This is a genomic window from Streptomyces sp. NPDC043854, assembly GCF_056436005.1.
In genome coordinates this window covers 1-57,025 of sequence record NZ_JBWKDK010000038.1, presented here as the reverse complement: position 1 = coordinate 57,025, position 57,025 = coordinate 1, and the positions used below count along the sequence as shown (strand labels likewise).

The 57,025-nt window shown below is 74.2% G+C and carries 54 protein-coding genes (1 of these 54 cut by a window edge); 27 read left to right on the top strand and 27 right to left on the bottom strand.

What is annotated here, in order from left to right; genetic code table 11:
* Positions 1-572, bottom strand: partial view of an MFS transporter gene (locus tag AC068A_RS27985; protein WP_478589023.1) — the 5' portion only. Its footprint begins 655 nt before the window's first position; the window shows 572 of its 1,227 coding nt (coding positions 1-572); it begins with the start codon at positions 570-572; the stop codon falls past the left edge of the window.
* Between the two features lie 109 nt (positions 573-681).
* Between AC068A_RS27985 and AC068A_RS27980 the strand changes: the two genes are divergently transcribed.
* Positions 682-1,788, top strand: coding sequence for an ArsR/SmtB family transcription factor (locus AC068A_RS27980; RefSeq protein WP_478589022.1), 1,107 nt, complete (start codon positions 682-684; stop codon positions 1,786-1,788).
* A 62-nt stretch (positions 1,789-1,850) separates the two neighbouring features.
* Positions 1,851-2,225, top strand: coding sequence for an alpha/beta fold hydrolase (locus AC068A_RS27975; RefSeq protein WP_478589021.1), 375 nt, complete (start codon positions 1,851-1,853; stop codon positions 2,223-2,225).
* Positions 2,226-2,230: 5 nt separating this feature from the next.
* On the opposite strand, the gene AC068A_RS27970 is transcribed toward AC068A_RS27975, so the two are convergent.
* From AC068A_RS27970 to AC068A_RS27950, 5 genes are all read right to left on the bottom strand, one after another.
* Positions 2,231-5,455 carry an amidohydrolase family protein gene (locus tag AC068A_RS27970; RefSeq protein ID WP_478589020.1) on the bottom strand — a complete coding sequence of 1,075 codons (3,225 nt, stop codon included), beginning with the start codon at positions 5,453-5,455 and terminating at the stop codon, positions 2,231-2,233.
* Positions 5,456-5,739: 284 nt separating this feature from the next.
* A complete protein-coding gene (locus AC068A_RS27965; protein WP_478589019.1) occupies positions 5,740-6,963 on the bottom strand; it encodes a cytochrome P450 in 1,224 nt (407 codons plus the stop codon).
* 193 nt (positions 6,964-7,156) lie between these two features.
* Positions 7,157-8,386: a glycosyltransferase gene (locus AC068A_RS27960; RefSeq protein ID WP_478589018.1), complete on the bottom strand. Its 1,230-nt coding sequence runs from the start codon at positions 8,384-8,386 to the stop codon at positions 7,157-7,159.
* The gene (locus AC068A_RS27955; RefSeq protein ID WP_478589017.1) at positions 8,383-9,159 is read right to left on the bottom strand and encodes a MerR family transcriptional regulator; all 777 of its coding nucleotides are present in this window, start codon (positions 9,157-9,159) and stop codon (positions 8,383-8,385) included. Before AC068A_RS27955 ends, AC068A_RS27960 begins: the two co-directional genes overlap by 4 nt.
* 263 nt (positions 9,160-9,422) lie before the next feature.
* Positions 9,423-10,205, bottom strand: coding sequence for a hypothetical protein (locus AC068A_RS27950; RefSeq protein ID WP_478589016.1), 783 nt, complete (start codon positions 10,203-10,205; stop codon positions 9,423-9,425).
* Between the two features lie 190 nt (positions 10,206-10,395).
* On the opposite strand from AC068A_RS27950, the gene AC068A_RS27945 reads away from it, so the two are divergent.
* The 4 genes from AC068A_RS27945 (at position 10,396) to AC068A_RS27930 (ending at position 14,912) form a co-directional block, all read left to right on the top strand.
* The gene (locus tag AC068A_RS27945) at positions 10,396-11,703 is read left to right on the top strand and encodes a flavin-dependent oxidoreductase (RefSeq protein WP_478589015.1); all 1,308 of its coding nucleotides are present in this window, start codon (positions 10,396-10,398) and stop codon (positions 11,701-11,703) included.
* Positions 11,700-12,683 (top strand): hypothetical protein, encoded by a 984-nt coding sequence (locus AC068A_RS27940; protein ID WP_478589014.1) that lies wholly within the window; start codon positions 11,700-11,702, stop codon positions 12,681-12,683. The genes AC068A_RS27945 and AC068A_RS27940 overlap by 4 nt, the downstream gene beginning before the upstream one ends.
* A gap of 117 nt (positions 12,684-12,800) precedes the next feature.
* Entirely contained in the window at positions 12,801-13,817 is a 1,017-nt protein-coding gene (locus AC068A_RS27935) for a quinone oxidoreductase family protein (RefSeq protein WP_478589013.1), read from the top strand.
* Positions 13,818-14,213: 396 nt separating this feature from the next.
* Complete coding sequence (locus tag AC068A_RS27930) at positions 14,214-14,912, top strand: hypothetical protein (protein ID WP_478589012.1); 699 nt, start codon at positions 14,214-14,216, stop codon at positions 14,910-14,912.
* A gap of 300 nt (positions 14,913-15,212) precedes the next feature.
* Here the strand turns inward: AC068A_RS27930 and AC068A_RS27925 are convergent, their stop codons facing one another.
* Complete coding sequence (locus AC068A_RS27925; RefSeq protein WP_478589011.1) at positions 15,213-15,962, bottom strand: RDD family protein; 750 nt, start codon at positions 15,960-15,962, stop codon at positions 15,213-15,215.
* 283 nt (positions 15,963-16,245) lie between these two features.
* On the opposite strand from AC068A_RS27925, the gene AC068A_RS27920 reads away from it, so the two are divergent.
* Complete coding sequence (locus AC068A_RS27920; protein WP_478589010.1) at positions 16,246-17,667, top strand: chloride channel protein; 1,422 nt, start codon at positions 16,246-16,248, stop codon at positions 17,665-17,667.
* A 35-nt stretch (positions 17,668-17,702) separates the two neighbouring features.
* Here AC068A_RS27920 and AC068A_RS27915 read toward each other — a convergent pair whose 3' ends face one another.
* Positions 17,703-18,125, bottom strand: coding sequence for a secondary thiamine-phosphate synthase enzyme YjbQ (locus AC068A_RS27915; RefSeq protein WP_478589009.1), 423 nt, complete (start codon positions 18,123-18,125; stop codon positions 17,703-17,705).
* A gap of 110 nt (positions 18,126-18,235) precedes the next feature.
* On the bottom strand, positions 18,236-19,537 hold the full coding sequence (locus tag AC068A_RS27910) for a ricin-type beta-trefoil lectin domain protein (protein WP_478589008.1): 1,302 nt from the start codon (positions 19,535-19,537) through the stop codon (positions 18,236-18,238).
* Positions 19,538-19,953: 416 nt separating this feature from the next.
* Between AC068A_RS27910 and AC068A_RS27905 the strand changes: the two genes are divergently transcribed.
* From AC068A_RS27905 to AC068A_RS27890, 4 genes are all read left to right on the top strand, one after another.
* A complete protein-coding gene (locus tag AC068A_RS27905) occupies positions 19,954-20,961 on the top strand; it encodes a M4 family metallopeptidase (protein WP_478589032.1) in 1,008 nt (335 codons plus the stop codon).
* A gap of 57 nt (positions 20,962-21,018) precedes the next feature.
* Positions 21,019-21,288 (top strand): protealysin inhibitor emfourin, encoded by a 270-nt coding sequence (locus tag AC068A_RS27900; protein ID WP_478589007.1) that lies wholly within the window; start codon positions 21,019-21,021, stop codon positions 21,286-21,288.
* The gene (locus AC068A_RS27895) at positions 21,285-22,052 is read left to right on the top strand and encodes a hypothetical protein (RefSeq protein WP_478589006.1); all 768 of its coding nucleotides are present in this window, start codon (positions 21,285-21,287) and stop codon (positions 22,050-22,052) included. The genes AC068A_RS27900 and AC068A_RS27895 overlap by 4 nt, the downstream gene beginning before the upstream one ends.
* 120 nt (positions 22,053-22,172) lie before the next feature.
* A complete protein-coding gene (locus AC068A_RS27890; protein WP_478589005.1) occupies positions 22,173-23,117 on the top strand; it encodes a YhjD/YihY/BrkB family envelope integrity protein in 945 nt (314 codons plus the stop codon).
* 93 nt (positions 23,118-23,210) lie between these two features.
* Here AC068A_RS27890 and melC2 read toward each other — a convergent pair whose 3' ends face one another.
* From melC2 to AC068A_RS27870, 4 genes are all read right to left on the bottom strand, one after another.
* A complete protein-coding gene (gene melC2, locus AC068A_RS27885; protein WP_478589004.1) occupies positions 23,211-24,056 on the bottom strand; it encodes a tyrosinase MelC2 in 846 nt (281 codons plus the stop codon).
* Positions 24,053-24,487, bottom strand: coding sequence for an apotyrosinase chaperone MelC1 (melC1, locus tag AC068A_RS27880; RefSeq protein WP_478589003.1), 435 nt, complete (start codon positions 24,485-24,487; stop codon positions 24,053-24,055). Before melC1 ends, melC2 begins: the two co-directional genes overlap by 4 nt.
* Before the next feature lie 91 nt (positions 24,488-24,578).
* On the bottom strand, positions 24,579-25,520 hold the full coding sequence (locus tag AC068A_RS27875) for an AEC family transporter (RefSeq protein WP_478589002.1): 942 nt from the start codon (positions 25,518-25,520) through the stop codon (positions 24,579-24,581).
* Between the two features lie 224 nt (positions 25,521-25,744).
* Entirely contained in the window at positions 25,745-26,611 is an 867-nt protein-coding gene (locus AC068A_RS27870) for a hypothetical protein (protein WP_478589001.1), read from the bottom strand.
* Positions 26,612-26,774: 163 nt separating this feature from the next.
* On the opposite strand from AC068A_RS27870, the gene AC068A_RS27865 reads away from it, so the two are divergent.
* The 4 genes from AC068A_RS27865 (at position 26,775) to AC068A_RS27850 (ending at position 31,202) form a co-directional block, all read left to right on the top strand.
* A complete protein-coding gene (locus AC068A_RS27865; protein ID WP_478589000.1) occupies positions 26,775-27,542 on the top strand; it encodes a hypothetical protein in 768 nt (255 codons plus the stop codon).
* A gap of 24 nt (positions 27,543-27,566) precedes the next feature.
* The gene (locus AC068A_RS27860; protein ID WP_478588999.1) at positions 27,567-29,198 is read left to right on the top strand and encodes a LodA/GoxA family CTQ-dependent oxidase; all 1,632 of its coding nucleotides are present in this window, start codon (positions 27,567-27,569) and stop codon (positions 29,196-29,198) included.
* 41 nt (positions 29,199-29,239) lie between these two features.
* On the top strand, positions 29,240-30,418 hold the full coding sequence (locus AC068A_RS27855; protein WP_478588998.1) for an NAD(P)/FAD-dependent oxidoreductase: 1,179 nt from the start codon (positions 29,240-29,242) through the stop codon (positions 30,416-30,418).
* Positions 30,419-30,506: 88 nt separating this feature from the next.
* Positions 30,507-31,202 (top strand): hypothetical protein, encoded by a 696-nt coding sequence (locus AC068A_RS27850; protein WP_478588997.1) that lies wholly within the window; start codon positions 30,507-30,509, stop codon positions 31,200-31,202.
* 113 nt (positions 31,203-31,315) lie between these two features.
* Here AC068A_RS27850 and AC068A_RS27845 read toward each other — a convergent pair whose 3' ends face one another.
* From AC068A_RS27845 to AC068A_RS27830, 4 genes are all read right to left on the bottom strand, one after another.
* Complete coding sequence (locus AC068A_RS27845) at positions 31,316-33,856, bottom strand: discoidin domain-containing protein (protein ID WP_478588996.1); 2,541 nt, start codon at positions 33,854-33,856, stop codon at positions 31,316-31,318.
* 120 nt (positions 33,857-33,976) lie between these two features.
* Positions 33,977-34,963, bottom strand: a complete 987-nt coding sequence (locus tag AC068A_RS27840) for a hypothetical protein (RefSeq protein WP_478588995.1) — start codon at positions 34,961-34,963, stop codon at positions 33,977-33,979.
* Between the two features lie 144 nt (positions 34,964-35,107).
* On the bottom strand, positions 35,108-35,410 hold the full coding sequence (locus tag AC068A_RS27835; RefSeq protein WP_478588994.1) for an SHOCT domain-containing protein: 303 nt from the start codon (positions 35,408-35,410) through the stop codon (positions 35,108-35,110).
* Between the two features lie 110 nt (positions 35,411-35,520).
* On the bottom strand, positions 35,521-35,973 hold the full coding sequence (locus AC068A_RS27830; protein WP_478588993.1) for a DUF6325 family protein: 453 nt from the start codon (positions 35,971-35,973) through the stop codon (positions 35,521-35,523).
* A gap of 299 nt (positions 35,974-36,272) precedes the next feature.
* Between AC068A_RS27830 and AC068A_RS27825 the strand changes: the two genes are divergently transcribed.
* Together AC068A_RS27825 and AC068A_RS27820 are read left to right on the top strand one after the other, a co-directional pair.
* A complete protein-coding gene (locus tag AC068A_RS27825; protein ID WP_478588992.1) occupies positions 36,273-37,112 on the top strand; it encodes a class II glutamine amidotransferase in 840 nt (279 codons plus the stop codon).
* A gap of 202 nt (positions 37,113-37,314) precedes the next feature.
* Positions 37,315-38,253, top strand: coding sequence for a 5'-nucleotidase (locus AC068A_RS27820; RefSeq protein WP_478588991.1), 939 nt, complete (start codon positions 37,315-37,317; stop codon positions 38,251-38,253).
* A 51-nt stretch (positions 38,254-38,304) separates the two neighbouring features.
* On the opposite strand, the gene AC068A_RS27815 is transcribed toward AC068A_RS27820, so the two are convergent.
* Complete coding sequence (locus AC068A_RS27815; RefSeq protein WP_478588990.1) at positions 38,305-39,078, bottom strand: ATP-grasp domain-containing protein; 774 nt, start codon at positions 39,076-39,078, stop codon at positions 38,305-38,307.
* Here AC068A_RS27815 and AC068A_RS27810 point away from each other — a divergent pair.
* Entirely contained in the window at positions 39,077-39,289 is a 213-nt protein-coding gene (locus AC068A_RS27810) for a hypothetical protein (protein WP_478588989.1), read from the top strand. The genes AC068A_RS27815 and AC068A_RS27810 overlap by 2 nt on opposite strands.
* Here the strand turns inward: AC068A_RS27810 and AC068A_RS27805 are convergent.
* A complete protein-coding gene (locus AC068A_RS27805) occupies positions 39,283-39,801 on the bottom strand; it encodes a hypothetical protein (RefSeq protein WP_478588988.1) in 519 nt (172 codons plus the stop codon). The genes AC068A_RS27810 and AC068A_RS27805 overlap by 7 nt on opposite strands.
* Before the next feature lie 147 nt (positions 39,802-39,948).
* Here AC068A_RS27805 and AC068A_RS27800 point away from each other — a divergent pair, with 147 nt between their 5' ends.
* Genes AC068A_RS27800 through AC068A_RS27785 form a run of 4 tightly spaced genes read left to right on the top strand, consistent with a single transcriptional unit; the run spans position 39,949 to position 43,840 of the window.
* Positions 39,949-40,449 carry a hypothetical protein gene (locus tag AC068A_RS27800; RefSeq protein ID WP_478588987.1) on the top strand — a complete coding sequence of 167 codons (501 nt, stop codon included), beginning with the start codon at positions 39,949-39,951 and terminating at the stop codon, positions 40,447-40,449.
* Between the two features lie 36 nt (positions 40,450-40,485).
* A complete protein-coding gene (locus AC068A_RS27795; protein WP_478588986.1) occupies positions 40,486-41,040 on the top strand; it encodes a hypothetical protein in 555 nt (184 codons plus the stop codon).
* A gap of 14 nt (positions 41,041-41,054) precedes the next feature.
* A complete protein-coding gene (locus AC068A_RS27790; RefSeq protein WP_478588985.1) occupies positions 41,055-42,281 on the top strand; it encodes an MAB_1171c family putative transporter in 1,227 nt (408 codons plus the stop codon).
* Positions 42,278-43,840 carry an amidase gene (locus AC068A_RS27785; protein ID WP_478588984.1) on the top strand — a complete coding sequence of 521 codons (1,563 nt, stop codon included), beginning with the start codon at positions 42,278-42,280 and terminating at the stop codon, positions 43,838-43,840. The genes AC068A_RS27790 and AC068A_RS27785 overlap by 4 nt, the downstream gene beginning before the upstream one ends.
* A 195-nt stretch (positions 43,841-44,035) precedes the next feature.
* On the opposite strand, the gene AC068A_RS27780 is transcribed toward AC068A_RS27785, so the two are convergent.
* A complete protein-coding gene (locus AC068A_RS27780; RefSeq protein ID WP_478588983.1) occupies positions 44,036-44,200 on the bottom strand; it encodes a hypothetical protein in 165 nt (54 codons plus the stop codon).
* A 130-nt stretch (positions 44,201-44,330) separates the two neighbouring features.
* Between AC068A_RS27780 and AC068A_RS27775 the strand changes: the two genes are divergently transcribed.
* Positions 44,331-44,570: a hypothetical protein gene (locus AC068A_RS27775; protein WP_478588982.1), complete on the top strand. Its 240-nt coding sequence runs from the start codon at positions 44,331-44,333 to the stop codon at positions 44,568-44,570.
* Between the two features lie 15 nt (positions 44,571-44,585).
* On the opposite strand, the gene AC068A_RS27770 is transcribed toward AC068A_RS27775, so the two are convergent.
* The 3 genes from AC068A_RS27770 to AC068A_RS27760 form a co-directional block, all read right to left on the bottom strand.
* Entirely contained in the window at positions 44,586-45,875 is a 1,290-nt protein-coding gene (locus AC068A_RS27770) for an LCP family protein (protein ID WP_478588981.1), read from the bottom strand.
* Positions 45,876-45,973: 98 nt separating this feature from the next.
* On the bottom strand, positions 45,974-47,584 hold the full coding sequence (locus AC068A_RS27765; RefSeq protein WP_478588980.1) for a N,N-dimethylformamidase beta subunit family domain-containing protein: 1,611 nt from the start codon (positions 47,582-47,584) through the stop codon (positions 45,974-45,976).
* A 122-nt stretch (positions 47,585-47,706) separates the two neighbouring features.
* A complete protein-coding gene (locus AC068A_RS27760; RefSeq protein ID WP_478588979.1) occupies positions 47,707-48,351 on the bottom strand; it encodes a GNAT family N-acetyltransferase in 645 nt (214 codons plus the stop codon).
* A gap of 163 nt (positions 48,352-48,514) precedes the next feature.
* On the opposite strand from AC068A_RS27760, the gene AC068A_RS27755 reads away from it, so the two are divergent.
* Positions 48,515-49,255: a siderophore-interacting protein gene (locus tag AC068A_RS27755; RefSeq protein WP_478588978.1), complete on the top strand. Its 741-nt coding sequence runs from the start codon at positions 48,515-48,517 to the stop codon at positions 49,253-49,255.
* Positions 49,256-49,322: 67 nt separating this feature from the next.
* Here the strand turns inward: AC068A_RS27755 and AC068A_RS27750 are convergent, their stop codons facing one another.
* The 3 genes from AC068A_RS27750 to AC068A_RS27740 form a co-directional block, all read right to left on the bottom strand.
* Positions 49,323-49,808 carry a VOC family protein gene (locus AC068A_RS27750; RefSeq protein WP_478588977.1) on the bottom strand — a complete coding sequence of 162 codons (486 nt, stop codon included), beginning with the start codon at positions 49,806-49,808 and terminating at the stop codon, positions 49,323-49,325.
* A 381-nt stretch (positions 49,809-50,189) separates the two neighbouring features.
* Positions 50,190-51,020, bottom strand: a complete 831-nt coding sequence (locus tag AC068A_RS27745; RefSeq protein ID WP_478588976.1) for a class I SAM-dependent methyltransferase — start codon at positions 51,018-51,020, stop codon at positions 50,190-50,192.
* 152 nt (positions 51,021-51,172) lie between these two features.
* A complete protein-coding gene (locus tag AC068A_RS27740; RefSeq protein WP_478588975.1) occupies positions 51,173-51,874 on the bottom strand; it encodes a YoaK family protein in 702 nt (233 codons plus the stop codon).
* 201 nt (positions 51,875-52,075) lie between these two features.
* Between AC068A_RS27740 and AC068A_RS27735 the strand changes: the two genes are divergently transcribed.
* Positions 52,076-53,755, top strand: coding sequence for a CocE/NonD family hydrolase (locus AC068A_RS27735; RefSeq protein ID WP_478588974.1), 1,680 nt, complete (start codon positions 52,076-52,078; stop codon positions 53,753-53,755).
* Positions 53,756-53,957: 202 nt separating this feature from the next.
* Here AC068A_RS27735 and AC068A_RS27730 read toward each other — a convergent pair whose 3' ends face one another.
* A complete protein-coding gene (locus AC068A_RS27730; protein WP_478588973.1) occupies positions 53,958-54,602 on the bottom strand; it encodes a class I SAM-dependent methyltransferase in 645 nt (214 codons plus the stop codon).
* Positions 54,603-54,743: 141 nt separating this feature from the next.
* Between AC068A_RS27730 and AC068A_RS27725 the strand changes: the two genes are divergently transcribed.
* Positions 54,744-55,214, top strand: coding sequence for a hypothetical protein (locus AC068A_RS27725; protein ID WP_478588972.1), 471 nt, complete (start codon positions 54,744-54,746; stop codon positions 55,212-55,214).
* 201 nt (positions 55,215-55,415) lie between these two features.
* Positions 55,416-56,816 carry a serine hydrolase domain-containing protein gene (locus AC068A_RS27720; protein WP_478588971.1) on the top strand — a complete coding sequence of 467 codons (1,401 nt, stop codon included), beginning with the start codon at positions 55,416-55,418 and terminating at the stop codon, positions 56,814-56,816.
* Positions 56,817-57,025: the final 209 nt, after the last annotated feature.

Below are 57,025 nucleotides of genomic sequence, written 5' to 3'. Positions count from 1 at the left end.
GGGCGGCGGGCGGCGGAGGCGTCCGGGACCGTGTCCGGCACCGCGTACCGCATGACGGCCGCCAGTACCAGGGTGACGACCGCGGCCACCAGGTACGGGGCCCGCCAGCCCAGCCACTCGCCCAGCACCCCGCTGAACGTACGGGCCAGCAGCATGCCCCCGGTCGACCCGCTCAGCAGCGTGCCGAGCACCGCGCCCCGCCGGTCGGGCGCCACCAGTCCGGCCGCCAGCGGGCCGATGACCTGCGCGGCCACGGTCGTCAGCCCGACCAGTGCGCTGGCGGCGACCAGGGGCGGCAGGGCGGGGGCACAGCCCGCGCCCAGCAGGGCCAGACCGGTGAGGGAGAGCAGGACGACGAGCAGGGGGCGGTGCCGGATGCGGTCGCCGAGCGGCACCAGCAGGACCATCCCGGCGGTGTAGCCGATCTGGGTGGCGGTGACCACCAGCGTGGCCTCGTCGGCCGGGACGCCGAGCCCGGCGGCGATCAGTGGGCCGACGGCCTGCGGGAAGTACAGGTTGCCGACGGCCACGGCGCAGGTCACGGCCAGGATCAGCACCAGGCGGCGGCTCATCCGGCCGCCCCGGGGGACGCGCCCGGCACGGGGTTCGGGTTCGGGGTGGTCATGGAAGGAAGTCCACGGCACCGGACGCGCACTGCCAACTGATGTAGCGTACGGCTTAATGATCAGCTTCGAGCTCGGTGTCGAGGACCTCGCGGACACGCGGTTCGCCGTCTCGCCCCTGAGCGAGACCGTTCTGAGCCTGCGCATCCTGCGCGATCCCGGGGTGTCCGCGCTGCACCTGCCGTGGCGCAGGTCCGTCCTCGCCCGGCTCGGGGCCCTGGACACCGGCCTGCTGATGTCCCTGGTCGCCGGCCGCCTCACCCTTCCCGACTTCCTGACCCCTCGGCCCGAGGCCTTCGAGCCGGCCTTCGAGGAGGAGCTGGCCGTCGTCCGCCGGACCCCGCCGGAGCTGGTCCGCCGCGATCTGCTGGCCGCGCACGCACCGGATGCGCTCCCCGACGCGCTGCGGGCGGCCGTGGACGCACCGCCCGCCCGCGGGGACGCGCCCGTCGCCGAGCTCCGTGACCGCATCTGCGAACTCCTGCACCGGTACTGGGAGATCGCCGTCCAGCCGGTGTGGCCGCAGATCCGGCTGGTGGCCGAGGCCGACATGACCTACCGGGCGCGGCAGCTGGCCCGGGGCGGCGCCCGGCTGCTCTTCGCCGACATGCACCCCCAACTGCGCTGGGAGGACGGCGGATCGCGGGGCGTCCTGCGGGTCCACCGGACCATCGGCGGGTACGAGGCGCAGGCGTCCGGCCGGGGCCTGCTGCTGGCGCCCTGTGTGTTCGCGCACAAGCCGGCGCCGCCCGTCAGCCGGGACGAACCGCCCTGGCTGCTCTACCCGAGCCGCGGGGTGGCGACCCTCTGGGCGCCGGCACCCGGCCCCGCGCCCCTTCCCGCTCCCGCTCCCGGACCCGCTCCCGGACCCGGTCCCGGATCCGGGCCCGTCCCGGCCGCCGGTCCCGCCGGTCCCGCCGGGCCGGGGGTCGCGCCGGCCCTCGTACCGCTTCTCGGCGCGCCCAGGGCCCGGCTGCTCGGACTGCTCGCGGAGCCGCAGGCCACGGTCGAGCTGGCCCGCCGCCTGCGGGTCACGCCGAGCGCCGTCTCCCAGCACCTGCGCGTGCTGTACGCGGCCGGGCTGGTCACCCGGGCCCGCCACGGCCGGCAGGTACTGTACCGGCGCAGCGCACTCGGCGAGCAACTCGCCGCCGGACGCCCGTAGCAGCGGGCCCGCGGTGCCCAACGGCCGCTTGTATCGGGCCGGTTCCCGCAGACCTACGCGTCGTGCTCGTACTCCTTGAGCGTCATGGCGGTCGCGGTCTGACCGCCGCCTGCGGCCCCCTCGGCCCGATCGTCGCGCCGGACCTGCGCCCCCTGCCCGACGGCAGCGACTGGCGGCTGCCCTTCCACCCACAGGGCACCGTCGACTCCGAGAAGGCGGTGCACGGCGACCACTGGGAGCAGTGGCTGGCCGGCGAGTGCCCCGCACTGCTGGTCCACGGGCTGAGGAGCCAGGTGCTGCCTGCGGAGCGGGCCCTGGAGATGGCGGCCCGGCGTTCGCGGACCGCGTACCGGCCGCTGGAGACCGACCACTTCGTGCAGCTCGGCGACCCGGAGGGCTTCGCCCGTGCCGTCCGGGACTTCCTCGCGACCCTCTGAGTCCGTCACATGTGGCAGCAGCCGTCCCGCAGCATCTGCCGGGTCACCGCGAGCCAGTCCTCCGACTCCGACTCCGCCTCCGACTCCAGGTTCGTCGCCGCGCTCCCGGCATCGCGTGTCGCCGGGGCCGCGGCCCCCGCGAACGCGGCCTCCATGGCCCGGCGTTCGTACAGCACCCCGCCCCGCAGCGCCGCCCGGATCCGGATCAGCTCGGCGAAGTCGGCGAACGGGTCGCCGTCCACGAGGGTGAGGTCGGCCAGCCTGCCGGGCTCCACCGTGCCGAGGTGCTCCGCCACCCCGAACATGCGGGCCGGGGTGCGCGTCGCCGTCGTCAGCGCCTCGGCCGGGGTCAGCCCGTACCGGACCAGCGCCCGCAGCCCCAGGTGCAGGTGGAGGCCGACCGGGACGAGCGGGGCGTCCGTGCCGAGCGCCACCCGCCCGCCGTCCCGCAGGACCCGCCGGTAGGTGTCGACCTCCCGCTCCAGGACGGTGAGCTGCTCGGCGGTCGGCGGCTGCGCCGCGGCCGCCCGCACGACCTCGACGTCCCAGGGCGGCATCAGCGCCGTCACCCGCGGGTCCGTCGCCGTTGCCGGATCGGCGCCGAGCAGCGGAAGCGCGGTGAACGGGGTGGCGATCAGGTCGAAGCCGCCGCGCGCGTAGACCGCCACCGTGTCCTGGTGGGTGAGCCCTCCCGGGGTGGCGCCGTGCCCGTACTCGGCGCGCTCGGTGGCCACCAGATGCGTGGTCAGGTCCTGCCCGGACTGGATCCCCGCCGCGCACAGGTGCGATCCGGCCAGGACGCCCAGCCGCTCGTGGGCGAAGGCCGCCGCCTGCTCCATCTGCCCGTACGGGGCGCGCACGTACGTCTTGACGAGGTCCCAGTCCAGCTCCGCGGCACGCTCGAGGGTCCGGGCGAAGCCCTCGCGGGTGCGGTGGGCGCGGCCCATGCTGTAGGCCACGCGCGGCCCGTCGAGCAGCTCCCCGCCGGCCAGCAGACGCGGGGCCGTGAGCAGTCCGGCCCGGATGTCCTCGCGCAGCCTGGCCTGTTCGTGGGCGGAGCCGCCGAGCGAGACCGTGGTGGTGACGCCGTACGCGAGCTGGAGCAGGCCCTGGCGGGCCCCGTAGGTGTACGGGTACGAGTGCACGTGCGCGTCCCACAGGCCGGGCAGCACCGTCGCGGCGGACGCGTCGACGAACCGGCCGGCCCGGCGGGTGCGCGCCGGCCGGTGCGGTTCGACGGCGGTGATCCGCCCGCCGCTGACGAGCACGTCGGCGTCGGCGCGGGGCGCCGCCCCCGTGCCGTCCCACAGCAGTCCGGCGTGCACCACCGTGTTGACGGGGGCGGGCCGCCGGTACGACAGCACGACCGGCACGGTGCGCGGCGCACCGGCGGGCCGGCCGTCCGCGTCCAGGGCGAGCAGCCGCAGCCGGGCCCCCGACAGGTACAGCAGGGTGCGGGAATCCGCCGACCACGACGGATGGTCGGCGGGTTCGTCGGTCAGCCGGCGGGCCGGGCCGGAGGGGCTGCCGTCGGTGTGCACCGGCAGCAGCCACAGGGCCGATTCGCTGACGCAGGCCAGGTGGCGGCCGTCGGGCGACCAGACGGGCCCGCTGGCGTAGCGGTCGGAGAGCGAGGCGTGCGGGGCGAGGGCGTGCAGCCGGTCCCGTCCGGTGTGCGTGTCGACGATCCGGATGAGGTTGTACCCCTCGCGGAAGCGCCGGCTCAGCCGGTTGCGGTCGCACAGCGCGAGGTACCGGCCGTCGGGCGACCAGCTGGGCCGGCCGGGCAGGCCGCCCCCGCCGAGCGCCGCGACCAGCGGGGTGTCGGTGCCGGCGGCCAGGTCGCGGACGAGGAGCCGGCCGGCCAGGTCCAGTGCAGCGAGCCGTTTGCCGTCCGGGGAGGGGACCCCGTAGACGCGGCCGCCGGCGGCGAGCACCGTGTCCCGGCCGGTCGCCGGGTCCAGCCGGCGCACCGCGTTCAGGCCGGACCGGTCGTCGGTGTAGACGAGGGCCGTGCCGTCCGCGGTCCACACGGGGCTCTGCACGTAGGCGGTGGCGGGGGACCGGAGGATCCGGCGGGGGGTTCCGCCGCCGACGGGCACGGTCCACAGGGCGTTGAGGGCGGCGAAGGCCACGCTGCGGCCGTCGGGCGACAGGCAGGGCAGGTGGATCCCCCGGACCGGTCGCCTCCGTTCGGCCTCGAGGACGTACTCCTTGAGCCGGGGCCGGGGCCGGCGCACCTCCAGCACGGCGTCGAGGGGGATCTCGCGGCCGGTGTGGTCCCGGTGGGGGCAGATCACCCGGAACCGGCCGTCGAGCGTGACGAGCAGGTCGTCGTCGCCGATCCAGCGCGGGGGAGCGGGGGCGAGATCGCCTTCGAGGGGGACGAGCCGGCCGTCCACGAACAGCGTCATCGTCTCGGCCTTGCGCGGTCCTGGCAGCGCGCACAGCCATGCGGTCCGGCCGGCCGGGGACACCGACGGGGCGAGCAGCTTCCCCTCGGCGGCGGTGTGTTCGACGCGTACGGGGCCCTCGCCCCCGGCCGCGACGGAGGCGAGGGTCCGTGCGGTGAGGGTGTCCCCTTCCACGATGCCCCGCACGAAGAGCACCCGGGTACCGTCCGCCGACCAGGCGGGGTCGTAGTCCTCCCACTCCGCCGCCAGGGCGGGGCCGTTCTCGGCGGGGGCGTCCTGGCCGGGCAGTCCGGTCAGCCGGCGCAGCCGCCCGTCCCGGACGCCGACCGTCCAGATCCGGTACGGGCTGCCCGCCACCGGATCGCCGCCGCGCTCGGAGCAGAAGGCGAGGGTCTGCCCGTCGGGTGACCAGGCGGGAGCGCGGTGGTCGAACATGCCGTCGGTCAGCTGCCGCAGCCCCGAGCCGTCGGGCCGCATGACCCAGATGTGGAAGGCCCCGCCCCGGTAGGCGCTCATTGCGACGCTGCGGCCGTCGGGGGAGAACACCGGGCGGCACGGCTCCAGGTCCGGCGGCGTGAGGGGGGTCGCGGCGCCGCCGCCCGGGGGCACCGACCAGAGGACGTTCTGCACCTCGGCGATGACGCGGTCGCCCGAGGCGGTGGCGGTCGCCGCGCCGTTGGTAGCGGCCGTGAACCGGAGCCCGACCGCATCGCCGGCGGCGGCCCGGGCGCCCGAAGCCCCCGAGGTCCCGTCGGCCGCCGACGCGGCAGCGTCCGCAGCCCCTGCCGGGGTCGCGGCCGGCAGGACCGTCAGCACGCCACCGGAGACCGCCTTCAGAACCGCCCTGCGCCGCACCCGCACCACAACCCCTCGCCCCGCTCCGCCGACGACACCCGTCAGCCGCTGAACGATCAAGGGGCCAGGGAGGCAACGGCACGGGCCGCGGCCCGGGACCGCCGACTGCGCCGGGGCTGCGGGCACATGACCGTTTCTGCGGTCCGCCACTGCGGCCCGTACGCCTGGCAGCACTGGCGCTTCGAGGCCTGACCGGCCGCCCTGATCGCCGCCGCGGGCGTCCTCCGACCGGCGCCGCCCGGGACCTACCAGCTCACGTGCAGCACCTCCGGTGAGCGGTGGATCAGGGTCGGGCGCATGCGCGGCGGCGGACGGTCCCCGTCCAGCCGCAGATCCGGCAGCCTGCGGGACAACAGCTCCAGCGTCAGGCGCAGTTGCTCACGGGCCAGCCGGGATCCCGGGCAGCCGTGGGGGCCGTGCCCGAACGCGAGGTGGCTCCGGTCCGCGGGGCGCCGGATGTCGAACTCCCGGGGCCGCTCGTACCGTTGCTCGTCACGGTTGCCCGAGCCGTACGCCACGAGCACGGTGGCACCGGCGGGAAGCCCGGTCCCGGCGAGCGTCACCGGCCGGGTCGTGGTGCGCCGGAAGGCCTGGACGGCCGCGTCGAAACGGGCGCCCTCCTCCACCGCGGCCGGGATCAGACCCGGGTCGGCGCACAGCATCCGCCACTGTTCCCGGTCGGCCAGCAGGTGCAGCAGGGTGGTCGCGATGAGCGCGCTCGTCGTGAGGAAGCCGGCGATCAGCAGGTTCTGGAGGGCCGCCACCAGCTCGTGGCGCTGATCGACGGTCAGTTCCGCGTCCCCGGGGGCCAGAGCGGCCACCAGCTCCGAACACAGGTCGTCGCGGGGGCGGGCACGCCGGTCGCGGGCGAGGCGGTCCAGCAGGTGCTGGAGGGCGACCACGTCCTCGGCGGCGGCCGCCTGCGCGTGCGGCGACAGCGGGCGGAACGCCAACTCCTCGGCCCGGTATCCGCCGTGCACGGCCGCGGGAACGTCCGCCGGGTCCAGCCCGATCAGCCGTCCGATCACCTGCCCGGGCAGCCGCCGGGCGTACGCCTCCACCAGCTCCGCGGACCCGTCGGCGGCGAAGGCGTCCACCAGCCCGTCCGCGCAGGCGCGGGCGTACGGGACGACCGCCGCGACCCGGGCCGCGGACAGCCCCCGGCTCAACGGGGCCCGGAGCCGGCGGTGGGCGGCTCCGTCCGAGGAGACGACGGCGGGGCGCGGCTCGAAGCCGCCCGCGAGCACGCCGAGCGCCTCCTGCGAGGGCGGTACGTCCGGCAGCATGGTGTGCGCCGAGGAGAAGTCCTCCGTGCGGCGGAGCACCTCGCGGACGTCCCGGTCGCGTGCCACCAGCCAGGCGTCGGCCTCCGGCACGTACAGCAGACCCTCGGCCCGGCGGGCGCGGGTGTAGCGGGGATAGGGGTCGCGGTAGAAGGCGTCCCGCCTCGCCTGGTCCTGCCGTGCCACACGGGCCTCCGGATGCGCGGTCGGGTCCGGCCGCCGCATCCGGCGGTCCGGACGGGGTTCCGGTGCGTCGGCATCCTGCCCGACGCCGGCCCTGCCCGGAAGACCGCCTCGCCGCCCCACCGGGCCACCGCCCCACCGGCCCACCGCGTTCCGCACCGGCATCCGCGGGCGGTGCCGGCGGCCGGCGGGGGCGTCACCCCGACAGCAGGCGCTCCACCTCGCGGACGACCTGCCCCGCCCCGTCCTCGGCGGCCATGTGCCGGGCGACGGCTTCGGCGCGTGCGCGGTGCTCCGGTTCCCGCACGGCCGCGCGGAGCGCCCGTGCGAGGGTGGGCGCGGACAGTTCCCTGAACGGGATCGGTCCGGTGGCGGCGCCCAGCGCCGCGACCCGGCCGGCCCAGAACGGCTGGTCGGCCGTGACCGGGACGGGGACCGCCGGCACCCCCGCCCGCAGCGCGGCGGCCGTCGTACCGGCGCCCCCGTGGTGCACCACGGCCGCGGTATGCGGGAAGAGCAGCTCGTGCGGCACCTCGCCGACGGCCAGGACGTCGTCACCGGCGGCGCGCAGGCCCGCCGCCCCGGCCTGGAGGACGCCCCGGAGCCCTGCCTCCCGCAGGGCCCGTACCGCGATGTCGCCGAGCCGTTCGCCCTCACCGGCCGCCATGCTGCCGAAGCCGATGAACACCGGCGGCGGCCCGGCGTCCAGGAAGTCGGCCAGTTCCGGCAGCCGCCGGGTGTCCTCCGGGCAGTGCGGCCACCAGTTGCCGACGACCTCCAGGCCGGGCCGCCAGTCGTCGGGGCGGGGGAGGAGGGCGGAGCTGAAGCCGTGCAGGACGGTCCAGCCGGCCCCGCCCAGCCGCTTGCGCACCGCCCGCTGGGCGACCGGCGGCAGGCCCAGCGTGCTGCGCAGCTCCCGTGCGGCCTCGGCGTGCATCCGGTCGACCACGCGCAGCGCGAGACGGCCCGCGGCCCGGTTCCCCCACGGGCCGAAGGAGCGGCCGGCGGCAACCACCGGAGGGAAGCCGCCCGTGGGATCCACCGGCTGGAGGTACACCCCCAGGGCCGGTATCCCCAGGGCCTCGGCCACGTGCCAGCCCAGCGGCGCCGTCGTGGTCGACAGCAGCAGGACATCCGCCCCGCCGGCCCCGCCGGACGCTCCGGCGGATGCGGCGATCGCCGCCATGCCCTGCCCGAGCTCCCGGATGAAGACGGCGGCCCGGCGCATCGTCCCGCTGCCGGCAGGCCCCCCGCTCGGGTCGGCCGGGATCCCGCGGAACTCCAGCCCGGCCCTCTTCACCAGGTCCGCGAACTGCTCGGGCGCCGCCAGGGCGACATGGAATCCGGCATCCCTCAGCCGGCACCCCAGACCGGTGTACGGGGCGACATCGCCGTACGATCCCGCAGCCGTGATCAGCACCCTCATCGCGAGTGCACCCGCCCCGCGTTGGCGTGGACGGCGTCCCGCAGGTACCGGTCGAGCCCCGGTCGCTGCTCGGGGGCGGGCACGACGAGGGCGAAGGCACGCGCGTCCTCGACGTACTCGTCCGCGATCCGGCGGTGCATCTCCGGCGGGCACGGCGTGAACCAGCGGCTGATGTGCCCGCGGTGCTCCTCGGCGAGGTCCATGGTCCGGGGGCTGTCGGAGGCCGCCCCCTCGTCGAAGGCCGCGACGAGCGACCGCCGCCAGACCGCGGCCTCGGCCATGATGGCGCGCCAGTCCTCCTTGGTGTGGGCGGCCGCCCGGGCCATGGACCGCTGGTGGCCCTCGCTCTCGCCCCACTTCAGGTGCGCGTCGGTCGCGTAGCTCAGGTCGAACGCGACGTCCCCGAACACCTCGAACCGCTCCTCCGGGGTGAGCCGTACGCCGGTCTGCTGCACCTCGATGGCCCGCTCGGCGACCTCCACCAGGCTCTGCAGGCGGTTGATCTGCTCCTTCAGCGACCGGTGGCGCTCCCGCAGGTGGCTCAGGGCGTCCGCCTCGGGGTCGGCCATGATCGTACGGATCTCGTCGAGCGAGAAGCCGAGCTCGCGGTAGAAGAGGATCTGCTGAAGCCGCGCCAGGTCCGCGTCGCTGTAGAGCCGGTAGCCGGCGGGGCTGCGCTCACTGGGCGACAGCAGCTGTTCCTTGTCGTAGTGATGCAGGGTGCGCACGCTGACCCCGGCGAATCCGGACACCTGTCCGACTGAATAACTCATGGAACGACCTTTCCGATCCGTCGGACCGAGCCTGGGGCCTGACGTAAGGGGAGGGTCAAGCGGAGCCCGGACGGCGTGAGCAGGACCGGAGCAGGCCGTCGCGGGCAGCCGTCCACGTCCCGGCCCATGCTAGGCGGGCCGCAGGCCACCACCGCCGTTCCGGCCGTCCGTGCCCGCGCCATCGGCGGTGGCGGCGAGAACACGGGCTCCCCGCCTCCGGACCGGAGTCCGGAGGCGGGGAGCCCGAAGAAGGGGGCGGCAGGTCAGCCCTTGGGCGCCGCCACGGGGACGGGCCGGCGGGCGGCCCGCGTCATGATGACGTCCACGGGCACGTGGTTCGCCTTGAGCGCCGCGTACGCCCGGCACAGGGCCTGCGTCCGGACCGTCCGCCGGCCGGCGGCCGCCGTCAGGTCGCCCGCGCACTGCAGCTCCCACCGGGGGAAGCGGCGGCGCACCCGCGCCACCGGGGCACTGGGGACGAAGTACAGCATGGTGGTGTTCTCGTGCGGGTTGTGGGCCGAACCCTCGTACACCATTCGGCCGCTCGTCTCCAACCGGTCCGCGAGACGGGTCAGGGTGCTCTCCCCGGCCCGCTCCATGAACAGGCCCACATGGTTCTCGAAGCCGTGGACGCGCTCCTTCTCACCCACGTCCTCCTTGTAGGCGGGGCTGGACCGCGGGAAGAGGAAGACCTCGACATCGGGGGCCGGGCCTGCGGTGACGCGCAGCCGCGTCACCCGGATGTCCGCGTCCTCGGGCAGCCAATGGCGCTCCACCAGACGGCGCTTCACGAGCACGCTGGGTATGGTGGTGGAGGCGACCCAGCCGTTTTCCTCGAAGTACTCGAGGGCGGATTCCACGGTTTCCGGGAACAGCAGCGTCGCGCAGTGGGAAACAACGCAGTCGCTCCCTATTTCCCGTTTGAGATCGCCGGGTATCCAGGGCGGCAGGAGATAGTCCAGCGATTTCCTGGAGGCGTGGAGGGCGTAGTCAACAGCATGCTGGAGGCGCTGGACGTCGCACGGTTCGAACGGCTCGTGATGCATGTCGCAGCCTTTCTGTTGCCGACACCTGATTAAAGCCATGTCACCCATCAGGCGGCACTCGGCCGTACGCTGATCGGGTGACTGGTCCTCGTTGACCTGCGCATCTCGCCTTTCGCCGGTCTCGGGGTTGTGCTCCTCGCCGAACTGCCGCATTTTTGGGCCGAAGAGGTCTTCCCTGGAGGTGGCGAGAATGTCTCGGTACGGCAGAAGGAATCCTCCGCGCATCCTGATAGCCGGTGCCGGAATCGGCGGACTGACGACCGCCCTCAGTCTTCATGCGGCAGGGCTGGACAACGTACTGATCGTGGAATCCTGCCCGCGGCTGCGCCCCGTCGGAGCCGGGATCAACCTGCAGCCCGCCGCCGTTCGCGAACTGACCGAACTGGGCCTGGGCGAGGCGCTCGACGAATCCGCCGTGGCGACCGCCCGGCTGGAATACCACCACCGCTACGGCGGCCTGATCTGGGGCGAGCCGCGCGGACGCGCCGCCGGCTACAACTGGCCGCAGTACTCGGTGCACCGGGCCCGCCTCCAGGAGCTGCTGCTCGCCGCCGTACGCGACCGCCTCGGCCCCGACGTCCTGCTCACCGGGTGCCGGCTGACCGGCTACGAGACCGGCCGCGACCGGGGCCGCGCCCGCAGCCCCGTGCGGGCCCGCCTGGCGGGCCGGCCCGACCCGCTCCCGTGCGACCTCCTCATCGGCGCGGACGGCATCAACTCAGCGGTGCGCGCGGCCATGTACCCGGACGAAGGGCCGCCGCTGCGCAACGGGATATGCATGTGGCGCGGCATCACCGAGGGCGCCCCGTTCCTCGACGGCCGCACCATGGTCATCATCGGCTGCAACAGCAGGGTGAAGGCCGTCGCCTACGCCGTCTCCCGGCCCGACGAGCACGGACGGTGTCTCATCAACTGGGTCGTGGAGAGCCGCACCGGCGACGACGGGGACACCGACCCCCCGCGCGGCGGCCCCGACTGGGAACGCGACACCGTGCCGCCGGACACCGTACTGGCCCATCTCGGCGGCTGGCGCAGCGACTTCCTCGACCTCCACGGCGTCATCGCCGCGGCGCCCCGCATCGCCCGCTACCCGATGATCGACCGCGACCCGCTGCCGACCTGGCGGGACGGCCGCGTCGTCCTGCTCGGCGACGCCGCCCACCCCGTCTACCCGACCGGCTCCAACGGCGCCTCGCAGGCCGTCGTCGACGCCCGCGTCCTCGCCTACGAACTCGCCCACCACGACGTGGACGAGGCCCTTGCCCGGTACGAGGCCGCCCGCCTGCCGCAGACCACCCGCCTCCTCGCAGCCCACCGCCGCCTGGAACCCGACCCCCTGCTCCGCCGGGTCGAGGCCCTCGCCCCGAACGGCTTCACCGACATCCGCCACGTCCTGCCCGAGGACAGCCTCGACGGCATCAGGTCCTGCACCCTCCAGGTGACCGGCATGGACGCCGCAGCACTCAACTCCCGTACCTCCTGGAGCGTCGCGGTATGAACAGCCCCCGCACCCTGCACCCCGCCACCGCCGCCGGACTGGCCTGCGTCGCCCTTCTGGCCGCACTCCTGCCCTCGATCTGGCAGCCCCCCGACCCCCGGCCGCGCTCCGGCTCCGCCCCCCGGCTGCCCGCCTGCGGCCCCCGTACCGGCGCCGCGGCCTGCGTCAGCCTCGGCCCCGCCGCCGCCCTCGGCCGCGGCACGGTGCGGACGTACAGCGAATACCGGAACGGCACCCCGCAGGCCGTGGGCATATCCCTCACCGCCCCCGCCCTCACCGCCCTGCCCACCACCCCCACCGACGGCAAGCACTGCCACGACGTGGACGCCGACGGCAGCATTGACCCCGCCCACGAGTGCGTCGGCGGCCACAGCCTGGAGCTCGCCCTGCCCGGCACACCGCCCGGCTCGGCCGGACTGCCCTTCCGCTGGGCCCTGTTCAACTGGAACCCGAACGGGCACAACCCGCACGGCCGCTACGACGTCCCCCACTTCGACGTGCACTTCTACCTCGTACCCAAAGAGGTCCGCGAGGGCATCCGGATCGGCGGGTGCGCCCTGCTCATCGCCTGCGACCAACTGGCCACGGCCGCCCGACCCGTCCCCGCCGCCCACCTGCCCGCCGGCTATCCCGCGAGCAGCCCGCAGACCGCCGAGGGCGCCATGGGCGCCCACCTGGACAGCCGGCCGCCGACCACCGGCACCCTCACCGGCCAGACCTTCATCTACGGCGCGTACGCGGGCGGCCTCATCTTCATGGAGCCCATGCTCACCAAGGACTTCCTGCAACACCACCGCGACTCCGGCGGCGGCCGCCGCACCTGCGACCCCATCCCCCAGCCCGCTGCCTGGCAGACGTCCGGCTGGTACCCCACGCGGTACTGCACCGCGTACCGGCCCGACCAGGGCGACTACACCGTCTCCCTGACGGACTTCGTCCACGCGCCGGCGTCACCCCGGTTCGCCGCCACGGGCGGCTGAGGCACCCGCGGCCGGGCGGTCGCCCCGCCCGCGTGGCGCTGTCGCCGCGTCCCGGCCCGAGCCGCCACAATCGGACCGTACCCATACCGCCTCATCGCCCGTTTTGGGGGCCAGTCGATGTATGCAGCCGTGGTCCACGCCCTGGGTCAGCCGCCCCGGTACGAATCCGTGCCCGAGCCCGCCCTCGCCGCCGGCGAGGTCGTCGTCGAGGTGCTGGCGGCCGCGCTGTACCCGTTGGTGCGCTCGTTCGCCTCGGGCGGCCACTACACGGGCGGTGACGCACTGCCGCTGGTACCCGGATTCGACGGGGTCGGCCGGACCGCGGACGGCGGACTCGTCTACATCCCGGCGCTGGAGCCGCCCCAGGGGACGATGGCCGAACGCGTCGCCGTCCCGTCCGCCTCCCTCATGCCCGTACCGGAGGGGCTCGACCCGGCCGTGGTCGCCGCCGCCATGAACCCCGCCTCCTCCGCGTGGATCGCCCTGCGCGAACGGGGCCGGCTGCGCCCCGGGGAGTCGGTGCTCGTCCTCGGCGCCACGGGGAACGCCGGGCGGGCCGCCGTCCGACTGGCCCTCGACCAAGGCGCGGGACAGGTCGTGGCGGCCGGGCGCGACCCGCTGGGCCTCCAGGCCGCGACGGCGCTGGGCGCCGCCCGCACGGTCCTGCTGGAGGGCGCCGACGAGGAGGTCGCCGACGCCTTCGGCGCCGCGGCCGCCGACACCGACATCGTGCTGGACTACCTGTGGGGCCGGCCCGCGGAGCTCGCGCTCGACGGCATCCTGCGCCACCGCGCCGACCTGACCCGCACACTGCGGTGGGTGCAGGTCGGCTCCGCCGCCGGGCCCGACATGACACTGCCGTCCGCGTGGCTGCGCAAGGCCGACGTGGACATCTGCGGCAGCGGACTCGGCTCGATCTCGGCCGCCCGCCGCAGCGCCTGCCTGCGCGAACTGCTCACCCGGCTGCCGACCCTGGCACCGACCAGCGAGATCGTCCCCGTACCGCTGGCCGACGTGGAAACCGCGTGGGAAACCCCGCTGCGCTCCGGCGCCCGCATCGTCTTCGTCCCCGCCGGCGGCGACGGGCACCGCTCCGGTGCGGCGCAACACCGCAAGGACCGCGAGGCGGTCTGAGCGGACCCCCGCGCTCCTTCGGCGCGGCCGTGTGCGCGCATGGCGGGCATCGGTGGGCACATGCAGCGCCACGGGCCGTCCTACGTCCCCCCTCGCGGCCGTGATCGGCACCGTGGTCCGCTGCCCGGAGACTGCCCTGCCGTGCAACGGCGGCAGCGGCTGCCGGGTGGACCACCCCGACTGCGGGAAGGCGGGCTGCGTGGAAGCCCGCCAAGCGGCCGGGCGGCCACGGGAAGGCGCCGGCCGCCGAGCCGCCCGCCTTCCCCTGAGCGCCGGGTCCGCCCCGCCCCGCGTGGGGGAGGGTGTGCTCGCTGGCCAACCTGCGGGCGGGTTCCGGCCTTCGCGGCGCAAACCCTCCCTGACCCATGTCTGCCGGGCGTACCGTGCGCTTACCGGATGACACGGGCGCGACGGGGGCGGGCGATCTGCATGGCGGCGTACGACCGGGACGTGGCGACGAGGCTGGCCCGCCAGGCGGTGGCCCGGGCGGCCCCGCACGAGCTGGCGCAGTTCGACATGACCGCGGAGGCCTTCCACAGCGCACCCGGATACCGGCAGCTCGGCGGCGGCGCCCGCCGCGGCGATCCGCTCGGCCTGGGCCTGGAGACGGCCGCCGCCCTGCTCGGCACGGTCGCCCTCGCCGCCGCCGTACAGGTGCTCAACCACCTGTCCCAGCAGGCGGCCGGCGAGGTCGTCGACAGTGCCCGCCGCGGCCTGCGGGGCCGCTTCCGGCGCCGCCGGGACCGGCAGGCCGAGGCCCCCCGCGCGCTGCCGCCCCGCGAGCCGCTGTCCGCGGCGCAGCTCGCCGAGCTGCGCCAGGTCGCCCGCGACACGGCGCTGCGGCTGCGCGTGCCGGAGCCGGCGGCCCAGGCGATCGCCGACGGCATCGTCGCCGAACTGGCCACCCTCACAGCGGAACCGGCCGCCGCCGCCCCGGGCCCGACCGCCGCGCCGCCGCCGCCCGGCCCGACCGCCGCGCCGCCGCCGCCCGGCCCGGCCGCCATGCCGGCGTCGCCCGGGCCGGCCGCCGCGTCAGCGTCGCCCGATCCCGCCGCCGGGCAGTCCGCACCGGACCCGGCAGGCGGGGCCGGGTGACGGCAGCACCGCTCCCCGGCCCCGCCGGCAGCCGGGCCCCCGCCGCCGCGAACCCTCCGCCGGGCGCGGCCCCTTTGTTCCGGCGTCGGGCACGACGGTGCGCTTCCTCCTCCTCAGCGCGGCCGTCACCGGCGTGACGGCGATCATGGTGAACGGCCCCGCCGACAGCCGGGCCCCCGCCGCCGCGATCCCGCCGTTGGCGGGGGCCGGTCGGGCGGGGGCCGTTGCCGCCACCCCGTATCCGGGGCGGGAGCGTCCTCGCCCGCGCGCGATCCGCCCGGCGTGCCGGGCGGTGATCCCTCAGGCCGCGAGGTCGCGGCGCCGGGCGTACCGGAGCCCGGCCAGGTCGGCGTGGTACATCTCGCCGTCGTCGTTGTCCGTGACGGTGCCGCGCGCCGCCCCGCCGCCGCACAGGCCGCGGAAGAACGCCCGCACCCAGTAGTACGGCTGAAGCGGCAGCCAGCACAGGCCGCACAGCCAGCGGTAGACGGTGCGCCAGAACCCGGGGCGCCCGCCGTCGGCGGCGCGGATCACCCGTATCCCGGTGATCAGCTTGCCCGCGCTCGCCCGGAACAGGAACGTCAGCAGGACCTGGTTGACGAAGGACGTGCCGAGCAGCACCGCCAGGGCGGTCAGCGGTCGGCCCTCGTGGCCGCGCGCCATCAGGTACGGGACGCCCACGGCGACGACGACGTCCAGCGTGGCGGCGAGCCCGCGCCGCGCGTCCCCGGCGGGACGCGGCACGTGCGGCCGCGGCGCCTGCCCGTACGGCTGGTGCTGCCCGTACGGGGCCTGCGGTGCGTACGGCGCGGCGTGCGGCTGCGGCCCGTGGGCGTGGCCGAAGGGGGCCTGGGCGTAGGGCTGCTGGGCGTAGGGCTGCTGGGCGTACGGCTGCTGGGGGGCCTGGGCGTACGGCGCCTGGCCGTGGGGGGCCTGAAGCTGCTGCGGGTACTGCTGCCGGGCGTACGGCGGTTGGGGCTGCTGCGGCTGCTGAGGGTGCGGGTGCTGCGGCGGGTACTGCTGGTACTGCCGTCCCGGTGGCGTGTTCATGTCCACATCATGCGGCACCCCACGTGCCGATCCGGCCAGGCGCGCGGCGGCCTTCGGCAGCGTGTTCGACGACGTGCGGGTCGAAATCCGTCAGGACGCCGCGGCTGCGGCCGCTTCACCCTGCATCACCCGATCGGTACCTTCCGCCTCGCCGCAGCCGTCCGCCCGGGTTTGCCTGGAGCAGGGCCACCAGGAGGTCACACATGCAGGGTGACGACACCGCTGACGAATCCGCCGTCCTCCGCCCCCTCGCGGACTTCCTCACCGACGCCCGGGAGCGGCCATGACCCCCTCCGACCACCCGGCGCCCCCGCCGTCGCCCCCGCCCCCGCCGTCGGTCGCGTCCGCGCCCGGCCTCCAGGCCGACCCGCACGTGTCGCCCGCCGACGCCGAGCCCGTACTCCGCGCCATCATCCTCAGCCGCGGCTACGCCCGGCTGATGCTGCTCTCCGTACTCATCGGCGTGCCCGTCGCCATCGCCTGCTTCTTCTTCGTCAGCTTCCAGCACCAGCTGCAGCACCTCGTGTGGGAGTCCCTTCCCCACACGCTCGGCTTCGACCGGGCGCCCTGGTGGTGGCCCCTGCCCACCCTGCTCCTGGCCGGGCTGATCATGGCCCCGATCGTCACCCGGATGCCGGGCAGCGGCGGCCACGTACCGGTCGACGGCCTCCGCGGAGCCCCCATGGGCCCCCGGGAACTGCCCGGCGTCGTGCTCTCGGCCCTGACCGTCCTCCCGCTCGGCGCCGCCCTGGGCCCCGAGGCCCCGCTGATGGCCCTCGGCAGCGGCCTCGCCCTGCTGTGGCTGCACGCCGCCCGGCGCCCGGTGGAACCGAAGATCCAGGCGATGGTGGCGACCACCGGGTCGACCGCCGCCATCTCCACCATCCTCGGCGGGCCGATCGTCGCCGCCCTGATGGTCGTCGAGGCGGCCGGACTGGCCGGGCCCCAGCTCGTCGTCCTGCTGCTGCCGTGCCTCGTGGCCAGTGCCGCCGGAGCCGTCGTCTTCACCGGCTTCGGCGAGTGGACCGGCCTGCCCGTCGGCGGCCTGACGCTGCCGCAGGTGCCGCCCGATACCGAGCCCGACGCCGGGGACTTCCTGTGGGGCATCCCCGTCGCGGTCGCCGTCGCCGTGGTGGTCGGCGTCGCGCACGAATTCGGCCGACCGGTCCTCGCCTGGACCCGGCGCCGCGCGGCGCGGAACACCGTGCTCGCCGCCCTCGCCGTCGGGGTCTGCTTCACCGCCTACGCGCTGACCACCGGCCGCTCCCCGGAGGAGGCGGCGCTCTCCGGCCAGATCACCCTGGGCGAACTCGCCGGGAACCACGCCTCCTGGCCCGTGGGCGCGCTGCTCGCCCTGGTCCTCTTCAAGGGCCTGGCCTGGGGCATCTGCCTGGGCAGCATGCGCGGCGGTCCCATCTTCCCGGCCGTGCTGATGGGCGCCGCGCTGGCCGTCGCGTGCGCGGGGCTGCCGGGCTTCGGCGCCGCCCCGGCGCTGGGCGTCGGAATGGCCGCCGCGACCGCCGTGGTCAGCGGCCTGCCGCTGACCAGCGCGGTGCTCGGGTCGCTGCTGCTCGGCCCCGATGCGCACAACCAGGTGCCGCTCGTCGTCATCGCCTCCGTCGTGGCGTTCATCACCAGCCGGTACGTCGTGTCCCGCCGCCGCCGACCGCCCGGCCCGGTCCTCGCCCACCCGGAGTCGACCTGACGACCCGGCCTCCGGCAGCACCCGGCCTCCGGCAGCTATCCGAGGAACGACAGCCGGACCTGCCGGTCGGGGTTGTCCTTGTTGGTGTCGACCAGGCAGACGGACTGCCAGGTTCCCAGCTGGAGGCGCCCGCCGACGACCGGCAGGGTCGCATGGGGCGGAACGAAGGCGGGCAGGACGTGGTCGCGGCCGTGGCCGGGGGAGCCGTGGCGGTGCTGCCAGCGGTCGTCCGCGGGCAGCAGGGTGCGGAGTGCGGCCAGCAGGTCGTGATCGCTGCCGGCGCCGGTCTCGATCACGGCGATGCCCGCCGTGGCATGCGGTACGAAGACGTTGAGCAGCCCGTCGCGGCCCGCCGCGGCTTCGGACAGGAACCGCTCGCAATGGCGGGTGAGGTCGGTGACGGTCTCGGAACGGCCGGTGGCCAGGTCGAGCACCCGGGTGGTGAATCGGTCGGACATGGGCACCATGGTGGTCCATCGCGGCGTGCGGTGGGCACACCCGCCGGCGGTGCGGCGGCCGGCGGACCCGCCCCGTGTGCGTCGGAGCGGGCCGCCGGCCTGGCCGGGGGCTACTTGGGAGCCACCCAGACCTGCCGCTTGTCGGCGTTCGCCGCGTACAGCTGGACCGGAGTGCCGTTGGCGGTCGAGCCGCCCTTCACGTCGAGCACCTTGCCCGTGCCGGCGTTCACGATCTGGCCCTTGGCGTTGACCGACCAGCGCTGGGCGGCCGAGCCGTTGCAGTCCCAGAGCTGGATCTTGTTGCCGTTGGTGTTGGCGTTGCGCGAGTTGTCCAGGCACTTGCCCAGTGCCCGGAACGTGCCGTCCTTGTAGAGGATCCAGGACTGCGCCGCGGTGCCGTTGCAGTTGTACAGCTGGATCTGGGTGCCGTTGTCGGCCTTGCCGCCCTTGGCGTCCAGGCACTTGCCGCCCAGCCCGGTCACCTTGCCCTGCGGGGGCAGCGCGGCCCCGCCCCCGGCGGCGAGCCGGCGCAGGCCCTGTACGTCGAACTGCTGGACGTACGTGCCGGCCCGCTTGTCCTGGTAGGCGTACGCGGGCGAGCACATGACCGGGAACTGGCCGGAGTCGGTGCCCTTGACGCAGTCGCCCTTCGTCAGGCTGCGGTTCGCGTGCGCGAGACCCAGGGTGTGCCCGAGCTCGTGGCTGATGTGGTTCTTCATGTACGTCTCGCCCATGGAGGCGGACGGCTTGCCCTGCGGGGTGAAGAACTCGTCGTCGATGTAGGCGTGTCCGCTGGTCACCGTCTCCGGCACGGAGGAGCTGGTGAAGCCGCAGCTCAGGTTCGCCGTCCCGGACCCGTCCCGGACCACCGTCCACCCCGTGCTGCCCATGGTGCCCTCGCCTGCGGGCGGCTTGCACGGGTGGTGCAGCACACCCATGACCACCTCGCCCTTGGGCCTGGCGTAATCCCAGCCCACCGGACGCGTGTCGACGGTGACGGGCAGGTTCGTGATGCGCTGGAGGTCTGCCGCCGACGCCTTCACATAGGGGGCCAGCCAGTCCGCGGACTTCTGGTCGTAGAACTTGATCGTGTAGCCGGTCGCCAGCCACTTGGTCGCCTGGTGGATCTTCCACCCCTCGCCCTGGGGTGCGGCGGCGGCCGCCGCGGCCCGCGCCGCCGCAGACCGGGCGCCGCCGGCGTCGAGCGACATGACACCGCCCTTGAACGCGGTGTGGTCACTGGCGGAGGTGGCGGTGTCCTCCGCGTGGGCGTCGGGCGCCGCCTCGACCGCCGGTATGCCCGGGCCGGCGGAGGCCGCCGCCGGCCCGTCGCCGGTGTCCTCGGTTCCGAAGGCGCTGTACGACATCTGCAGCCCGCCCACGATCGCCGCGGCGGCACACACCGCGACCACCGATGCCCGTTTCCTGGATCTGAATCCCAAGTCCCCGTTGCCTTTCATCATGGTTCGCTCCGGACTCCGGGTGCGGAATCGCACACGGGGATCCGGAATCGAACACATGATAGGGGAGGAATCTCAAGCGCCTCACCGCTCACCGGAGTTGACCCTCCGGCTCCCTACGGCACGGGCCGAGCGGACCACGGGGAGGGCGACGGCGGCGTCAGGCCCCGCACCGCCGTGTGGGTGTGGCCCGCGAGGCTGTTCGGACCAGCCGGAACGGTTCCCCGGGTGAGATCCCCGGGGTGGCGCCGGTCCTGCGCCGCAACCGGCGGGAACCTCGCAGTGTGCATCCCACTCATCCGGCCGGCGACGGTGCGCACCGCCCGTCCGCGTCCGGCACCTGCCACTGCGCAGTCCTTCCCCCCTACATCCTCGAGAACCTCGCCGAGGCGGACGACCCGAGGATCCGCGAAGCCGCCGAGAGGACGCTCGAGGTCGACGCCCGGCTGCGCGAGTTCCGGGCCGCCGCGCCGCGGGAGGTGACGCGCGCCCCCGTCACTGCGGGCGTCCTGGAGCGGACGGTCTTCGACACCCACGAGAGCCGCGAGCTCCCCGGTGACGTCGTCCGGACCGAGGGCGCCGACCCCGTGGCCGACGGCACGGTCAACCGCGCCTACGACGGCCTCGGTCTCACGTTCGCCTTCTTCGAGGAGGTCTACGGCCGCCACTCGATCGACGACCGGAACCTTCCGCTCGACGCGACCGTCCACTACCGCCGGAAGTACAACAACGCCATCTGGAACGGCCGCCAGATGATCTTCGGCGACGGCGACGGCATCGTCTTCAACGACTTCACCCTCACCCTTGACATCCCTGCCCACGAAATGGCCCACGGCTTCACGCAGTACACGGCCGACCTCGTGTACGAGGACCAGTCCGGCGCGCTCAACGAGTCCGTGTCGGACGTCTTCGGCAGCCTGGTCAAGCAGTACGCCCGCCGCCAGACGGCGGAGGAGGCCGACTGGCTGATCGGCGCCGGACTGTTCACGCCCGCGGTGCGCGGCCAGGGCCTGCGCTCGATGAAGGCGCCGGGCACGGCGTACGACGACCGCCTGCTCGGCGGCAAGGACCCCCAGCCGGACAGCATGGACGGCTACGTCGAGACGGACTTCGACAACGGCGGCGTCCACATCAACTCCGGCATCCCGAACCGCGCGTTCTACCTGGTCGCCACCCAGATCGGCGGCTTCGCCTGGGAACGGGCGGGCCAGATCTGGTTCGACACCCTCACCTCGCGTGAACTCACCCCGCGCGCCGGCTTCCGGGACTTCGCCCGGGCGACCGCCGCGGCGACGGAGCGGCGCTACGGGCGGGGGACGGAGTACGAGGCGGTCATCAAGGCCTGGGCGCACGTCGGCGTCAACGGCAATGGCTGAGCCGGCCCCGCCCCGCAGCACAGCCGCCCCCGCCCCCGCCCCCGTCGCACCGGCGCCATGCGCATCGAGGTGACCCGAAGCGGGGGCATCGCCGGAATCACGCGCCGGGCCGCGCTGGACACCGCCGGCCGGCCCGACGCGGCCGAACTCGAAGGCCTCGCCCGCCAGGTCCTCGCCGAGGCGGGAGCGGGGACCCCGACCGGGGTCCCCGACGGCTACCGGTACACCGTGACCGTGGACGGCCGCACCGTGGAATTCGCCGACCCGGACACCGGCGACGCCCTCGAAGAGCTGGTCGAGCGCGTATTGGAGGAGGCAGCGCAGTGACCGAAGCCCCCGAGGCCAAGGCCGCGGAACTCAAGATCAGCTTCGCCGGTGCGGAGGCCGCCGCGGCCCTCGACACCCTCGGGCCCGACCGCTCCGAGGGGCGCCGCCGCTCCATCCACTTCTGGGACCGCCCGCAGCAGGCGGCCGGCACCGGCGTCACACTGCCGCTGCTGGACCGCGGCGTCATCCTGCGCCTGCGCCGCGACCGCTCGGACCGCGGATCCCGCCCGGAAGCCGACATGACCGTCAAACTGCGCCCCTGCCCCGCCCTGCCGCCCCCGTGGCGGAAGGACCGCGAGGGCGACGACTGGGAGTTCACCGTCGAGGAGGACCGGTCCGGTCCCGCCTTCGCCCCCGTCCTGGCGGCCGCGCTCCAGGCCGATCGGGACGTCGAGGCGGCACACGACGCGGAACGGTCCGGCTCGCTCGACGGCATGCTCGTGGACCGGCACCGCGAACTGCTCGGCGCCGTCGGCCTGACCGGGGCGGGCCTCGGCGGCCTCACGGCCCTCGGGCCGGTGCACGCCGTCAAGTGGAAGCAGGACTGGGACGGGCTGCCCCGCACCGTGGCGATCGAGGAGTGGACCACCGGCCACGGCCTGCGCTTCCTCGAGGTCTCGGTGCGTACGGACCTGACCGACGCGGCGGAGGCCGGGCGGCTGCTCGTCGAGGCCCTGCGGGGGCGCGGGATCACCCCGCCGCAGACCGGTGAGACCAAGACCCGGGCGGTGATGACCGCCCTCGCGCGCGACCTGCGGCCGTGACCGGGGAACCCGGCCGATCTGCCGGCCGGCCCGGCCGCGTCTGGGTCCGACGGGGGATCCTGCCGGCCGCGTACGCGCGGGTCCCGGCCCCCGCGCTCCGGGAGTGGGAGATTGGGCCCCATGCGCGGCCGAACCCCCTCCGCTCGCGGCGCCCGCCGCCCGTCCCGGTGGCGTACCCGGTCCCGGAAGATGATCGCGGCGGCCAAGAGACAGCAGGAGCGGGCCGAGACCCGGTTCCCGGTGATCACCCACGTCGTCGAACGGCTCATCTCGGTGAACGTCTTCGACTCCGCCACCCGGCTCGCCGCCCAGGTCTTCCTGACCGCCGTGCCGCTGCTGTTCGTCGTCGCCTCGTTCGCCCCGGAGGGCGTGAGCGAACAGCTGATCGACTCCGTGCGGACGGCCTTCGGGCTGACCGGGCCGGCCGCCGCACAGCTGGGCGACCTCCTCGGGAAGGGCTCCCGGGACGAGGACGAGGACTTCCGCAGCGCAGTCGGCCTCGTCGGCGGGCTCATGGTCCTGATCTCCGCGACCGCCGTGAGCCGGGCCATGCAGCGGCTGTGCAAACGCGCCTGGGAGATCCCGCGCACGGAGGCCCGGGTCGCGGTCTGGCGCTGGATCGTCTGGCTCGCGGCGTGGACCGTGCTGCTGGTGGTGCAGGGCCCGGTGCGCCAGGGCTTCGGGGCCGGCACGTGGCTCGGCATCCCCCTCGTCCTGGCCCTCCAGACGGCGGCCTGGTGGTGGACCCAGCACCTGCTGCTCGGCGGCCGGCTGGCCCCCCGGGCACTGCTGCCCGGCGCGGTGCTCACCGCGGTCGTGGTCGGCAGCCTGTCCCTCACCGCCCGCTTCTACATGCCGCACGCCCTCAACCGGGCACTGGAGGCCTACGGTTCGACGGGTTCGGTGTTCGTCCTGCTGTCGTGGCTGATCGTGCTGTGCGTGGGGGTCACCGTGAGCATGGCCACGGGTGCCGCCGTCGCCCAGGAGCCGTACCTCGCCCGGCGTTTGGGCAGTCCGCCCCCGCGCCGGGCCTACCCGGGAGCATGGCGGCAGACACCGCCGTGAGCCCGCGGCGGGCAGGACCACGCACGTGACCCTCCGGCGGGCGGGACCTCGCCGATCGCCGCCCGCCGGCGCCCGCTGACCACGGCTGACGGTCTACGGCCGGCGCGGCGCGGCCCCCTCGGTGTCGAAGGTGTAGAACGCGCGGTGGTCCAGCATGTCGGCCGGTGTCACGTTGTTCCAGGGCCGCATCGGGCGCCTCAGGTCGACCACGTTCGGCGTGGCGGCGGCCGGCAGGTAGGCGGATTTCGGGTGGCGCCTCTGCCACTCGGCCCAGAGCATGTCGACGAAGGCGTGGTGCATCCAGAACACCGGGTCGTTGGGGGAGGCCGCGGTGCCCATGTGGCCGCCGACCCACACGTGGACCCGGTTGTGCAGGCCCGCGCCCCGCCACCCCTCCAGGTGGTTGCGGAAGCCGCCCGAGGAGCTGTTCCAGGGGGCCGTGTCGTACTCGGGCATGTCCAGCACGGCGTTCACCTCGGCCTTGGTCGGCAGCTGGGCCCCGCCCGCGCCGAGCGAACGCCGCAGGAACGCATGCCGGTCCACGCCCACCGTGATGTTCCACTTGCCCCCGGAGTACGCGAACGGGCCGTCGAGCACCTGGCCGTCCAGCGGCCGGCCGGTGCCGCCGAGGAAGTCCGGGGCCCACAGCGAGGAGGCGGGGGTGCGGTCCACGGTCCAGTCCCAGTACGGGAGGGACACCTTCGGATCCACCTTCTTGAGCTCGGCCTCGAAGTCCAGCAGGAAGCGCCGGTGCCACGGCAGGAAGGACGGGCAGCGGTGGCCGACCCGGTCGCCGAAGTCGGAGTCGGTCCGCAGGAAGGTGTTGTGCGTGGCGACGAACCGGTCGTAGACGCCGGTGCGCTTGAGTTCGAGCAGCGCGTTGGTGAAGGCGCGCTTCTCGTCGGCGGTGAGCGCGGCCTGGCTCTTGCGGACGGTCACTGCGCGGCTCCCTCGGGCGCGAAGGGGGCGAGCTGGGCCCCTTGGAGGGTGCGGACGGCGGCGCGGGCGGCCGCGATGGGATCGGGGAAGGACTCGTAGTGGTTGATGACGCTGACCCATGTGCCGTCGGCGTTGCGCATGATGTGCAGCTCGTTGCCGTCGATCTTGATGGTGGGCCAGGCGGGCAGGCCGTGGCCTTCGTGCCCGCCGCCCCCCTTGGCGAGGGATATCTGGATGCGGCGCCCCTCGAACACCTCGTCGATGCCCTTGGCGGGTATGGAGAGGCCCGAGGCGCTCACATCGGGCTGCGCCTTCGGATCGGGGGCCGGCGAGGACTTGGCCGAGTCGCACGCGACGAGGGCAGTCAGTCCGAGGGCGGTCGCCGCGCCGACGGCGGTGCCCAGGGCCTGTCTGCGAGTGATCTTCTTCATGGCATGAACATGTACCACGGATCCTGCGACGGACTCGTCACGGCCTCGTCGCAGGCCACGCGGGACACACGGGATACCCGGGGCGCACCGGTCACACCGCCCACTGGGTCCACAGCGGGAGCAGCAGCAGCGCGACGACCGAACTCTTCACGACGAGCGCGGCGGACATGCCGACACCGACGTCGTAGCGCTGGGCGAAGACGAACAGGTTCTGCGGCGCCGGCATCGCCGCGATCAGGACGAGCCGGCTCAGCCGCTCGCCCTCCACCCCGAAGCCGTAGCGGCACACGGCGAACGTGATCAGGGGGAGGGCGACGCACTTGGCGGCGATGATCCACACCTCCTCCAGGGTGGTGCCGCGGACCTCCAGCCCGCTTCCCCCGAGGTGCAGTCCGAGGGCGAACAGCGCAACGGGCGAGGCACTGTCACCGACGAACGCGAAGCTGTCGAGCACGACCCCGGGCACCGGGACGGTGAGGAGGTTGAGCGCGATGCCCGCGTTGCAGGCCACCACGACCGGCGTCAGCAGCGAGGCCGCGACGGCCGAACCCAGCCGCCGGACCGGGCTCCCGGTGCGGCCGGGCCGCCCCAGTTCCATGATCGAAATGATGATCAGGGACAGCACACAGACCTGGAACAGCAGGACCGGGAAGATCGGCGCCGCGTCCCCGAACAGCATGATGAACACCGGCACGGCGAAGTAGGCCGTGTTGACCTGGACGGCGGCCATGATGCGCAGTGCGATGCCGCGCGGATCCCGCACGCCCAGCAGCCGGGCCAGTGCGCCGGTCAGCACGGCCGCGGTGCAGACCGCGGCCGCGTACCCCGTGACGGTCCGCCAGTGGAACAGGGCCCCCAGATCACTGCGGTAGATGTTCCCGAACAGGAAGCACGGCACGGCGAAGAGGAACGCGTAGTCCGCGAACACCTTGGAACTCTCGGCCGGAACCACCTTCCGCCGGGCGAGGACGACCCCGCACCCGAAGGCCAGCATGACCGGTGCCAGCTTCTCCAGAGCCTCCACCGCTCCCATGCACGCGCCCCCGCTCCCCGCTGATCCCCCGTCGGGGGCCTGCCGACGACCGGATCGTAGGACGATCACCACCGCGGGCCGCCGCCGGCCCCCTCACACAGTCGTGGCGGCACGCCCTCCCCGGCCACACGGGCAACGTGAACGCGGTGGTCTTCCGCGCGGCGGCACGCGCACGGACCACTGGTGGCGACCGCCGGAGCCGACCGCCGTGCCGGGCGGTGGGGTCAGGCCTGGGCCTGGGCCCGGGCCCGGGCTTCGGGCTCGGCCTCGGAATGGGCATCGGGCACGGTCGGGGCCGGGCGGCGTCGGGGGCGGCCCCGGTTGCGGCCACGGCGGACCCGTAGCCGACTGGTCTTCAGCCGGGCCGCGGCCTCCGGATCCCGTCGTGCCAGCTCCACGAGGGCCGGGTGCCGGCCCATGCCCGCGACCTGCTCGGCCCACGGGTCGCGCCGGCCGTCCGCGGTGCGCAGGCGCCCGTACAGGGGGAACCAGACGATCTGCGCGACCAGTGCGACCGCGGTGGCGGCGACGGCCGCCGTCTGCACCGGACTGCGGGGCGACAAGGAGGCCATGGCGAACACGGTGAACAGCATTTCCAGCGCGACCAGCAGGGCCCCGGTGCGGGACAGGCATCCGGGGTCGCTCGCGGGCACCGGGATACCGTGCAGCAGGCGGGCGCGCCCGGCAGCGTGGAAGACCATCCGGGCGGCGTTGAAGGCGGCGTCCCGGTGACCGATGCTGCCGAGGGTGGCGGATGCGGTACGCCGGCGCAGTGCCGCGAGCAGGTTGTCCGGCAGCGGGTGCCCGGCGGACCGCGCCGGGTCGGCGCCGGCCGCGGTGAGGCTCAGGTTGCCGCGGTGGTTGACCGTGACCAGCCCGTCGAGCACCAGCTGTGCCGCGGCGGCCTGTGTGTCGTCCGACTGCCACCACTCGTCGGCAGCGGCCCGGTAGGGGTCACGCAGGAGCCTGGACGCGCGCTCGGCCATGACCCGGTACTCCCGGTTCCGGCGCAGCCGGGCACCACCGAGTACCACCCCGTACAGAACGACGGTGAAGGGCACGGCGGCGCAGGCGAGGGCGACAGGATTCACGCGCCGAGCCTAGGCGCAGGACAGGGGCGAGCACACGCGCTTATCCGCCGCCCTGCGCGGTCGGCAGGGCCCCGGACCGCGATGGCGATCTTCGGACCCGTGTGCCAGCCTCGAATGTGACGTAGGTACATCCCTCCCACCAGCTGGTATGACAGCTGGCCGCATGCTGGAGATGAAACCGATGCCGGTCGTCGAACCCAAGGCAGGCCACGGCATGGCGGTGGTGGGCGAGGACACGATCTACCTGTCCCACCTGCCCATGTTCGCCATGCCTGTTCACGCTTTCCAGGTGCTGCTCGAAGTGACCCTGGACAACGAAGCGGGCAACGCGCAGAAGGTGTACGTCGAGGACCGCCGCCAGACGGGCACGGCCCTCTACACGCTCAACCCCGAGCCGTTCCGCATCTCCGACCTGGTCACGCCCGCCGGACAGCCGGCGCTGACCTCGTTCAACGGGACGCTGTACCGGGGCCACTTCGAACGGGGCGGCGTGGAAATCGTCGACCCCGTACGGGTCGACGTCCGGCGCGTGGTCCACTTCCGGCGCCTGAACGAGCAGGACCCCCGGCCGCCGGCGCTCACCTACCTCGCCTTCGGGAAGGGCAGTGAGCTGTTCCTGGCGCACCGGATCGTCACACCGCCCGACCACGAAAGCCACGTCCAAGTGGGCGACATCCGGAGCGTTTCCGGTGTGCAGCTCACCGACGACCTCCTGGCGAAGGGCCCGCGGCTCGCCATCCCCGGCAGGGCCGACACCCCCGCGGACAGACTGGCCGAAGGCCAGCAGGTGGCGGCGACCCTTCTGGACGGCGGAGCCGGCCTGCCCGACGGCATCGACCTGCGGTTCACGGTGAAGCGGGAGTTCTACTTCGAGGAGGGGGACTTGGCCTCGGGCAGCGGTGGCCACCACGACCACCACGAACAGCACTGAACCGCCCGCCCACCTGGAGGGGCCGTGCACTTCGACGACATCGCCCGCTGCGAGATCCATCCGTCGATCGGCATCGCACGCGTCGGCGACAGCCCCGACGACTTCTTCATCGGCCCGGAATCCCCGGGCAGCCGGCCCCACCCCGACGGCGGCTTCCGCGACGGCGTCGGCCGGATCAAACGCCAGGCGGCCCGGTTCCGGGTGTACGCCTACGACCGGGCCGGCGCCGTTCTCGGTGAACTCACCTCGGCCGAGGCCCGGATCACCTGGACCGTCGAACTGGCCAACGCCAAAGGCGCCTGGTTCAGGTTCGCCGGCCGCTTCGGGCAGTCCACCTCCGACGCCCACCGCCGCAACCTGCACATCGACCCCGCCGACACCGCCGCCCGCGCCCGCCTGGTCGTCCGGCCCGGCCCCCGCACCGTGACCGGCCCCTCCCAGGACGGCCAGGGCGCCCGGTTCGACACCGGCACCTTCCTCGGCAGGCCCGTGCCGCTGGGCGAACTGCGCACCGACGAGGCCGGCCGGCTGCTCGTCCTCGGCGGGTTCGGAAGGTCCTTCTCGGCCAGCCCCGCCAACCCCGTCAACGACTACGCCAACAACGACTCCTGGTGCGACGACGTCTCCGACGGCCCGGTCCGCGCGACCGTGGCCCTGGGGCCCGACGGCCGGCAGGTACCGGTGACGTCGGCCTGGGTCGTGGTGGCGCCGACCGACTTCGCCTCGCACACGGAGAGTCTGATCACCCTCTACGACGTCGTCCTGGAGACCGCCCGCGCATCGGGCATGCTGCCCTCGCCTCCGGAGGTCTCCTTCACCCGCGACATCTACCCCCTGCTGGTCCGGCCGATCGCACTCGCGTGGGTCAACAAGGCGGCACGCCACCGGCACGGCGACCCGACGGGGAACTTCCTCGCGCCCGACCGCTTCGCCCGGCTGGCCTCCAACGCGGAGACCGACAAGGGCTTCCGCCGCGCCGTCTTCCGCAGGCTGCGCACCCCCGGGGCGATGGACGTCAGCCAGGCCAACAGCGGCTTCATGCCGATCCTCGCGGCCGACGGCGACCTGGAGGACGACCAGCCGCGGACCTGGCTGACCCTGCTCTCGGGCCAGTACGAGCGGATGCGGCGCTGGGCCGCAGGCGACTTCACGGCCGACTGGACCGGCGAACTCCCCGCCCCGGTGCCGCTCGAGGCCCTGCCGCCCGCAGAGCAGCCGCACGCCCTGGTACGGGCCGCGACGGAGCGGGCCGGCGGCGGCGGTTTCTACCCCGGCACCGAGACGACGTTCATCGTCGACGACCCAGCCACCTGGTCCGCTCCGTTCCGGCTGCGCGAGGACCTGGTCGCCGGAGACATCACCAAGTACATGGCCGTGCCCTGGCAGGCCGACTTCTACCTGTGCCAGAACTACTGGTGGCCGGCCTCCCGCCCGGACGAGGTGCTGCCCGAATCGGAGCTCGACGCGCTCCTGAACGGCGCGGCCGGGGCGTTCAGGGAATGGGACCGGGGCATCGGCGACGGCAAGGACAGCGACCTCGGCATGAACGAGATGGTCGCGCACTGGAGCACCCTCGGCTTCATCGTCGCCCGGCCCGGCCCGGACGGCACCGAGGCCATGGTCGAGACCGAACGCTCCGCCCCCGAGCCCGAGTGACTACGGGGCCGGGCGCCGGATCAGGCCGGGAGAGCCGGGCGGTGAGCGGCGCGACGGCGCCCCGCGGCCGCGAGGCGAGCCGTGCCGGCGGCTGCGACCTCAGGTGTGACGTCCTGGTCGCGGGCGTCGGCCCGGCCGGCTGCGCCGCGGCGCTGGCCCTCGCACGGGCCGGAGCGGACGTCGTCCTCCTCGCCCCCGCGACGACCGACCGCCCCTGGATCGGGGAGAGCCTCGCCCCGGCGGCGGGTCCGCTCCTGGAACGCCTGGGCGTGCTCGGGCAGGTCGACCTCGCCGGACACACACCCTGCTACGGAGGACGGGCCGTGTGGGGCGGGGACGGCCCCGCGGAGGTGAGCTCCGTCCTCGGGCCCTACGGCCCGGGCCGGCAGCTGGACCGCCCACGGTTCGACGCGGCCCTGCTGGAGGCGGCGGAGGCGGCCGGCGCCCTCCGCCGGACCGGGCGGATCCGGGGAGTCGAGCGCCGGCAGGACCACTGGCGGCTCACGACCGGCACGACCGGCGCGGGCAGCGCGACCGGCGGGACCGGCGCGGGCGGCACCTTCGCGGCCCGCTACGTCGTCGACGCCACGGGCCGGCCGGCCCGGCTGGCCCGCCGCCTCGGCGCGACCCCCGCCCGCTCCGACCGGCTGACCGCGGTCGCCGGGATCCTCGCCGCACCGGACGGAGGACCGGCCGAGGTGGAGCGCACCTCGCTGGTCGAGTCCACTCCCTGGGGCTGGTGGTACACCGCGCCGCTGCCGGACGGCGGGCGGGTGCTGATGGCCATGACGGACGCCGACCTCGTCACCGGACTGCTCCTGCACGACCGGGACGTGTGGTGGGACCGGGCCCGGGCCACCGGCCACATCCGGCACCCGATCGACCCCTGGCAGGAGCCGCCCGGCCGGCTGAGCGTGACCGCCGCCGGCGCCTCCTGCACCCGCCCCGCCGCCGGTCCAGGCTGGGCGGCGGTCGGCGACGCCGCCACCGCCACCGACCCCCTCGCGGCCCGCGGCATCGTCATGGCCCTGGCCACCGGGATGGAAGGGGCGCGCGCGATCCTGGCCGACCACGCGGGGGACAGCGGCGCCCTGGCCGCGTACGCGCGGCGCATCACCGCCCTCCACGAGGAGCACCTGCGCGCACGGGCCGTGCAGTACCGGAGGGAACAGCGCTGGGACACCCCGTTCTGGCGCCGCCGGCAGCAGGCGGCGGGTTGACCCGGCCCGTACGCACGGGGGAGGGGGGAACGGTGGTTCGCATGCGGCGGCCGCTCGTACACTCGGTCGTCCGAAACCAGGGGAGATCATGCACACCCGTACCCTCGCCGGCCTCTGCGCCGCGCTCACCGCGCTCTTCGTCCTCACCGGCTGCACCAGCGCGCCCGCCGACAGCCGCCCGGCCACCGCCTCTTCGCCGGCGCCCGCCTCCCCGGGGTCCCGCGTGGTCCAGGCGCCGCTGCCGCAGGACCAGAACCTGCTGGCCTGGACCGGGGACCCCAATGACGCGGGCCACGTCACCGCCCAGTCCCCCGCCGGGGTCGGCGGCCGGGTCACCCTCGTCCGCATCGTCCTGCACGAGCGGATCACGTGGTCGAACATCTGGCTGGGGCTCGCCGGGATCGATCCGCAGGCCCAACTGGCCGACTGCTACCTCGGCGTGTACGACGCCTCCGGCACCCTGCGGGCGGCCACCGCGGACATCTCGCCGCAGCTGATGACCGACCCGATCGCCAAACCGCTGCCGCTGGCCAAGCCGTTCACGGCCGAACCCGGAACCTACTTCATCGCCCTTCTGCTCAACGGCACCTGGGCCACCAACCTCCTCACCCTCAAGGCCACGGGCGCCGGGATCTCCGTCAACGCAGGTCTCACCCCGCCGCTCCTGCGCTACAGCACCCTGCTGACCGGCCAAACCTCCCTGCCCGCCAAGGTGAACCTCGCCGAACAGTCCACCAGCACCATCAACACCGGCTGGGGCAGCCAGTGGTACGCGATCTCCTGAGCCGGCCCTGCGCCCCGAACGCCCAGTGCTGACCCGTGCCATGGCCGTGTCACTGACGGCCCATCGGATGGCAGGGGGAAACGGCCGGGCGGTCGGAGGCGGTCAGGCGACGGTCAGGCGACGGTCACGAACTTGGCGATGCTCGGCACGCCCTGCGCGTCGAGGGCGAAGAGCATGTACGTACCCGGCAGGACCACACCCGTGTCGGCGGGGATGGACACCGTGTACGTGCCGTCCCCCGCTGCCGTGGACACCAGTGGCACCCGCCGCTGGTCGTTGTCGGTGGAGTGGGTCGCGGCAGCGGCCCGCATCAGGACGAACGACGCCACCTGGCCCTCGGTGCTGACCGTGAGCGACGCGCCGGGCGCGGCCCGCGGGGGCACACCGCCGGAGATCACCGGTCGCGGCTTCGGCGAACCGTCCGCACCCAGCAGGTACGGCGGCGTGAACACGGCCCCGTCGGCGTGGTTGGTGGCGCAGTCACCGCACAGCCCGCCGCCGCCCGAGAAGATTCGCCCGTCCGGCAGCAGGTTCGCCACGCTGTGGTAGTTGCGCGGTATGGCCATGGTGGCGAGCGGGGTGAAGGTGCCCGTCGCCGGGTCCCACAGCTCGGGGGTCAGGACCGAGGCGGCGTCGCTGAACGGCACCGGATGGGCCTGCCCGCCGAAGACGGCCACCTTGCCGTCCGGCAGGACGACGCTGTTGCTGAAACCGCGGGCGTGCTCCATGTCGCCGGTTCGGGCGGACTGGACCTGGTTGCCCGAGATGCTCACGGTGTACGCGAGCCGGGTGGCGGGGGTCTTCTCGTACGCGGGCGAGCCGCCCAGGGTGAGGATCTTTCCGATGTCGTAGGCGACGGCGTTGCCGGTCATGGCGTCCGGGCTGTCGGCGCGGTTGCCGGCGGCGGTGATGCTGCCGCTGCCGGCCGTCGAGATCCAGTTCATCTGCTTGCTCGGACCCAGCTGGAGGACCTTGCCGCCCGAAGTGGCGTGCAGCCACATGTGGTTGTCGGCCCGGTACGCGCCCGCCGGGTCGGCCGTCTGCGCCGGGGCGGCGGAAACGCCGGGCAGCTTGCGCCAGGTGCGGGTGTCCGGCGACCAGGCCTCGCCCGCCTTGTCGCCGCCGGCTCCGCTCCACGATCCGCCGAGGACGAAGGCCTCGCCGGTGGAGAGCAGCGTCATGGCCTGGTAGCCGCGGGCGATGTTCATGCTGGTGGTCGCGGACCAGACGTCGGTGGCCGGATCGTAGATGCTGGCCTTCTCCGCGTTGCTGCCGCCGGTGACCAGCACCCGGCCGTCGGCGAGCATCGCTATGCCGGGGCAGAACATGTCGTGGCCCGTGTTGTCGATGCGGCGCTGGGTGACCTTGCCGGTCTTCAGGTCCAGGATCGCGGTCTGGGTGTACCCGTTGCTGCCGCCGAAGCGGTCGATCGCGTACGCCGACCAGGCCAGCATCTTGTCGCCGGGCAGGACGGCGGTGGCCACGGGCACCAGCGGGAAGCCCGTGATCCGGTCCCAGGAGCCGTGGACCGCCGGGTCGGCCGGCCCGCTCAGGCGTATCTCGCCGGCGGAGGTCCACGGGCCGCGGCCGCCGGCCTCGCTGGTCACGGTGAGGCGTATGTAGCGGGCGTTCACGGTGCGGGTGAAGGTGGCGGTCTTGGCCGTGTCGTCGTCCCGCCAGGTGCCCGAGGCCACGGGGGCGCCGAAGGTGGCGCCGTCGGTGCTGGTGGCGACGGTGTACGCGCCCGCGCGCCCGTTGGGCCCGTCGGAGCGGGGGTGGTAGACGAGGGCGGAGACGGCGGCCGTGCGGTGCATGTCGATGGTGATGCTGTGCGGCAGCGGAGTGGGGGTTCCGGTCCACTTGCTGTGCCAGATGGTGGCGGTGTTGCCGTCGAGGGCGTTGGCGGCGCGGCCGTTCTCGCCGGTGGTCTCCTCGTCGCTCGCCGTGGCCGTCCAACCCGTGCGGGGCAGGTCGACGGTGGCGGCCGGGGTTCCGGGGTCGCCCAGCAGGTTGATCTCGGCGGCGGAGGTCCACGGCCCGCGGCCGCCGGCCTCGGTGTGCCCCGTCAGCCGTACGAACCGGGCGCCCTGCGGGGCGAACCCGAGGGTCTTCGCGCTCGCGTCGTCGGCGAGCGTACCGGTGGCGACCGGGCTGCCCCAGTTCTGTCCGTCCGCGCTCAGACTGATGCCGTACTCGCCGGGGCGGCCGTTGGCCGAGCCGGTGCGGGGCAGGTAGACCAGCGCCGAGACGACCGCCGTGCGGTGCATGTCGATGGTGATGCTGTGCGGCAGCGGTGCGGGGGTTCCGGTCCACTTGCTGTGCCAGATGGTGGCGGTGTTGCCGTCGAGGACGTTGGCGGCGCGGCCGTTCTCGCCGACGGTCTCCTCATCGCTCGCCGTGGCCGTCCAACCGGCCCTGTCGAGAACCGGAGCTGCCGGTTCCATCGCATTGGCGGGCGCGATGGGGTGGTGCGGGGAAGCCACCGCCGTCTGCTGGTCGAAGGGGACGGGCGCCGGCTTGGGCGACGGGCGGGCCGGGCTCGCGACCCCCAACCAGGGGGTCAGCCCGACCAGCAGGGAACCGAGACTGAAGGCGATGAGCAGATAGGAGCGGCGTAACGCACGGGTGAGGGCGAGAAAGCGCCTGGACTGCAACCGGGCCTCCTGGGGCGAACCGACATGTCCCCAGAACATAGGCCAGTGACACAGCAACTCAGCAGATTTACAACGGAGTTGGCGTGAAAGCGCGGCGGACGCGAACCTGTCCGTGCGGCGTCAGCCGGCAGGGCTGCGCCGTCGCCGGCGCCAGTGCCACGCTGCTCCCATCCCGATCGACGCCACGGTGAGGGCGATGGCCAGCACCGGCCAACCCCGGTCCGCCAGCCGCAGGTTGGCGATCAGGACGCCGATGACGAACCCCACCGGGACCAGCACCGACAGCAGGGCCCTGAGCGCGGACGCCACCATCCCGGGCTCGATCCTCGCGGCCCGCCCCGGCCGGGCGGCAGGTGCCTCGCCGAAGTAGAAGGCGGTGGCCCGGGCCAGGAGTTGGTCGGTGGACCGGTTGTACGACGACGCCATGTACGGGATCCAGACCAGGGGGGCGACCATGCCGACCAGCAGTACGGCGGCGAGCAAGGTGTACCGCCCGGTCTGGACCAGCCACCGCGGCAGCCGCCCCGGTGGCTCCTCCTCCGGGGAGATCAGCCCCAGCAGGCGTGCCATCCGCATGACCAGCCGCCACGTCGCAGCCCTGCGCCCCGGTGGCGCCGGTCCGGTCTCCGGCGCGCCGCCCTCTTCGGGGAGGCGGATCTTCGCGAGAGCGGTCCGTGCCCGGCCGGCGTCCTCGTACACGCCTTGGAGGACGAGGAGTTCGGCGGCTCGCTCCGCTTCCTTGGGGTCCCGGCCGTCGAGGGCTGCCAGTTCCAGGCAGGTGCGCGCCTGGCTGAGGATCGCCACGCAGAAGGCGAACGGGATCAGGACGAGGAAGGGGCCGCCGACGAAGGCCCCTTCGGTCACGGTCCGGCGCTTCCCCCGGGTGAGGATCCGGGTCCTGAGCTCGGCCGGGGCGGCGCCGGGGTGCACCTCGCGCATCCGGGCCACCGAGCGTGCCGCGGCCGGGCCCATGTGCCGTACGGCGAAGGCGGCGAGGAACTCGGGGAGGTGCTGCGGGTCCGCGCTCGCCGACCTCAGCAGCGATCGCGTGAGGACGCGGTCCCGCAGCGGGTCCGTGTCCCTGTCCCCGCGGGGTGTGTCCGGCACAGTTCACCTCGCCTTCGGCAGCTGACGTGTCCGCGCGCCCGGAGCCCGTCCTTCGCCTGCGGCTCCCGGGCCGGCCGCGGAGCGTCGCGCACGCATCACAGCGCGCGACCAGGCCCGACGGCCGCCCCGCCGGGGGCGCGCCGGTCAGGAACTCAGGATGCGGGCCTTCTGGGCGGCGAACTCCTCCTCGGTGAGGACACCCTGCTCCTTGAGGCTCGAGAGCTCCTTGAGCTGGCTGATCTTGTCGTCCATGCCGACCTCGGCGGCGGCGGGCGCCGGGGGTGACGGGGGCGCCGCGTACTGCTGCTGCGCGTACGCGGCCTGGGCCTGCTCCGCGTCCTGCTGGGCCCAGCGGCCGGCCTGGCGGCGGGAGACTCGGTTGGAGACGGCGGTGGCCGTACCGGCGACGACGGCGGTTCGCGCGACGCCGCGAAGGAGTCCGGGCATGGTTTCCTGCCTCTGTCGGATGTCGGATGTCGGATGTCGGATGTCGGATGTCGGATGTCGGATGTCGGTGGCGGTGGCGGTGGCGGGGAGGGGAAGGGGGTCCGGAGCCCTCAGGCCGCCGATTCGAGCGCGTCCAGCGCCTCGATCACGTCCTGCACCGGCACGCGCCCGCTCGCGATCATCCGGGCGTCGGCGCGGCGGAGGGCGGCGGCCAGCGGCGCGGCCCAGGTGTTCTCGTAGAGCAGCACGGCCGCGGAGTCCCCGGGCTGGAGCAGGGAGCCGGCCTCGGCCATGTCCTCCTCGCCGATCAGCCCCGAGGACACGCCCTCGAAGAACGTGAGGTCCAGCTTGCCGTCGCCGTTCACATCGGCCAGGGCGATGCCCTCCACCGTGCCGTCCTCGAGCTTCGTGAAGAAGGTCAGGTCGAGGATGCGGATGATCCCGCGCTCGACGAGATCGACCAGCAGCGGCATTCCCTCACCGGTCAGGTGGCTGCCGGGAAACTCGACGACCAGGTAGTCGATGGGGCCGAGTTCATCCAGCTTGTCGTTTTCTCTGGTCACGTCAGCTCCTGTCGCAGGGCCCGGCGACACGGTCACGGGCCGGGGCGTGGGCCGAGCTGCCGTCTGGGGGCGTCGGCACCTTGGCACGACCGTAACGCGCACCCCGGGCCCGGGGATCACCTGCCGGGGGTGACCCGCGGCGCGGCCCGCCCGGCCCGGCACACCGGCACACGGGGGCGCCCCAGGCCCGGAACCGGGCGCGCCGCACCGCTCTCCGCGCTCACCCCGCTCGGGTGATGCACCGCGCCACCGGCGCCGCGCATGATCGAACGGACGGCCACGAGAAAGGGTGATCGATCATGTGCCGGTGGCTCGCGTACTCGGGAAGTCCCATGCTCCTCGACACCATCCTCTACAAACCCAAGCACTCCCTGATCGACCAGAGCCTCCACGCGCGCATGGGCGTCGAGACGACCAACGGAGACGGGTTCGGCATCGGCTGGTACATGCACGGGGGCACCATCAGCACACCCGCGATCGTCCGCGACGTCGGCCCCGCCTGGAACAACCGCAACCTGCGGGAGATCGCCGGGCACGTCATGTCCCCGCTGCTCTTCGCCCACATCCGGGCCTCGACGGGCACGGCGGTGCAGCAGACCAACTGCCACCCCTTCCGGCACGGCCGCTGGATGTGGATGCACAACGGCGCCATCGCCGACTTCCACCGGATGCGGCGGGACCTGGCCCTGGCCGTCGACCCCACCCTCTTCCTGGACATCGAGGGGACCACGGACTCGGAGATGATGTTCTTCCTCGCCCTCACCTTCGGACTCGAGGACGACCCTCCGCGCGCGGTGGCCAAGATGGTGGGCCTGGTCGAGCGCGTCGGCCGCGAGCACGGCGTCGACGACCCCGTGCAGATGACCGTCGCCGTGACGGACGGCAGGGCGATCTGGGCATTCCGCTATGCCAGCGGCGGCAATGCCCGGTCGCTGTTCTACAGCTCCCGGGTGGAGTCACTGCGGGCCCTGCACCCCGAAGTGCAGTTCCTCCAGGAGGTGTCCGACGAGACCCGCCTGGTGGTGTCGGAGCCGCTGGGAGACCTTCCCGGGGCCTGGAACGAGGTCCCCGAGGGGGCGTACGGGGTCGTGCGCGAGGGCGCGGACGAACTCCACACGTTCACCCCGGTCCCGGCCTGACCCGCCCCGCCCACCGGCCCGTCCGGCGCAGCACGCCCCCGACGCCGGGGGGTCGGGGGCTGCACTCGGCGGCACCGGTGGCCGTGCTCGTGGGCCGGCATCGCCGCCTGCCCGAACACCGCTCGGTCCGCGGCGCGGGGGAACTCCCGTTCGGGAAGGGTCGTTGTCGGCGTATGAGCACCCATGAGGGCAGGGGAGAGGCATGAGGTACGACCTTTCCCGGCGCCTGGTCGTCGGGATCGCCTCCAGCGCCCTGTTCGACCTGACCGAATCCGACGCCGTCTTCCGTGAGCAGGGCGAACAGGCCTACCGCAGCTATCAGGAGGAACACCGCGAGGACACCCTGGACAGGGGTGTCGCCTTCCCCTTCATACGCCGCCTGCTGTCGCTGAACGACCTCGCAGGCCACCCCGACGACCCGCTCGTCGAGGTGATCATCCTCTCCCGCAACGACCCCGACACCGGACTGCGGGTGATGCACTCGGTCGAGGCGCACGGCCTGCCGATCACCCGCGCGATCTTCCGGCCGGGCCGCTCCTCGCACCGCTTCATGCCGGCGCTCAACATGTCGCTGTTCCTGTCCGCCAACGCGCAGGACGTCCGCGAGGCCGTCGCCGCCGGCCTCCCCGCCGGACACGTGCTGGACTCGGCCTGCGCCGACGACCCGGAGGACCCGGAGCTGCGCATCGCCTTCGACTTCGACGGGGTCCTCGCCGACGACAGCTCCGAGCGCGTCTTCCAGGCCGACGGCATCGACGGGTTCCGGGCGCACGAGGTCCTCAACGCGGCCACCCCGCACGATCCCGGCCCGCTGCGGGACTTCCTCGCCGGGATCAACCGGATCCAGCGCCGGGAAGAGGAGGAACACCGCGACCGCCCCGACTACCGGCCGCGGGTACGCGTCTGCCTGGTCACCGCACGCAACGCGCCCGCCCACGAGAGGGCCGTGCGCAGCCTGAAGAAGTGGGGGCTGCGGGTCGACGAAGCGTTCTTCCTCGGCGGCATCGACAAATCGGCCGTCATCGCCACCCTCCAGCCGCACATATTCTTCGACGACCAGGTCGGCCACCTCGGCGGAACGGCGTCCAGCACCCCGAGCGTCCACGTGCCGTTCGGAATCGCGAACGCGGCCGGCGCCTGAAGTCCGCGACCCGGCCGGCGGCCAACGCCCCCGCGAGGGGTGCTCGGGGACTCAGGCCCGGCCGCCCGCGGTGCCGCGCAGGAACGGCAGGTCGCGGTTGCCGACCTCCGCCCGCGGTCCCGCGGCGCGCAGGACGACGTCCAGGACGCCGTCGGGCTCGGCGGCGTAACAGTGCGCGAACCACGGCATGTTGGCCTCCACCACCGCCCAGCCGCCGTCCGCGAGCCGCCCCACGTCGAGGCAGACCGCGCTCGGCAGGCGCTCCGCCGTGGCGGCCAGCACCTCCCGGGCGAAGCTGTGGACCTGCGCCTCCAGCGGCGCGGGATCGGGCCGCCCGTACACGGCGTAGCGGCTGCCTGCGCGGACTTCGCCGTCGAGGACGAACAGCCGGTACTCGGCGGCGAACTCCACCACGCCGCTGACCAGTACGGGCGTCGCCGCGTCCAGGGTGCCCGGCAGCCGGGAGCCGTCCTCGTACACGGCGGCGGGCAGCGCGTCGATCTTCGCGGAGGGCGGTTTCACGAAGGCCCGCTCGGCGAGGGAGCGCGCCTCGCCCAGCGTCGTCAGCCGGACGGGCCGCCCGAGGAGTGCGTACGGCACCGTCGTCAGCCAGTCGTCGGCGGGCTCGAGGAGCCCGAGTCCGAGCCCTCCGCCCAGCCGGTCGGCGGCGAGCGGGCCTCCGTACCAGTGCGTGCGGCGGCCGCCGGCATCGGCGGCGCGGCCGACGACGTCGTACCCGCGCCAGGCCGCTGCCTGCCCGAGCAGTTCCGCCGTGGACGTACGGGGCGGATGGAGGAGGAGGGCGGGACCGGGACCGTGGTTCATGGCAGCGAGCCTACGGCGCCCGCAGCCCGGCCCACCGGCGAGGTGGGCCCTCCTCGCGCAGCGCCTCGACCCCGGCGGGTACCTCGTTGCGGGCCGCCTCGACGCGGCCACCCTCGGCGAGGCCCTCGGCTACCTGGCCTCGCCCGCGCTCGCCGAGCTGGGTCCCGGCATGCTCACCGGGTGGGGGCGCCGCCCGATGCCGCGTCAGTAGCGCAGCGCCGTACCGGTCTCCGCGGTGATCCTGCCCGAGAGCTTGTGCGTGCTGCGCGCCGTGCCCTCGCCCTTGGCCTTCCCGGCCACGTTGTCGATGGTGACCACGACCACGTCCACGATGGTGCCGCCGTCGTCCTTGAAGTTCACCTGCACCGCGAAGGACTTCGTCGCGCTTTCGGTGTTGTCCACCGACACCGGCACCACCGTGTACCCGTTCGCGTCGGTGGACGGGGTGCCGAGGGAGACGGCGTCCTTCGCGCTCACCCCCTTGATCCGCTCGAGTTTGCCCCGGGCCTCCGCGGCCGCCGACGCCGCCGTGTCCGCGGCCTTCGTCGCGGCCGCGGAGACCTCCGCCCCGACGGACGCCACCGCCGACGCCGCCTTGGACACGGCCTCCGACGGGGAGCCGCCGTCCGTGCAGCCCGCCGTGCACAGAGCCGCCACCGACACCACCGCGCCGGCCAGGGCGCGCCCGGCCGTGTGCCACTGCCTCTGGGGAGTCTTTCGCATACGACCAGTCAACGACGGTGCGGCCCCGCGGACGGCGCGACCCGGCAGGGCATTCGGATGACCGCTTGCGGGTTTCGGATCGTCAACTATAGTTACGCGCAACGGGCGTCAACTATAGTTACGCCTGCGGAAAGGAGGCGGCAGGCAGTGGCGGAATCAGCACACGGACCCGACGGACCGGACACACCCCGGCCGGACCGGGCCTCCGCTCCGGTTCCGATCCCGGGCCCCGGCGCTCCCTTCTGCGACCGTCTCAACTTCCTGTTCGACCGGGTGCGTCCGCCGGGCGCGGAGGAATACACCAACGCCCACGTGGCCCGCACCATCTCCTCGTACGGCGAGGACAGCTACACGCGGTCCCACATCAGCCTGCTCCGCGCGGGCAAGCGCACCCCGACCATCACCATGGTCCCGCTCCTCGCGCGGTTCTTCGGCGTGGAGGCCGCCTACTTCGTCGAGGACGAGGTCACCCGGAAGGTCGCCACCCAGTTCGAGATCCTGCGCAAGCTCAAGGAGAACGGCGTCGAACAGATCGCCCTCCGCGCGATGGGCGTCTCCGCCGCCGGCCAGCGCAAGGTGCTGGCGGCGCTCGAAGCCGTACGCAAGGAGGAAGGTCTGCCCGCCGACCCCGAAAGGGACCTGCCGTGACCAGCGGTCCACGTCGCCAGGAGAAGAGGAACCCCCATGTGGCTCAGCCGTCGTAGCCGCGGCACCGACCGCAGGGCCGACGAGGCCTACGAGGTCGAGCGCCGCAGCCGGGAGTTCGTCGAGGGCCTCGGCCTGCCCGCGGCCGACAGCGTCCTGGACCTGGTGCCGTTCATGGAGGAGTACCTCGGCCGGTCGATCCGCCTGATGCCGTTCGTCTCGGACCCGACCGACCCCGACTCCCTCGACGCCTCCGCCCCGTGCGGCCTGTGGCTCGCCACCGGCGAAACGGACTACGTGTTCTACGACACCGCCATCAGCCGGGCCCACGCCGAGATCATCGTGGGCCACGAGTTCGGCCACATGCTCAAGCGCCACCGCGGCAACGCCTCCGTGGAGGCCGGCAGCCTCGGCGGCCTCATCACCGACATCGACCCGGCCACCGTCCAGCTCGTCCTCGGCCGGACCCGCTACAACGAGCCGGAGGAGTTCGAGGCCGAACTCCTCGGGTCCCTCCTGCAAGAGCACGTGAGCACCTCCCGCCCGGCGGACGTCCGGGAAGCCGACCCCATCACCCGCACACTGCTGCGCTGACCGAACAGGGACCCGTGAAAGACATCCTTCACCCCCTGTGCCTGGCCATCGCCGGTACGGGGTTCCTCATCCTCATACGTGACCTGGGCAAGAGCCGCCGCGACCCGGCGCTCGTCGCCCTGGCCTTCACGTACGGCTTCTCCGCGCTCAGCTACGCCGTCTCCCTCACCTGGGTGTGGGTGCGCGTCGACGGCCTCCTCGGCGTCCCGAACATCGTCGTGCCGATCGCCCAGGGCTTCGTGATCGTCGTCCTGGCCCTCCAGGCCACCGTCCTCGCGCACTGGTCGAAGCCCCTCGACGCGGCCCGCCGCCGCAGCCGGCTCCTGCTCGCCACGGCCGCCGCGGTCATCGCCGCCATGGCCGCGCTGTTCGCCTCGCTCACCCCGGCCACGACCAGGCCCACCGACTTCTCCCTGTACTACGCGCACGACCCGGTCTTCCAGGCCTACGTGCTGCTGTACTTCGGCACGTACAGCGTCGCCGAGACCTACCTGGCCGTGTCCTGCTGGAAGTACGCGCGCACCGCCGCCACCCCGTCGATCGCCCACAGCCTGCGGCTCGTCACCGTCGGCGCCGTCATCACCCTCGGCTACAGCGGCATCCGCATCGCCGCCGTCATCGGCGCCGAGACCGGATTCAGCGTCAGCCACCTCAACGGCTTCGCCTGGGCCTGCGGGGACATCGGCGCCACCCTGACCCAGATCGGCTACCTCATCCCGACCGTCGCCCGGCGGGCCGGCAGCGCCCGCGAGTGGGCAGCCGCCCACATCAGCCACCGGCGCCTCGGCCCCCTGTGGTCCGCACTCGACCAGGCCGACCCCGGCATCACGCTGCGCCGCCCCACCCACCAGGGCCGGGACATCCTGCGCGGCCGCAGCGCCCACTTCCCCCTGCTGCGCCGCCGCGTCGAGATCCGCCAGGGCCAGAAGCTGATGCGCCGCTACCTCGACCCGGCCGCACGGGCGGAGGCCGAGGCCCGCCGCGCAGGTGCCGGCCTCTCCGCCGCCGAGTTCGCCGCCGCCGTCACCGCCGACCAGATCCGCGCCGCCCTCATCCGGCACGCGGCCGACGACCCCGTGGACACCCCCGCCGAGTACGCCGACGCCGAGCTCACCCTCGCCACCACCGAGGACGAACTGCTGCACCTCCAGCGCGTCGCCGCGTACTTCAGACCGCCCGCGGCCGACAGCCGCCACAGCGCATCCGACGTCCGCAGCGCCACCTCAGGAGCCCGTTCGTGATCCTTCGACGCACCCTGCTGATCGCCTCCACCGCCGTCGCCGCGGCGGCGTCCATGGCCACCATGACCGCGGCCGCCCGCTCCCGCGCCGCCGCGTCCGCGAGCACGCCCCTGCACCTGGCACCCGCCCGCGACCAACTCGCCGCGCTGCGCCGCCGCACGACCACCAGCCGCGCCCTGCTGGAGCAGTACCTCCAGCACATCGACAGGACCAACCCCGGCCTCAACGCCGTCATCACCCTGGACGCCGACGCCGCCCGCGCCGCGGCCGACGCCGCCGACCGCCACCTGGCCAGGACCGGCAAGCCGCTCGGCGCGCTCCACGGCCTGCCCGTCACCGTCAAGGACGCCCTGGAGACGAAGGGACTGCGCAGCACCTGCGGCGCACCCGACCTCACCGACCACGTCCCCGACCGGGACGCCGACGCCGTCGCCCGGCTGCGCGCCGCCGGCGCCGTGATCGTCGGCAAGACCAACGTCCCGGTCATGTGCCAGGACCTGCAGACCTCGAACCCGCTCTTCGGCACGACGAAGAACCCGTACGACGCCACCAAGACCGCGGGCGGATCCTCCGGCGGCCCCGCCGCGGCCGTCGCCGCCGGCATCACCAGCCTCGAGGTCGGCTCCGACCTCGCCGGCTCCCTCCGCCTCCCGGCCGCCTACTGCGGCGTGTACGCGCTGCGCCCCAGCGGCGGCATCGTCCCCACCCGCGGCCACATCCCCCGGCCGCCGGGCTGGCTGTCCAGCTCCGACATGCTCACCCTCGGCCCGATCGCCCGGACCGCGGACGACCTCGACGTCCTCCTCGACGTCCTCGCCGCACCGGCCCCCGCGGAGGCCGCCGCGTGGCGGATCGACCTGCCGGCGCCGAGGCGCCGCCGCCTCGCGGACTACCGCGTCGGCCTGTGGCAGGACGACCCGTACTGCCATGTCGACGACACGGTCCGCCGACTCCTGGACGGCATCGCCGGGATCCTGCGGTCGTCCGGCGCCACCGTCGACGACACCACCCGGCCCGTGCGGCTCGCCGACAGCGACAGGCTGTTCCAGCGCCTCATGTTCGCGACGGCGAGCGCCACCGCCACCGACGACGGCTTCGCCGACGACATCGCCGCCGCCGACAAGATCCCCGCCGACGACCCGAGCGGACTCTTCCTCCACTCGCGCACCATGCGTCACCGGGACTGGCTGCGCGCCAACGAGGAACGCGAGAAGCTGCGCGCCCACTGGGCCGACTACTTCACCACCCACGACGTCCTCATCACCCCGGCCGTCCCCAGCACCTGCGTCGACGACCAGACCTCCACCCCGGTCCCGAGCCGGTTCATCACCGTCGACGGGCAGAGGCGCCCGTACTTCGACCAGACGGCGTGGCTGAACCTGGCCGGCCACGTCCGGCTCCCGGCCGTCGTCATGCCCGCGGGGAGGACGGCCGACGGGCTGCCCCTCGCCATCCAGATCATCGGCCCCTACCTGGCCGACCGCACGGTCATCGACATGGCCAAGCACCTGGCGCGGAAGCTTCCCACGCCCGCCCGACCGCCCGCGTTCACCGCGTGACCGGGCGCCCATGACCGGGCTCGCTCTGCCCCCACGGGGGTGGGGCGGGGTGAGCCCGTACAACGCGGCAGAGGGGGCTCCGGGAGAACCGGAGCCCCCTCTGCCCTGTCCGCAGAAGACACGAAGGGCCTGGATGCCCGACGGGGACCCCCGGGAGTCGCCGCGGCGGCCGGCGAACGCGTCAGCTTCCGGAGGTCACTTCCGCTCGCACAGCGCCGAGTCCAGCAGCTGCTCCATCTGCGCCGCGGGGATGTTGGTGGTGAGGTGGGCGTTGGTCACCACGGCGGCATGGCGGCCGTCCTCCGTGACCAGCGTCTGCGTGTAGTAGCCCGGCAGCATGCCGTTGTGCCCCCAGGCCACGCCCGCACGGGAGGGGCTGCCTGATGAGGCCGAGCCCGTACCCCCAGCCGGCGGCAGGGTCCCCGACGTCGTACGCACGCTTCATCTCCGCCAGGGCCGCCGGGGACATCAGCCTGCCGCCGAGCAGCGCGTGGTAGAAGCGGGTGAGGTCCTGCTGGGTGGAGACCATCGCGCCGGCCGTGAAGGCGTCCCCGGCGACCCCGCCCTCAACCTCGCCGCCGCCTACCGCACCGCCACCTGGATCGTGCAGCGGCAGGGCGCCGAGCTCGAGCGCATCCGCCCGTACCTGGAGCAGGTCCGCACGGCCATGCTCCAGTACAGCCCCGAGTCACGCCTGCCCCCGGCCGCGGCCGCACCCGGCGGACGGTGACCCGGAGGCGGCCGGTCACCGGGCGGCGAGGCAGCCGAGGCGGTCGGCCGTGACCGGGGCGCCTTCGGCGACGTTCCGGTCGTAGGTGACCTGCTTGACGGCGACGGCGCGGGCGCCGACGGCCACGTCCAGGGATGCGTCGTGGCCGGGCACGACCTGCCGGCGGGCGCCCGGCAGGGCCGCCGCCAGGGTCGCCGCGTCGCTCTCCCGCCCGGGCGCGTACCGGATCACCGGCGGGCCCGCCGGGCGGGCCTTCGGTGCCGTCGCGGAGGTGTCGGTGACGACGAATCCGCCGGCCAGCAGGGCGGCCGCCACGGCGGCATCGTCCACCCGGACCTTGATCCCGGCGGGGTTGGCGGGCGCCGGGGTCTCGGGGACGGGCTGGATGCGCAGGTCGCCGGTGATCGGCCGGTCCGCGGCCAGGGCCTCCCACAGGGCGCGGGAGCGTTCCCCGTGCCACAGGAGGGTCGATCCGACGCCGGGCACCCGGTGGTCGAAGGTCTTGATCGGGACGGTCGCGAACTCGGTCCGCTCCGGGCGCAGCCGTCCGAAGGCCGTGCCCAGACGGACCAGGCCGGCCAGGTCGGTGCCGGTGTCGGTCCGTACGGACAGGAGCAGGGTGCGCGCGGTCTCGGCGGCGGCGAGGGGATCGGCCAGGGCGCCTTCGGCGGTGAGGCGGGTCAGCAGGTCGGAGACGGCGCGCTGCTGGCGCCGTACGCGGCCGAGGTCGCCCGGGCGCTCGATGTGCCGGGCGCGGACGTAGCGCAGGGCGCCGTTGCCGTCGGCGTGGTGCATGCCCGGTGTCAGGTCGAGGCCGGAGTTCTCGTCCTTCAGGGGCTTGTCGGTGCACAGGGCCGCGCCGCCGAGCCCGTTGACGGCCTGCTCGAAGCCCGTGAACCCGGTTTCGAGGTAGTGGTCGATGTGCAGGCCGGTCGCCTTCTCGACGGTTTTGACCGTCAGGGGTCCGCGGCCGCGCGCGTACGCGCCGTTGATCTTGCCGAACACGCCGGTGCCGTCGGCGTACTCGACGTACGAGTCGCGCGGGATCGACACGACGCTGGCCCGGCGGGCGTCCTGCGACAGGTGCACCAGCATCATCACGTCGGTGCAGTTGCACCCCTCGCCCCCGACGTGCAGCCGGTCCTTCTCCGCCTTCGACAGCCCGGTGCGGCTGTCGACCCCGACGACCAGGATGTTCGTCCCGTGGCCCGGCGCGGCGCGGTCGGCGGGCGACGGCGGTCCGGCCCAGGCCGCGCCCGAAACCAGCGTCGTCAGCAGGGTCAGCGCAGTGGCAAGACGGAGCAACGCCTACTCCAAGGGGCCGGGCGGACCGACGGGCCGGAACATCTCACCGGTCGGCGGACGGACGCCGACCCTAGCGATTCCGGCCGACCGGGCCCCGGCTACACGCCGGAGGCTGCTCCTGTCGGGGCACCGTCCGCACCGTAATGGAGCGACACGTTGTCCGCCGCGGGGCGCGCCCCGCCGGCCGGGCCGGCGGCGAACGCCCGCAGCACGTTCTCGGTGACGGTCCGCGTGAACGCCCCGGCCCGGCCGTCCAGTCCGTGGTTCGCCTTGCCGCCACCGGGTCCGGCGGCGTCCAGGGCCTCCACCCAGCGCATGGTGCCCGTCGCGAAGAGGCCGGCCCCGGAGGGCAGGGAGGCGTACACCGTGTCCGCGTACGTGTGCCGCCCCTTGCACACCACCGGCGAGTGAGCCAGCACCTCGATCGGCCGGGGCGTGGGGTACCTGAGGTCGATCCGGTCGTACTCGACGCCCACCAGGTGCGCGAACGCCTCGCCCTGCGCGGCGCCGGTGCCCGCCAGGAGCCAGTGGCCCGGCTGGGTCACCACGTAGGGCGCGTCGACCGGGTACCCGTCGTAGATCACGCCCAGCAGGCTGCTCTCGGGCTCCGGAGCCGGCGCCCGCCGGAAGTCGTTGGTCGGCGGCAGGCCGCGGCGGAAGCCGGGATCCTGCGCGTAGTCGTCCTTGTAGCAGACCACGGTCCGGTCGGCGCCGACCGCGGAGTCCTCGAACCGGACGCGCCGGTAGCAGCAGTTCGCCCCGAACACCGCCAGGTTCATGCCCGAGTCCCGGGCCTCGGAGGTGTGGCGGCGCTGCTCCGGGCTCCAGTACTCGTCGTGCCCCGGCGACAGCAGCGCCACCGCCCCGGACAGCAGCCGGCTCTCGCGCGCCAGGTCGATCCCCGTCGCGTACGCGAGCGGCAGCCCCAGCCGCTCCGCCAGCGCGACCAGCGGCGCCTCGTACGTCAGGAACAGGCCCGCGCCGTGCGCGTTCTGGTAGGGCCGGTCGAAGGCGACCGCGAGCGAGCGCGAAGCCTTCTTGCCCGTCGTGCCCTTGTACAGGTCGGCCCCGCCCCACCGGTTGTACGCCTGCCAGGTGGCGACCGCGTTGACCAGCAGCATCCGGCCCGCCGCCGAGGCGGACCGCACCGTCACCGGAACGTACCGCTGGGCGGGTTCGCCGCCGCCCGCGGTGTCCAGCCGCAGCAGGTAGCTGCCCTCCGGCCAGCGGGCGGTGTCGAGCTCGGCGGTCTGCTCCCACTCGGCCCATGCCCGGCGCGTGGCCGTGTCGACCCGGGCCGGCGGCTGGAGCAGGCCGGGCAGCACGGGCGAACGCCACACCAGGCGGGCCCGGGTGCCGCCGTACCAGCCCATGCGGTAGGCGGAGACGGTGTAGGAGGCCGCCGTCGTCGACACCCGCAGCCGGAGCGGCTCGCCCCGGAGCACCGAGGCGCGGTCGGCGAAGCCCTCGATCGCGCGGGCGGCCCCGGCCCGGGTGATCCGCCAGTTCGCGTCACCGGGCTGCCGGTTCTCGGCCCGTACGTCGAGGCAGCCCCGGCCGGTGCCGCCCGCCGCGGCAGCGGGCCGGGCCGCCGCGGCCGCCGTGGACGCCGTCACGGCGAGGGCCGCCGCGAGTCCCAGCACCCGCCGGCGTCCCGGGCCCGTACCGCTTCCGTGTTCCGCCGATCCGGTGTCGTCGACCCGTCCCACGGCAACTCCTCGCCTCTGCCGGGGCTGCACCGACGGCGCGCCGATCCGGCCCGGCCACCGTACGGCACGCCGCCGGGGCCGCGGCGGACGACAAGCCGCAAGCGGGCGCAGCCGGCCGGCGGCTAAGGGGAGGGCACGGTGCCGGCGTCCGGTGCCGGCAGCACCTCGGGGCGGTCGAGGAAGGCGAGCACCGCCTGCTTCTCGGGGAGGTACACCTCGGGCAGGTCGATCTCCGGCAGGGTGACCTCCCCGTGCCGGACGAACCCGAGCCGGTTCAGCATCGCGAGGGCCTTGTCGTTGCGGGCGTCGGGCTCGGCCACCGCACGCAGCACGGCCGGGTCGTGGAAGACGAAGCGGATGAGCGACCCGGCCAGGGTGCGGCTGAAGCCGGGGCGGGGCCGGCCGGCCGCCGGGGCCAGCATCAGGTGGACGCCGATGTCGCCCGCCCGTACCTCGTAGCACTCGCTGACCCGGTCCTCCTCCGGCTGGTACGTCTGGAACAGCGCCACCGGCTCGCCGTCCAGCCGGACCATGAAGGCGTGGTGGGTGTCACGGCGGTCCACGTCCTCGTAGATTTCCCGGACCAGTTCACGGCTCGCACCGTTCATGCCCCAGAACGATGCGCGCTCCTCGACGACCCAGGAGTACAGCACGGCGGAGTCCGCCGCGGGGTCGACGGGGGTGAAGCGGACGGTGCCGAAGCCTTCGACGGTCTCGGTGTACACGTCCGCGCGCGGGGAAACGAGGGCGGTGGAGTCGGGTCCCATGCGGTGTTCCGTTTCTTCGTGTCGGGGATGCGGGTGCGCGCGAGGGGGCGGGGTGCTCCTCCGGCCTGCCGTTTGCCACCTGGACTCGGTGCACACACCACCCGCCCAAATGCATTAGCTTAGGCTTGCCTTACTGTATCGGGGTTCAGGGGAAGGGGCGGACATGGGCGTCGCCAAGGGCTGGGAGGGCGTGGTCCTCAAGCTGCTGCGGGGCAAGGACTTCAGGTTCACGGTCACGGGAGCCGAGCAGGTCACCCCCCACTACCGGCGGGTGTGGTTCACCGACGGCGGGCTGCTCGCGGCCGCGGGCGAGTCCCTCCACCCGACCATGTGGGTCCGCCTGTGGTTCGACGACAACGGCAAGCCCCACCAGCGCGCCTACACCCTGGTCGACCCCGACCCCGCGGAGGGCGCGTTCGCCCTCGAGTTCGCCCTGCACGACGGCGTGGCCAGCGACTGGGCCCGGAACGCCACCCCCGGCGACACCATCGAGGCCACCGTGCAGGGCACCGGCTTCACGGACCCCGCGCCGGCCCCGGAGCGGCTGCTCGTGATCGGCGACCCCGCCTCGCTCCCGGCCATCAACTCCCTGCTGGACGCCTACCCGCAGACCCCGGCCACCATCTGGTTCGAGACCCAGCACGAGGCGGACACCGAGCTGCCGGTACGGCTCGACCCCGACCGGCACGAGATCCGGCGCGTCCCCCGCTCCGGCGGCGGCGCCGCCCTCGTCGAGCGGATCCGTGCCGAACTGCCGGCCCTGGCGCCCGACCCGGAGTCGGCGTACGTGTGGCTGGCCTGCGACACGGCCACCACCCGCACCCTGAACGGCTACCTGCGCAAGGACCTCGGCCTGCCCAAGCAGCGTGTGAACAGCCTGGGCTACTGGCGAGCCGCGGCCTGACACCCGCCCGGCCGAGGGTCGGGCATGCAGCGCTTCCGCCGCCGTCCAGGTGGCGAGGCGGGGCCGGTCACCTCGCGGCGGCCAGGCGGAGGCGGAGCTCCGCCTCCGAGACGTCCTCGACGTGGGTCAGGAACACCCACATATGGCCCGAGGGGTCCTTGAGGATGACGGTGCGGTCGCCGTGGAACATGTCCGTCGGCGGCTGGAGGATCTCGGCGCCGGCCGCGCTCGCGCGCTCGGCCAGGCTGTCGACGTCCGGCACGAAGACGTGCAGGGTGACGGTCGTGCCCCCGCCGAGCGAGGCCGGGGAAGCGAAGGAGGCGGCCTCCGCCTCCTCCACGCTGGCGTCGCCCAGCATCAGGACCGCCCCTCCGATACTGATCTCGGCGTGCAGGATCCCGCCGCCGGGAGCGTCGATCCGGAAGTCCTCGTGGGCGCCGAACGCCCGCTGGTAGAAGTCGATCGCCGCGGCGGCGTCGTCGACCATGATGTGCGGGATGACCGCGAAGCGGTAGCGGTCGGGGGTCTCGGTGGCGGCGGTGCGCTCGGTCACGGCGAACTCCTTGGAAATGCGCCCGGGTCGGCTCCCGCGGCACTGGAAGAAACGTAAAAGCTCAAGCTTGGTTCAGGTCAAGCGCCTGCCGCGGGCGCCCGAGCGGCCCCGCGGTCGGAGGGAGCGGTTCCGGATGGGTCCGGGATGGGCTATGATCGATCTCGAGCTCGCCGCCGCAAGACGCGGTGGTGGGACCGGCGTTGGTGGTCCAAGGAAAGGCACCCCACTTCCTGTGGGGGGATGCAGGTGCAAGGCCTGCCCAGCGCTCGATGCAAGGCCCCGGCCTCCTGAGGGAGTCCGGGGCCTTTGCCGTGCCCGCCCGCCGGAAGCCGGCGTACGGGGGACTCCGGGCCGGGCACGGTGCTCGGCGGGCGCCCGCGCTCAGCTCGTCCGGTGGGCCGTGAGCAGGAGGTACTCCCATTCCATGGCGTCGTCCCGGGTGTACTCCTCGGCCAGTGCGTCGAGTTCGGCGTCCAGGGCGGCCGCCCGGTCGTGGTCGTCGCCGATGGCGCGGTAGACAGCGATGGTCGGGCCGTAGCAGGCCTTGAAGAACGTGCGGAAGTCCCCGCGCTCGGGGAAGGCGTCCACGCGGACGGTCGTGCGCCGGGCGTCCACGTCCGTGACGCGGTCCGCGAGCAGCCCGTACACGTGCTCCTCGTCGCCCCAGAGGGGTGGCGGCTGGGCCCCGGGAGGCGGGGGAGGCGCGTACGGCTTCATCGTCGTGAACATCCGGCCGATGAACCCCTCCGGGGTCCAGTTGGCGAGGCCGACCGTGCCGCCGGGGCGGCACACGCGCAGCATCTCGTCGGCGGCCTTCTGGTGGTGCGGGGCGAACATGATGCCGAAGCAGGACATCACGACGTCGAACTCCCCGTCGGCGAAGGGCAGGTGCTCCGCGTCCGCCTCCCGCCACTCCAGGTGCGCGCCGCGCACCGTGGCCAGGTGCTGGCCCACTTCGAGGAGTTCGGGGGTGAGGTCGCTGGCCACCACGTCGGCCCCGGCGAGAGCGGCCGGGATGGCCGCGTTGCCCGAGCCCGCGGCGATGTCCAGGACGCGGTCCCCCTGGCGTACGCCGCATTCCCTGACGAGTTCGGCACCGTTCTCCGGGATGACGTGGGAGGCCACGGACGGGTAGTCCCCCATGGCCCACATGGCCCGGTGGCGGGCCTTCAGCGCGAGATCGGCCGCGACCGGATCGGTCGCATCGGACATGACCGCCTCCAGGGCTCGGACGTGCCCCTTCTCCGAGCATAGGCGGGTCCGGCCGGTGGCGCCGTTCGGGTGAACGGCGTACCCGGTTCGGGCCGGGCCCTGCGGCAGCCGGCACGTGCGCACCCGGCACACCGGCGCCCCGGCACCCCGGATCAGCGTGTGTGCAGGCGCGGCCCGTGCACGTACGCGGCCGCCACCAGCAGCACGATGGCCGACGCGACCAGCAGCAGCCCGGCTGCCGGCCAGCCGGCATGCACCCAGGACGCGCCCGCCAGGCCCCCCGCGAACATCGCACCCACCGAGGCCGCGCGCCGCGCCGTCGCAGCCGGCCCGCGGGTGAGGAGGGCGTCGTGGCCGAGGGCGGATCCGGCCATCAGGGTGGTCATGGCCCGGGTGACGAGGGTGGTGGGCAGGTCGGGCACCTGCACCCGCAGACTGGTGACGTTGCGGATGCCCATCGCGGTCGAGAGCACGGCGATCGTGGCGAGGTGGCGCGCGGTGGGGGCCCGGTGAACGGGGTGCAGGCCCCAGGCCGTGCCGGCGGCGACCGCCACCAGCAGCGCCTCCACCGCGAGCGCGAGGACGAACCACCGGTGCCGGCCGGCCTCCAGCCGCGTCTCGAGCCGGGCCCCGATCACGGCCCCGACGACGAACGCGCCGAGCGAGACCGCCGGTGCCACCGCGGACAGCCCGCCCTCCCCGACCAGCCCGAAGGCCAGGAAGAGGACGTTGCCGGTCTGCATGGCCGTGAACACGGGCCCGAGGGTGAGCAGGCTGGCCGCCTCCACCAGCCCCGTCGTCACCGTCAGCACGACCATGTACGGGGCCAGCGCCGCAGTGGCCTTCGCCTGCACATCCCCTCCCGGGCCCGGGGCCCCGGCGGGTGACCCGCCCCCCAGTGTCGGCGGCGCCGCCTGCCCCGTACGGCGCGCCGCGCCGCACACCGCACCTTCGGCGCAAGCCGGGCCGATGGCCGGGGGTGGGGGAGGGACGGCACACGCCCCCCGAATGACGTACAGTGTACGTAGAAATGAGGCGAAGGGAGCCGAAGAAGCATGTCCTCACGTCCCGTCAACACATCCGCGCCGCAGACCGCATGGGTGCAGCCGCCCGGAAAGCCGCTCCTTTCAGCCCGGTTGATGCGGGCGACCTGGCGCGGCCTGCCGGCCAGGCGCCACGACGTCGGCCTCCGGCCGGGGCTCGAGGTTGCCGCCGCCGACGGCAGCCCGCTGGTCACCGACCACTACTTCCCGCGCGCCGAGGGCGACTTCCCCACGCTCCTCGTCCGTTCCCCGTACGGGCGGGGCCTGCCCTGGGCCCCGATGTACGGCGTGCTCTTCGCCGAGCAGGGCTTCCACGTGGTCCTGCAGAGCTGCCGCGGAACCGGCGGGTCCGGCGGCCGGTTCCACCTGTGGCGGAACGAACCCGCCGACGGCCGGGCCACCGTGGACTGGCTGCGCGAACAGCCCTGGTTCGACGGGCGCCTCGCCACCATCGGCCCCAGCTACCTCGGCTACGTGCAGTGGGCTCTGGCCCTGGACCCGCCGCCGGAGCTCAAGGCGATGGTCGTCCAGGTCGGCCTGCACGACCTCCACGCCCCGTTCCACGCCGGAGGGGTGCTCAACCTGGACACCGCCCTCGCCATCGGCGCCGCCATGACCTACCAGCACCGCGGCGCCGGCCCCTTCCTGAGGGTGACGATGCGCCTGCAGCGGCGCCTGCGCGCCATCACCACGGCCCGGCCGCTGCGCAGGGCGTACGAGTCCGCGCTCGGCGAAGTGCCCTGGCTGGACGAGGTGATGACGCACCCGGACGCCGACGACCCGTACTGGACCGGCGCGTCCCTCGCCCACGCCGCGGACCGGACGACCGTACCCACCGGCATCATCACCGGATGGCACGACGTCCTGGCCGACCAGGCCTTCGAGCAGTACGACCGGCTGCGCCGGGCCGACTGCGAAACCGCCTTCCTCGTCGGCCCGTGGACGCACCACACCGCCCTCCAGCAGGGCTGGCCCGAGGTCTTCGCCGAGAGCCTCGCCTGGCTGCGCGCCCACCTCGACGGCGACCGCTCCGCCGTCCGGCCCACCCGCGTACGGGTACACGTCGGCGGCGCCGAGGAGTGGCGCGACCTGCCCGACTGGCCGCCCGCCGCACCCGCCGAGGCCTGGTACGCGGCCCCCGACGGCCATCTCACCCCCGACGCCCCGGCCTCCGCCGAGCCGACTCCGCTGGCGGCCTTCCGCTACGACCCGGCCGACCCGACCCCCTCGGTCGGCGGCCGGCTGCTCTCCCGGACCGCCGGAGCCCGGGACAACCGCAAACTGGAGGCCCGCGACGACGTCCTGACCTTCACCGGGCCACCGCTGAGCGCGCCCGTGGAGGTCCTCGGCCCGGTCACGGCCCGGCTGAGGGCAGCCAGCGACACCGGCCACTGCGACGTCTTCACCCGCCTGTGCGACGTCGGCCCCGACGGCCGTTCCACCAACGTCTGCGACGGCGTGGCCACCATCCGGGCCACCCCGGACCGCCCGGCCGAGGTGACCGTGTCCATGGGCTCCACCGCCCACCGCTTCGCACCCGGCCACCGCATACGCTGGCAGATCAGCGCCGGCGCCCACCCCCGCTACGCCCGGAACCCCGGCACCGGCGAATCACCCGCCGAAGCCACCGACTTCACCCCCACCCGCATCACCCTCCACACCCCCTCAACCCTCCACCTCCCGAAATCCTGAGCCGCCCGCCGGCAGCCCGCCGGCCGCCCGCCGGCAGCCCGCCGGCCGCCCGCCGGCAGCCCGCCGGCCGCCCGCCGGCAGCCCGCCGGCCGCCCGCCGGCCGCCCGCCGGCCGCCCGCCGGCAGCCCGCCGGCAGCCCGCCGGTCAAGCCCGCCCGCCGCAGCCGCCCTGGACCATGGCGCCGGTCGCCCGTGCCCAGGAGCTAAGCGGCCGCGGGGGACAGGGCGGTGCCGAGGGAGTCGGCGGCCCACGGCTTCGGGGCGCCCTCCTGGTAGAAGACGTCGAGCGTGGTGATCACGAAGCCCGCGGCCGTCAGCATGTCGACCGCCGACCGGGTGAGGTGGCACCCGCCGAACAGCCGCTTGTTGACCGGCTCCAGCCGCCGCTGCCAGCGGCGCACGCCTTCGTCCTCCTCCGGGGCCAGCCCGTGCTCCACGAAGTGCAGGGTCCCCCCGGGCTTCAGGACGCGCCGCACCTCGCGCAGGGCCGCCACGGCATCGGGGATGGTGCACAGCGTCCAGGTGGACAGGGCCGTGTCGAACGCGTCGTCCTCGAAGGGCAGCGACTGCCCGTCCAGGCCGGCCCGCCGTACGGGGACCGGGGACGCCCGGACCCGGTCGCGGGCGAGCCTCCACCCGACGTCGGAAGGCTCGACCGCGGCGACACCGGTGACGGCCGGCGGGTAGTAGGGGACGTTGTGCCCCGTGCCGAAGCCGATCTCCACCACGTCGCCGTGCAGCCCCGCGCACACGCGCCGCCGCAGCGGCCGGGCGACTTCGGCCCCGCAGGCGGCGTTCACGATCCGTGGCACGACCTGGTCCCCGTACCAGCCCATCGCGGCCTCCATGTCTCCCTTCTCAGCATGGCACGGCAGCAGGCCCCCACGCCCGCCGGACCACGGTGCGGACCGCCGCCTCCCCCGCCCGGGGGAGGCAGTCGGTACGCGCGGAGGACGCGCCCCGGCCGCTGCTCACCGCAGGCTGAACCCATGCCCCGAACCCGAATCCACAAGAGGCACCTGGCCGCAGCCGTCACCGCCTGCCTCGGCGCCCTCGCCTACACCGTCAGCAAGGTGGACCTGGCGCGGAAGGGCGAGCTGGGCATGCCCGGCTTTCCCGCGCCGGCCGATGCCCACGCCGCCGTCGCCGACGTCGGAACCGCCCAACTGGCCAACGCGGCCCTGGGCCTGCTGATGGCCGCCGTTGCCCTGTTCCTCGTCCGCCTGCCGCAGACCCGCCTCGTTCGCTGGCCGGTGCTCGCCGTCTCCTGGGCAGGCATCGCGATGGTGGCGGCGGGCGTCCTCGGCTTCGGCGCCCGCGCGGCGGGCCTGGCGCCGAGCCTGGGGGCCGCCCCGCCCCGCATGCTCACCGGGCTCGCGGCCTTGCTCGTCGGCGCCGTGTGGGTGACGGCCTGGACCATCGCCACGGTCGCCGCCGTACGCGTCCGAGGCGGATCCTGAAAACGTGGCGAACGCCCGGGGTGTACCTGACGGCATGACAAATGTAACGGGCAGTCAATGTGCCTGTTCCTCCCGGAGGGGGAGACGCGGCGGCGGGTGGTTCGTCCCGGTGGAGGACGAGGCAGGCGGAACGCGCCGAAAGAATCGAGGTGTTCGTGATCATCAGGCCCGTGTCCCGGGCCCATGCCTCAGGAGCCATCCGTGGACCACCCCCACTCCGGCCGTCCCCGCCCCCGCCGGCTGCGCCGCGCCGCGGCGGCGAGTGCCGTCGCCGTCGCCCTGCTCGCCGGTCTCGCCCCCGCCGCGGTCGCCGCGGGCCCGGACACCGCGGCCGCCGCCGCACCGTCCGCCGGCCGCCTCGACCGCGCGGAGCTCGACAAGAAGCTGCGTGCCGTCCACGAGGCCGGCATCTACGGCGCCTACTCGGCGGTCCGGGACGGGCAGACCCGTTTCGACGGGGCGGCGGGCTTCGCGGACGTGGACACCAAGCGGCCGGTCCGCCCGGACTTCCGGCACCGCGTCGGCAGCGTGACCAAGACCTTCACCGCCGTCGCCGTGCTCCAGCAGTCCGCCAAGGGCCGGATAGACCTCGACCGGCCGGTGGGCGACTACGTGCCCGAGCTGCTGCCCGGCGAACGCGGCCGCAAGGTGACCGTACGCATGCTGCTCAACCACACCAGCGGCATCAACGACTACATAGGGGACGCCTTCCCCTCCCTCCTCAAGGGCACCACCGAGAGCCTCGACGACCACCGGTTGCGGACGGTGCGCCCGGCGGAGCTGATCGGGTACGGGGTGGCCCGCCCGCAGCTCAACGAACCCGGTGCCGAGTGGCACTACTCGAACACCAACTACCTCCTGCTCGGCGAGGTGCTGCGCAAGGCCACGGGCCAGGACCCGGAACGGCTGATCACCCGGGACGTGATCCGCCGGGCCGGCCTGAAGAACACCTACTTCCCCGGCACCGACCCGAAGATCCACGGCCCGCACGCCCGCATGTACGAGAGCTTCTACGGGCTGATCGACCCGCCGCGCGACTACAGCGACTACAACATGACCTGGGCCGGCACCGCGGGCGCGCTCGTCTCGACCATGCAGGACCTCAACACCTTCTACCGGGCGCTGCTGAAGGGCGACCTGCTGCCGCGGACCCAGCTCGACCAGATGCTCACGACCGTGGACGTCAAGGACAAGACCGGGACGGTCGGCATGCGCTACGGACTCGGCATCTACTCCATGGACACGCCGTGCGGACCGGTGTGGGGGCACGACGGCGCCGTGTTCGGCGCCGGGACGTGGGTGCTGTCCAGCCGGGACGCCAAGCGGCAGTTCGCGATCGGCAACAACCTGATGAAGTACCAGCGCCTCAACGAAGCCGGTACGGCCTTCCTCGACCACCCGGCCGATGCCGCGCTGAGGGCGTACAAGGACCAGGCCCTGTGCGGCACCACGGCCCCGGCTACGGCCGCCCAGACCCCGGCCCCCGTACCGGCACCCGCCCCCGCACCCGACGCCAAGAGCGGTCCGGCGGGGCTGGTGCCGCCGCTCCTCGACGCTCCCGCGGCGGCCCTGGCCGCCCCGCGCGTCGCCCTCCAGCGCTGACCCCCGCCGGCGCCCCGCGCCCGTGCCCGCGCCCCGCGGCTGTGCCGAGCAGCCGCGGGGCGCGGCCGTGGGGGGGGGGGGGGGGGGGGGGGGGGAGGCCNCGGGGGGGGGAGGGGGGGGGGGGGGGGTGGGGACACTCGAAGCGCCACCGGGTGCCGAGCCGTCCCAGGGGGGGGTAAGAAAGAAGACCCGCACCGAACCCCCCGTCC

Coding starts and splice junctions, on each gene's coding strand:
- AC068A_RS27940 (WP_478589014.1), top strand. CDS start 11,700: ATGAACAGCCCCCGCACCCTGCACCCCGCCACCGCCGCCGGACTGGCC.
- AC068A_RS27735 (WP_478588974.1), top strand. CDS start 52,076: ATGTCCTCACGTCCCGTCAACACATCCGCGCCGCAGACCGCATGGGTG.
- AC068A_RS27900 (WP_478589007.1), top strand. CDS start 21,019: ATGCGCATCGAGGTGACCCGAAGCGGGGGCATCGCCGGAATCACGCGC.
- AC068A_RS27850 (WP_478588997.1), top strand. CDS start 30,507: ATGCACACCCGTACCCTCGCCGGCCTCTGCGCCGCGCTCACCGCGCTC.
- AC068A_RS27960 (WP_478589018.1), bottom strand. CDS start 8,386: ATGAGGGTGCTGATCACGGCTGCGGGATCGTACGGCGATGTCGCCCCG.
- AC068A_RS27825 (WP_478588992.1), top strand. CDS start 36,273: ATGTGCCGGTGGCTCGCGTACTCGGGAAGTCCCATGCTCCTCGACACC.
- AC068A_RS27955 (WP_478589017.1), bottom strand. CDS start 9,159: ATGAGTTATTCAGTCGGACAGGTGTCCGGATTCGCCGGGGTCAGCGTG.
- AC068A_RS27730 (WP_478588973.1), bottom strand. CDS start 54,602: ATGGAGGCCGCGATGGGCTGGTACGGGGACCAGGTCGTGCCACGGATC.
- AC068A_RS27980 (WP_478589022.1), top strand. CDS start 682: ATGATCAGCTTCGAGCTCGGTGTCGAGGACCTCGCGGACACGCGGTTC.
- AC068A_RS27925 (WP_478589011.1), bottom strand. CDS start 15,962: ATGAACACGCCACCGGGACGGCAGTACCAGCAGTACCCGCCGCAGCAC.
- AC068A_RS27950 (WP_478589016.1), bottom strand. CDS start 10,205: ATGCATCACGAGCCGTTCGAACCGTGCGACGTCCAGCGCCTCCAGCAT.
- AC068A_RS27795 (WP_478588986.1), top strand. CDS start 40,486: ATGTGGCTCAGCCGTCGTAGCCGCGGCACCGACCGCAGGGCCGACGAG.
- AC068A_RS27805 (WP_478588988.1), bottom strand. CDS start 39,801: ATGCGAAAGACTCCCCAGAGGCAGTGGCACACGGCCGGGCGCGCCCTG.
- AC068A_RS27875 (WP_478589002.1), bottom strand. CDS start 25,520: ATGGGAGCGGTGGAGGCTCTGGAGAAGCTGGCACCGGTCATGCTGGCC.
- AC068A_RS27725 (WP_478588972.1), top strand. CDS start 54,744: ATGCCCCGAACCCGAATCCACAAGAGGCACCTGGCCGCAGCCGTCACC.
- AC068A_RS27930 (WP_478589012.1), top strand. CDS start 14,214: ATGACACGGGCGCGACGGGGGCGGGCGATCTGCATGGCGGCGTACGAC.
- AC068A_RS27935 (WP_478589013.1), top strand. CDS start 12,801: ATGTATGCAGCCGTGGTCCACGCCCTGGGTCAGCCGCCCCGGTACGAA.
- AC068A_RS27755 (WP_478588978.1), top strand. CDS start 48,515: ATGGGCGTCGCCAAGGGCTGGGAGGGCGTGGTCCTCAAGCTGCTGCGG.
- AC068A_RS27915 (WP_478589009.1), bottom strand. CDS start 18,125: ATGTCCGACCGATTCACCACCCGGGTGCTCGACCTGGCCACCGGCCGT.
- AC068A_RS27920 (WP_478589010.1), top strand. CDS start 16,246: ATGACCCCCTCCGACCACCCGGCGCCCCCGCCGTCGCCCCCGCCCCCG.
- AC068A_RS27815 (WP_478588990.1), bottom strand. CDS start 39,078: ATGAACCACGGTCCCGGTCCCGCCCTCCTCCTCCATCCGCCCCGTACG.
- AC068A_RS27820 (WP_478588991.1), top strand. CDS start 37,315: ATGAGGTACGACCTTTCCCGGCGCCTGGTCGTCGGGATCGCCTCCAGC.
- AC068A_RS27890 (WP_478589005.1), top strand. CDS start 22,173: ATGCGCGGCCGAACCCCCTCCGCTCGCGGCGCCCGCCGCCCGTCCCGG.
- melC1 (WP_478589003.1), bottom strand. CDS start 24,487: ATGAAGAAGATCACTCGCAGACAGGCCCTGGGCACCGCCGTCGGCGCG.
- AC068A_RS27760 (WP_478588979.1), bottom strand. CDS start 48,351: ATGGGACCCGACTCCACCGCCCTCGTTTCCCCGCGCGCGGACGTGTAC.
- AC068A_RS27835 (WP_478588994.1), bottom strand. CDS start 35,410: ATGCCCGGACTCCTTCGCGGCGTCGCGCGAACCGCCGTCGTCGCCGGT.
- AC068A_RS27865 (WP_478589000.1), top strand. CDS start 26,775: ATGCTGGAGATGAAACCGATGCCGGTCGTCGAACCCAAGGCAGGCCAC.
- AC068A_RS27745 (WP_478588976.1), bottom strand. CDS start 51,020: ATGTCCGATGCGACCGATCCGGTCGCGGCCGATCTCGCGCTGAAGGCC.
- AC068A_RS27945 (WP_478589015.1), top strand. CDS start 10,396: ATGTCTCGGTACGGCAGAAGGAATCCTCCGCGCATCCTGATAGCCGGT.
- AC068A_RS27810 (WP_478588989.1), top strand. CDS start 39,077: ATGGCAGCGAGCCTACGGCGCCCGCAGCCCGGCCCACCGGCGAGGTGG.